The organism is Gordonia sp. N1V, assembly GCF_029269935.1.
Taxonomy (GTDB): domain Bacteria; phylum Actinomycetota; class Actinomycetes; order Mycobacteriales; family Mycobacteriaceae; genus Gordonia; species Gordonia polyisoprenivorans.
Window position 1 is genome coordinate 113,875 of sequence record NZ_JARJDD010000002.1, and the last position, 54,162, is coordinate 168,036.

General features: G+C 67.4%; 61 protein-coding genes, 1 pseudogene and 1 riboswitch (2 of these 63 cut by a window edge). Of the genes and pseudogenes, 26 read left to right on the forward strand and 36 right to left on the reverse strand.

The window, feature by feature from the left end; all coding sequences use genetic code 11:
- Positions 1 to 13, forward strand: the end of a protein-coding gene (locus tag P3L18_RS02965; protein WP_276113194.1) for a VOC family protein. 662 nt of this gene lie to the left of the window's left edge; only the last 13 of its 675 coding nucleotides appear in the window; its start codon lies off the left edge, out of view; the stop codon is at positions 11 to 13.
- Between the two features lie 142 nt (positions 14 to 155).
- Here P3L18_RS02965 and P3L18_RS02970 read toward each other — a convergent pair whose 3' ends face one another.
- On the reverse strand, positions 156 to 1,367 hold the full coding sequence (locus P3L18_RS02970) for an NADP-dependent malic enzyme (RefSeq protein ID WP_276113195.1): 1,212 nt from the start codon (positions 1,365 to 1,367) through the stop codon (positions 156 to 158).
- Between the two features lie 223 nt (positions 1,368 to 1,590).
- Here P3L18_RS02970 and P3L18_RS02975 point away from each other — a divergent pair, with 223 nt between their 5' ends.
- Together P3L18_RS02975 and P3L18_RS02980 are read left to right on the forward strand one after the other, a co-directional pair.
- Positions 1,591 to 2,241 carry a GntR family transcriptional regulator gene (locus P3L18_RS02975; protein ID WP_006372381.1) on the forward strand — a complete coding sequence of 217 codons (651 nt, stop codon included), beginning with the start codon at positions 1,591 to 1,593 and terminating at the stop codon, positions 2,239 to 2,241.
- Positions 2,238 to 3,521, forward strand: a complete 1,284-nt coding sequence (locus tag P3L18_RS02980; protein ID WP_265077441.1) for an MFS transporter — start codon at positions 2,238 to 2,240, stop codon at positions 3,519 to 3,521. Before P3L18_RS02975 ends, P3L18_RS02980 begins: the two co-directional genes overlap by 4 nt.
- Here the strand turns inward: P3L18_RS02980 and P3L18_RS02985 are convergent.
- The 5 genes from P3L18_RS02985 to P3L18_RS03005 all read right to left on the reverse strand — a co-directional run bounded on the left by P3L18_RS02985 (position 3,491) and on the right by P3L18_RS03005 (position 7,943).
- The gene (locus tag P3L18_RS02985; RefSeq protein ID WP_020172446.1) at positions 3,491 to 3,946 is read right to left on the reverse strand and encodes a MarR family transcriptional regulator; all 456 of its coding nucleotides are present in this window, start codon (positions 3,944 to 3,946) and stop codon (positions 3,491 to 3,493) included. The genes P3L18_RS02980 and P3L18_RS02985 overlap by 31 nt on opposite strands.
- Positions 3,939 to 5,387, reverse strand: a complete 1,449-nt coding sequence (locus P3L18_RS02990) for an MFS transporter (RefSeq protein ID WP_079931201.1) — start codon at positions 5,385 to 5,387, stop codon at positions 3,939 to 3,941. The genes P3L18_RS02985 and P3L18_RS02990 overlap by 8 nt, the downstream gene beginning before the upstream one ends.
- Before the next feature lie 88 nt (positions 5,388 to 5,475).
- Entirely contained in the window at positions 5,476 to 6,495 is a 1,020-nt protein-coding gene (galE, locus tag P3L18_RS02995) for a UDP-glucose 4-epimerase GalE (RefSeq protein WP_276113196.1), read from the reverse strand.
- 75 nt (positions 6,496 to 6,570) lie between these two features.
- Positions 6,571 to 7,467 (reverse strand): pyridoxamine 5'-phosphate oxidase family protein, encoded by an 897-nt coding sequence (locus tag P3L18_RS03000; protein ID WP_079931202.1) that lies wholly within the window; start codon positions 7,465 to 7,467, stop codon positions 6,571 to 6,573.
- The gene (locus tag P3L18_RS03005) at positions 7,467 to 7,943 is read right to left on the reverse strand and encodes a VOC family protein (protein ID WP_276113197.1); all 477 of its coding nucleotides are present in this window, start codon (positions 7,941 to 7,943) and stop codon (positions 7,467 to 7,469) included. The genes P3L18_RS03000 and P3L18_RS03005 overlap by 1 nt, the downstream gene beginning before the upstream one ends.
- Before the next feature lie 128 nt (positions 7,944 to 8,071).
- Between P3L18_RS03005 and P3L18_RS03010 the strand changes: the two genes are divergently transcribed.
- Complete coding sequence (locus P3L18_RS03010; RefSeq protein WP_276113198.1) at positions 8,072 to 8,626, forward strand: CGNR zinc finger domain-containing protein; 555 nt, start codon at positions 8,072 to 8,074, stop codon at positions 8,624 to 8,626.
- Positions 8,627 to 8,644: 18 nt separating this feature from the next.
- On the opposite strand, the gene rfbB is transcribed toward P3L18_RS03010, so the two are convergent.
- A complete protein-coding gene (gene rfbB, locus P3L18_RS03015) occupies positions 8,645 to 9,649 on the reverse strand; it encodes a dTDP-glucose 4,6-dehydratase (protein ID WP_079931209.1) in 1,005 nt (334 codons plus the stop codon).
- A gap of 104 nt (positions 9,650 to 9,753) precedes the next feature.
- Between rfbB and rfbA the strand changes: the two genes are divergently transcribed.
- Together rfbA and rfbC are read left to right on the forward strand one after the other, a co-directional pair.
- Positions 9,754 to 10,632 carry a glucose-1-phosphate thymidylyltransferase RfbA gene (gene rfbA / locus P3L18_RS03020; RefSeq protein WP_276113199.1) on the forward strand — a complete coding sequence of 293 codons (879 nt, stop codon included), beginning with the start codon at positions 9,754 to 9,756 and terminating at the stop codon, positions 10,630 to 10,632.
- Positions 10,629 to 11,249 carry a dTDP-4-dehydrorhamnose 3,5-epimerase gene (rfbC, locus tag P3L18_RS03025; RefSeq protein WP_276113200.1) on the forward strand — a complete coding sequence of 207 codons (621 nt, stop codon included), beginning with the start codon at positions 10,629 to 10,631 and terminating at the stop codon, positions 11,247 to 11,249. Before rfbA ends, rfbC begins: the two co-directional genes overlap by 4 nt.
- Positions 11,250 to 11,265: 16 nt before the next feature.
- On the opposite strand, the gene P3L18_RS03030 is transcribed toward rfbC, so the two are convergent.
- A complete protein-coding gene (locus P3L18_RS03030) occupies positions 11,266 to 12,618 on the reverse strand; it encodes a M1 family metallopeptidase (RefSeq protein ID WP_276113201.1) in 1,353 nt (450 codons plus the stop codon).
- A 295-nt stretch (positions 12,619 to 12,913) separates the two neighbouring features.
- Between P3L18_RS03030 and P3L18_RS03035 the strand changes: the two genes are divergently transcribed.
- Positions 12,914 to 13,342 carry a DoxX family protein gene (locus P3L18_RS03035; protein WP_079931216.1) on the forward strand — a complete coding sequence of 143 codons (429 nt, stop codon included), beginning with the start codon at positions 12,914 to 12,916 and terminating at the stop codon, positions 13,340 to 13,342.
- A gap of 77 nt (positions 13,343 to 13,419) precedes the next feature.
- Here P3L18_RS03035 and P3L18_RS03040 read toward each other — a convergent pair whose 3' ends face one another.
- Positions 13,420 to 13,986 (reverse strand): hypothetical protein, encoded by a 567-nt coding sequence (locus P3L18_RS03040; RefSeq protein WP_020172436.1) that lies wholly within the window; start codon positions 13,984 to 13,986, stop codon positions 13,420 to 13,422.
- Between the two features lie 105 nt (positions 13,987 to 14,091).
- Here P3L18_RS03040 and P3L18_RS03045 point away from each other — a divergent pair, with 105 nt between their 5' ends.
- On the forward strand, positions 14,092 to 14,625 hold the full coding sequence (locus P3L18_RS03045; protein ID WP_276113202.1) for a DUF5709 domain-containing protein: 534 nt from the start codon (positions 14,092 to 14,094) through the stop codon (positions 14,623 to 14,625).
- Positions 14,626 to 14,636: 11 nt separating this feature from the next.
- Here P3L18_RS03045 and P3L18_RS03050 read toward each other — a convergent pair whose 3' ends face one another.
- Positions 14,637 to 15,362, reverse strand: a complete 726-nt coding sequence (locus tag P3L18_RS03050) for a Clp protease N-terminal domain-containing protein (protein ID WP_079931212.1) — start codon at positions 15,360 to 15,362, stop codon at positions 14,637 to 14,639.
- A gap of 175 nt (positions 15,363 to 15,537) precedes the next feature.
- Between P3L18_RS03050 and egtB the strand changes: the two genes are divergently transcribed.
- A complete protein-coding gene (gene egtB, locus P3L18_RS03055; RefSeq protein ID WP_276113203.1) occupies positions 15,538 to 16,809 on the forward strand; it encodes an ergothioneine biosynthesis protein EgtB in 1,272 nt (423 codons plus the stop codon).
- The gene (gene egtD / locus P3L18_RS03060; RefSeq protein WP_079931214.1) at positions 16,806 to 17,774 is read left to right on the forward strand and encodes an L-histidine N(alpha)-methyltransferase; all 969 of its coding nucleotides are present in this window, start codon (positions 16,806 to 16,808) and stop codon (positions 17,772 to 17,774) included. The genes egtB and egtD overlap by 4 nt, the downstream gene beginning before the upstream one ends.
- On the opposite strand, the gene P3L18_RS03065 is transcribed toward egtD, so the two are convergent.
- Positions 17,755 to 18,885, reverse strand: a complete 1,131-nt coding sequence (locus P3L18_RS03065) for an LLM class flavin-dependent oxidoreductase (protein ID WP_276113204.1) — start codon at positions 18,883 to 18,885, stop codon at positions 17,755 to 17,757. The genes egtD and P3L18_RS03065 overlap by 20 nt on opposite strands.
- Before the next feature lie 69 nt (positions 18,886 to 18,954).
- On the opposite strand from P3L18_RS03065, the gene P3L18_RS03070 reads away from it, so the two are divergent.
- Entirely contained in the window at positions 18,955 to 19,338 is a 384-nt protein-coding gene (locus tag P3L18_RS03070) for an SHOCT domain-containing protein (RefSeq protein WP_006372401.1), read from the forward strand.
- Between the two features lie 88 nt (positions 19,339 to 19,426).
- On the opposite strand, the gene P3L18_RS03075 is transcribed toward P3L18_RS03070, so the two are convergent.
- Positions 19,427 to 20,224 carry an HAD-IIA family hydrolase gene (locus P3L18_RS03075; protein ID WP_014358821.1) on the reverse strand — a complete coding sequence of 266 codons (798 nt, stop codon included), beginning with the start codon at positions 20,222 to 20,224 and terminating at the stop codon, positions 19,427 to 19,429.
- A 73-nt stretch (positions 20,225 to 20,297) separates the two neighbouring features.
- On the opposite strand from P3L18_RS03075, the gene P3L18_RS03080 reads away from it, so the two are divergent.
- Positions 20,298 to 20,657 (forward strand): VOC family protein, encoded by a 360-nt coding sequence (locus P3L18_RS03080; protein ID WP_276113205.1) that lies wholly within the window; start codon positions 20,298 to 20,300, stop codon positions 20,655 to 20,657.
- 22 nt (positions 20,658 to 20,679) lie between these two features.
- Here P3L18_RS03080 and thiD read toward each other — a convergent pair whose 3' ends face one another.
- Both thiD and thiC read right to left on the reverse strand, forming a co-directional pair.
- Complete coding sequence (gene thiD / locus P3L18_RS03085) at positions 20,680 to 21,552, reverse strand: bifunctional hydroxymethylpyrimidine kinase/phosphomethylpyrimidine kinase (RefSeq protein ID WP_276113206.1); 873 nt, start codon at positions 21,550 to 21,552, stop codon at positions 20,680 to 20,682.
- On the reverse strand, positions 21,549 to 23,225 hold the full coding sequence (thiC, locus tag P3L18_RS03090; RefSeq protein ID WP_276113207.1) for a phosphomethylpyrimidine synthase ThiC: 1,677 nt from the start codon (positions 23,223 to 23,225) through the stop codon (positions 21,549 to 21,551). Before thiC ends, thiD begins: the two co-directional genes overlap by 4 nt.
- A riboswitch (TPP riboswitch) is annotated at positions 23,216 to 23,329 on the reverse strand. (Overlaps the previous gene by 10 nt.)
- Before the next feature lie 250 nt (positions 23,330 to 23,579).
- Between thiC and P3L18_RS03095 the strand changes: the two genes are divergently transcribed.
- Positions 23,580 to 23,927 (forward strand): GNAT family N-acetyltransferase, encoded by a 348-nt coding sequence (locus tag P3L18_RS03095; RefSeq protein WP_026920356.1) that lies wholly within the window; start codon positions 23,580 to 23,582, stop codon positions 23,925 to 23,927.
- A 52-nt stretch (positions 23,928 to 23,979) separates the two neighbouring features.
- Here P3L18_RS03095 and P3L18_RS03100 read toward each other — a convergent pair.
- Together P3L18_RS03100 and P3L18_RS03105 are read right to left on the reverse strand one after the other, a co-directional pair.
- Positions 23,980 to 24,778: pseudogene (locus P3L18_RS03100) on the reverse strand (integrase core domain-containing protein).
- Positions 24,779 to 24,868: 90 nt separating this feature from the next.
- Positions 24,869 to 25,282, reverse strand: a complete 414-nt coding sequence (locus tag P3L18_RS03105) for a hypothetical protein (RefSeq protein ID WP_006372409.1) — start codon at positions 25,280 to 25,282, stop codon at positions 24,869 to 24,871.
- Positions 25,283 to 25,411: 129 nt separating this feature from the next.
- On the opposite strand from P3L18_RS03105, the gene P3L18_RS03110 reads away from it, so the two are divergent.
- The 4 genes from P3L18_RS03110 to P3L18_RS03125 all read left to right on the forward strand — a co-directional run bounded on the left by P3L18_RS03110 (position 25,412) and on the right by P3L18_RS03125 (position 28,715).
- A complete protein-coding gene (locus P3L18_RS03110; protein ID WP_020172429.1) occupies positions 25,412 to 25,765 on the forward strand; it encodes a MarR family transcriptional regulator in 354 nt (117 codons plus the stop codon).
- Between the two features lie 114 nt (positions 25,766 to 25,879).
- Entirely contained in the window at positions 25,880 to 26,641 is a 762-nt protein-coding gene (locus tag P3L18_RS03115) for a siderophore-interacting protein (protein WP_006372411.1), read from the forward strand.
- A 167-nt stretch (positions 26,642 to 26,808) separates the two neighbouring features.
- Positions 26,809 to 27,735, forward strand: a complete 927-nt coding sequence (locus P3L18_RS03120) for a hypothetical protein (protein ID WP_276113208.1) — start codon at positions 26,809 to 26,811, stop codon at positions 27,733 to 27,735.
- Positions 27,736 to 27,752: 17 nt separating this feature from the next.
- Positions 27,753 to 28,715: an ABC transporter substrate-binding protein gene (locus tag P3L18_RS03125; RefSeq protein ID WP_276113413.1), complete on the forward strand. Its 963-nt coding sequence runs from the start codon at positions 27,753 to 27,755 to the stop codon at positions 28,713 to 28,715.
- 29 nt (positions 28,716 to 28,744) lie between these two features.
- Here P3L18_RS03125 and P3L18_RS03130 read toward each other — a convergent pair whose 3' ends face one another.
- From P3L18_RS03130 to P3L18_RS03145, 4 genes are read right to left on the reverse strand one after another with little or no spacing between them, the layout of a single operon-like run.
- Positions 28,745 to 29,254: a barstar family protein gene (locus P3L18_RS03130; RefSeq protein WP_276113209.1), complete on the reverse strand. Its 510-nt coding sequence runs from the start codon at positions 29,252 to 29,254 to the stop codon at positions 28,745 to 28,747.
- Between the two features lie 13 nt (positions 29,255 to 29,267).
- On the reverse strand, positions 29,268 to 29,765 hold the full coding sequence (locus P3L18_RS03135) for a ribonuclease domain-containing protein (protein ID WP_276113210.1): 498 nt from the start codon (positions 29,763 to 29,765) through the stop codon (positions 29,268 to 29,270).
- Positions 29,762 to 30,775: a GNAT family N-acetyltransferase gene (locus tag P3L18_RS03140; RefSeq protein WP_276113211.1), complete on the reverse strand. Its 1,014-nt coding sequence runs from the start codon at positions 30,773 to 30,775 to the stop codon at positions 29,762 to 29,764. The genes P3L18_RS03135 and P3L18_RS03140 overlap by 4 nt, the downstream gene beginning before the upstream one ends.
- A gap of 9 nt (positions 30,776 to 30,784) precedes the next feature.
- Positions 30,785 to 31,393, reverse strand: a complete 609-nt coding sequence (locus P3L18_RS03145; protein WP_006372417.1) for a peptide deformylase — start codon at positions 31,391 to 31,393, stop codon at positions 30,785 to 30,787.
- A 230-nt stretch (positions 31,394 to 31,623) separates the two neighbouring features.
- Between P3L18_RS03145 and P3L18_RS03150 the strand changes: the two genes are divergently transcribed.
- From P3L18_RS03150 to P3L18_RS03165, 4 genes are all read left to right on the forward strand, one after another.
- Positions 31,624 to 31,986, forward strand: a complete 363-nt coding sequence (locus P3L18_RS03150; protein ID WP_006372418.1) for a DUF3263 domain-containing protein — start codon at positions 31,624 to 31,626, stop codon at positions 31,984 to 31,986.
- Positions 31,987 to 32,040: 54 nt separating this feature from the next.
- The gene (locus P3L18_RS03155; RefSeq protein WP_276113212.1) at positions 32,041 to 32,535 is read left to right on the forward strand and encodes a LytR C-terminal domain-containing protein; all 495 of its coding nucleotides are present in this window, start codon (positions 32,041 to 32,043) and stop codon (positions 32,533 to 32,535) included.
- A 166-nt stretch (positions 32,536 to 32,701) separates the two neighbouring features.
- Entirely contained in the window at positions 32,702 to 33,385 is a 684-nt protein-coding gene (locus tag P3L18_RS03160; RefSeq protein ID WP_276113213.1) for a superoxide dismutase family protein, read from the forward strand.
- Positions 33,386 to 33,422: 37 nt separating this feature from the next.
- Positions 33,423 to 34,553, forward strand: a complete 1,131-nt coding sequence (locus tag P3L18_RS03165) for a glutamate--cysteine ligase (RefSeq protein WP_014358831.1) — start codon at positions 33,423 to 33,425, stop codon at positions 34,551 to 34,553.
- Positions 34,554 to 34,557: 4 nt separating this feature from the next.
- Here the strand turns inward: P3L18_RS03165 and P3L18_RS03170 are convergent, their stop codons facing one another.
- Both P3L18_RS03170 and P3L18_RS03175 read right to left on the reverse strand, forming a co-directional pair.
- Entirely contained in the window at positions 34,558 to 34,686 is a 129-nt protein-coding gene (locus tag P3L18_RS03170; RefSeq protein WP_276113214.1) for a hypothetical protein, read from the reverse strand.
- 321 nt (positions 34,687 to 35,007) lie between these two features.
- Complete coding sequence (locus P3L18_RS03175; protein ID WP_276113215.1) at positions 35,008 to 36,198, reverse strand: epoxide hydrolase family protein; 1,191 nt, start codon at positions 36,196 to 36,198, stop codon at positions 35,008 to 35,010.
- Between the two features lie 96 nt (positions 36,199 to 36,294).
- Between P3L18_RS03175 and P3L18_RS03180 the strand changes: the two genes are divergently transcribed.
- Complete coding sequence (locus tag P3L18_RS03180) at positions 36,295 to 36,906, forward strand: TetR/AcrR family transcriptional regulator (RefSeq protein ID WP_006372424.1); 612 nt, start codon at positions 36,295 to 36,297, stop codon at positions 36,904 to 36,906.
- A 245-nt stretch (positions 36,907 to 37,151) separates the two neighbouring features.
- On the opposite strand, the gene mnhG is transcribed toward P3L18_RS03180, so the two are convergent.
- Genes mnhG through P3L18_RS03210 form a run of 6 tightly spaced genes read right to left on the reverse strand, consistent with a single transcriptional unit; the run spans position 37,152 to position 43,722 of the window.
- Positions 37,152 to 37,487, reverse strand: coding sequence for a monovalent cation/H(+) antiporter subunit G (gene mnhG / locus P3L18_RS03185; protein WP_006372425.1), 336 nt, complete (start codon positions 37,485 to 37,487; stop codon positions 37,152 to 37,154).
- Entirely contained in the window at positions 37,484 to 37,747 is a 264-nt protein-coding gene (locus tag P3L18_RS03190; RefSeq protein ID WP_006372426.1) for a monovalent cation/H+ antiporter complex subunit F, read from the reverse strand. Before P3L18_RS03190 ends, mnhG begins: the two co-directional genes overlap by 4 nt.
- Complete coding sequence (locus P3L18_RS03195; protein ID WP_079931226.1) at positions 37,744 to 38,547, reverse strand: Na+/H+ antiporter subunit E; 804 nt, start codon at positions 38,545 to 38,547, stop codon at positions 37,744 to 37,746. Before P3L18_RS03195 ends, P3L18_RS03190 begins: the two co-directional genes overlap by 4 nt.
- Positions 38,544 to 40,151: a Na+/H+ antiporter subunit D gene (locus tag P3L18_RS03200; protein ID WP_079931227.1), complete on the reverse strand. Its 1,608-nt coding sequence runs from the start codon at positions 40,149 to 40,151 to the stop codon at positions 38,544 to 38,546. Before P3L18_RS03200 ends, P3L18_RS03195 begins: the two co-directional genes overlap by 4 nt.
- A complete protein-coding gene (locus tag P3L18_RS03205; RefSeq protein ID WP_006372429.1) occupies positions 40,148 to 40,804 on the reverse strand; it encodes a Na(+)/H(+) antiporter subunit C in 657 nt (218 codons plus the stop codon). The genes P3L18_RS03200 and P3L18_RS03205 overlap by 4 nt, the downstream gene beginning before the upstream one ends.
- Positions 40,801 to 43,722 (reverse strand): Na+/H+ antiporter subunit A, encoded by a 2,922-nt coding sequence (locus P3L18_RS03210; RefSeq protein ID WP_079931228.1) that lies wholly within the window; start codon positions 43,720 to 43,722, stop codon positions 40,801 to 40,803. Before P3L18_RS03210 ends, P3L18_RS03205 begins: the two co-directional genes overlap by 4 nt.
- 147 nt (positions 43,723 to 43,869) lie before the next feature.
- On the opposite strand from P3L18_RS03210, the gene P3L18_RS03215 reads away from it, so the two are divergent.
- Both P3L18_RS03215 and P3L18_RS03220 read left to right on the forward strand, forming a co-directional pair.
- Entirely contained in the window at positions 43,870 to 44,286 is a 417-nt protein-coding gene (locus P3L18_RS03215) for a hypothetical protein (RefSeq protein ID WP_253194110.1), read from the forward strand.
- A gap of 148 nt (positions 44,287 to 44,434) precedes the next feature.
- Positions 44,435 to 44,935, forward strand: a complete 501-nt coding sequence (locus tag P3L18_RS03220; protein ID WP_079931230.1) for a hypothetical protein — start codon at positions 44,435 to 44,437, stop codon at positions 44,933 to 44,935.
- A gap of 31 nt (positions 44,936 to 44,966) precedes the next feature.
- Here the strand turns inward: P3L18_RS03220 and P3L18_RS03225 are convergent, their stop codons facing one another.
- A complete protein-coding gene (locus P3L18_RS03225; RefSeq protein ID WP_276113216.1) occupies positions 44,967 to 46,169 on the reverse strand; it encodes an FAD-dependent oxidoreductase in 1,203 nt (400 codons plus the stop codon).
- A 15-nt stretch (positions 46,170 to 46,184) separates the two neighbouring features.
- Here P3L18_RS03225 and P3L18_RS03230 point away from each other — a divergent pair, with 15 nt between their 5' ends.
- Positions 46,185 to 46,307 carry a hypothetical protein gene (locus P3L18_RS03230; RefSeq protein WP_276113217.1) on the forward strand — a complete coding sequence of 41 codons (123 nt, stop codon included), beginning with the start codon at positions 46,185 to 46,187 and terminating at the stop codon, positions 46,305 to 46,307.
- Positions 46,308 to 46,431: 124 nt separating this feature from the next.
- On the opposite strand, the gene P3L18_RS03235 is transcribed toward P3L18_RS03230, so the two are convergent.
- The 7 genes from P3L18_RS03235 to P3L18_RS03265 all read right to left on the reverse strand — a co-directional run bounded on the left by P3L18_RS03235 (position 46,432) and on the right by P3L18_RS03265 (position 53,467).
- The gene (locus tag P3L18_RS03235; RefSeq protein WP_276113218.1) at positions 46,432 to 46,701 is read right to left on the reverse strand and encodes a 2Fe-2S iron-sulfur cluster-binding protein; all 270 of its coding nucleotides are present in this window, start codon (positions 46,699 to 46,701) and stop codon (positions 46,432 to 46,434) included.
- Positions 46,702 to 46,787: 86 nt separating this feature from the next.
- A complete protein-coding gene (locus P3L18_RS03240) occupies positions 46,788 to 47,255 on the reverse strand; it encodes an FAD-dependent oxidoreductase (protein WP_276113219.1) in 468 nt (155 codons plus the stop codon).
- Complete coding sequence (locus tag P3L18_RS03245; RefSeq protein ID WP_276113220.1) at positions 47,186 to 47,878, reverse strand: FAD-dependent oxidoreductase; 693 nt, start codon at positions 47,876 to 47,878, stop codon at positions 47,186 to 47,188. Before P3L18_RS03245 ends, P3L18_RS03240 begins: the two co-directional genes overlap by 70 nt.
- The gene (locus P3L18_RS03250) at positions 47,875 to 49,350 is read right to left on the reverse strand and encodes an aldehyde dehydrogenase (NADP(+)) (RefSeq protein ID WP_276113221.1); all 1,476 of its coding nucleotides are present in this window, start codon (positions 49,348 to 49,350) and stop codon (positions 47,875 to 47,877) included. Before P3L18_RS03250 ends, P3L18_RS03245 begins: the two co-directional genes overlap by 4 nt.
- A gap of 105 nt (positions 49,351 to 49,455) precedes the next feature.
- Positions 49,456 to 51,705, reverse strand: coding sequence for an AAA family ATPase (locus P3L18_RS03255; RefSeq protein ID WP_276113222.1), 2,250 nt, complete (start codon positions 51,703 to 51,705; stop codon positions 49,456 to 49,458).
- Positions 51,702 to 52,733, reverse strand: a complete 1,032-nt coding sequence (locus P3L18_RS03260) for a phosphatidylcholine/phosphatidylserine synthase (RefSeq protein WP_276113223.1) — start codon at positions 52,731 to 52,733, stop codon at positions 51,702 to 51,704. The genes P3L18_RS03255 and P3L18_RS03260 overlap by 4 nt, the downstream gene beginning before the upstream one ends.
- Positions 52,730 to 53,467 carry a phosphatidylserine decarboxylase gene (locus P3L18_RS03265; RefSeq protein WP_276113414.1) on the reverse strand — a complete coding sequence of 246 codons (738 nt, stop codon included), beginning with the start codon at positions 53,465 to 53,467 and terminating at the stop codon, positions 52,730 to 52,732. Before P3L18_RS03265 ends, P3L18_RS03260 begins: the two co-directional genes overlap by 4 nt.
- Before the next feature lie 206 nt (positions 53,468 to 53,673).
- Here P3L18_RS03265 and P3L18_RS03270 point away from each other — a divergent pair, with 206 nt between their 5' ends.
- Positions 53,674 to 54,162 carry the start of an HNH endonuclease signature motif containing protein gene (locus P3L18_RS03270; RefSeq protein ID WP_276113224.1) on the forward strand. The gene runs 885 nt beyond the window's last position, so only the first 489 of its 1,374 coding nucleotides appear in the window; it begins with the start codon at positions 53,674 to 53,676; its stop codon lies off the right edge, out of view.

Sequence of the window (54,162 nt, forward strand, 5' to 3'; positions counted from 1 at the left end):
AAAATCCGACTGACCGGCCGGCGTTCGCCGTCGAATCCCGTTCGGTCGCCTGTTTTCAGTCATTTGCCGAGTAGCTCGTGACCCGCGACCTGGGGTTTTGGGCCGAGGCTACTTTCGGAATGACTGAAAACAGGCGAAGTTGTCGGCGCGGAGGGTCAGTCCTCGGCGTTCGCCGCTGCCGCGACGGCCGCGGCCACTGCCGGTGCGACCCGCGGGTCGAGCGGGCTCGGCACGATCTTGTCCACCGCGAGGTCCTCGGCAACAACCGACAGAATCGCCTCTGCGGCAGCCAGTTTCATACTCTCGGTGATGCGGGTGGCACCGGCGTCGAGCGCCCCGGCGAACACCCCGGGGAAGGCGAGCACGTTGTTGATCTGATTCGGGAAGTCGCTGCGCCCGGTGGCGACGACCGCGGCGTGCTTGGCGGCGATCTCCGGGTGGATCTCCGGGTCCGGGTTGGACAGCGCGAAGATGATGGCGTCGTCGTTCATCGACGCGATCACACTCTCGTCGATCGTGCCCGCCGACACCCCGATGAACACGTCCGCGCCGGCGAGCGCCTCGGCCGCACCGCCGACGAGTCCGCGTGGGTTGGTGCGCGCGGCGAGATCCTCCTTGAACTCGTTGAGACCGTCGCGGCCCTCCGACACGATGCCCTTCGAGTCGAGCACGACGACGTCGGAGATCCCGGATGCGAGAAGGATGTTGGCGCACGCGACGCCGGCGGCGCCGGCACCGGAGATCACCACCCGCAGGTCGGTGAGCCCGCGGTCGAGCAAACGGACCGCGCCCTTGAGCGCGGCGAGCACGACGATCGCGGTGCCGTGCTGGTCGTCGTGCATGACCGGGCAGTCGAGGGCCTCGATGACGCGTCGTTCGATCTCGAAGCAGCGCGGCGCGGAGATGTCCTCGAGGTTCACCGCACCGAAGCTCGGGCGCAGACGCACCAGCGTCTCGACGATCTCGTCGGGGTCCTTGGTGTCGAGGACGATCGGGATCGAGTTGAGCCCGGCGAACGTCCGGAACAGCGCCGACTTGCCCTCCATCACCGGCAGCGATGCGCGCGGACCGATGTCGCCGAGCCCCAGGACCGCCGAGCCGTCGCTGACCACGGCGACGAGTCGATCGGTCCAGGCGTATTTGTTGACCAGCTCGGCTTCGGTGTCGATCGCGCGCGAGACCTGGGCCACGCCGGGGGTGTAGGCGATCGACAGATCTCGCTGGGTCTGGATCGGGGAGCGCAGTTCCACCGAGAGTTTGCCGCCCACGTGGGCCAGGAAGATCTCCTCGTCGGTGATCGGATGATCGGCGATGGTCGGTTCGCCGATGCGGTGTGCGGTGTTGTCTTCCGTGCTCGTCACGGTCATGTCCTCCTGCTCGGGTGGCGACGACGCCACCGGCTGTGAGCGCGAATCGGCGACGATGACGATCCGGCGCGTGGACCGCGCGGTCGTGTGGACCGGCCGCGGGATGACTGAAAGTCTCCCACTCGCGCATCACTCCCCGGTCACAGTGGTCCGGGTGCGGTGATCCAGGCAACAAATCGGTGGTGGCTGCTGTGGTCCGGCGGCTAGCATGCAACTTGTGTCTATGTTGTATTCGTCTGCTGCCTCGGCCTCCGATCGGGTGTATGACGAGGTCAAGGAACTGATCCTGACCAACGAGATCTCCGGCGGCGAGCTGATCAGCGAGGGGGAGGTCGCCCAGCGCTGCGAGGTCAGTCGCACCCCGGTCCGCGAGGCCTTCCTGCGTCTGCAGGCCGAGGGGTGGATGCGCCTCTATCCCAAACGTGGGGCCCTCGTTGTCCCGGTGACCGACCGCGATGCCCGCGACGTCGTCGACGCCCGCCAACTTCTCGAGGGCCATGCGGTGCGTGCGGTGGTCGCCGCCGATTCGGCGACGACACGACTCGTCGAGTCGCTGCGCCGCAATCTCGAGGAGCACCGGCTCGTCGAACACGACGACATCGCCCGGTTCTCGCGGGTCGACGCCGAATTCCATCAGCACATCGTGGCCGCCGGTGACAACGCGCTGCTCGCCGGCTTCTTCACCGGCCTCGGCGAACGCCATCGCCGGATGACCACCACGAGCGTGCGCCGCGACCCGGCGATCGCGCAGAGCATCCTCGCCGACCACGCCGAACTCCTCGTTCTCATCGAACGCCGCGACGCCGACGGCTTCGACGCCGCGCTGCGCCGTCACCTCAGTGACGTCCACGACCTGCCGGGGGATCCGCGATGACCCTGACGACCACATCGACCACCGCTCCCGAGGGCATCGCACGCCGCGCCACCTGGCCGGCCGTCGCACTCGCGGTGTTCGCCTCCGCCTGGGGCGGAAACGAATTCACGCCACTGCTGGTGATGTACCGCCAGAGCGGCGAGTTCTCCGCCGTGGCCGTGGATGCGCTGCTGTTCCTCTATGTTCTCGGCATCGTGCCCGCGTTACTCATCGGCGGACCGCTCTCGGATCGACTCGGTCGCCGACCACTGATGTTGCCCGCACCGATCTTCGCCGCACTCGGCTCGCTGCTCCTGGCGTTCGGCGCCCATTCGATCGCGCTGCTGTCGGTGGGGCGGGTGTTCAGCGGTGTGGCCCTGGGACTTTCGATGGCGGTCGGCGGTAGCTGGATCACCGAGCTCAGCGTCCGCGCCGGTGACCGTGCGGCCGCGGGCGCTCGACGCGGCGCCATGAGCCTGACCGCGGGCTTCGGCGTTGGCGCGGGCGTCGCCGGTGCACTCGCCCAATGGGCACCGTGGCCGCACGTGCTGGCCTATGCGGTGAACATCGCGATCGCCGCCATCGCCGTGCTGCTGATCCTGCGGGTTCCCGAAACCCGCGAGCGACAACAGAATCCGGGGCGGCTCGTCGACGATCTGAAGATCCCGTCGGCCGGGCACCGACGGTTCCTGCTCGTCGTGTTACCGGTGGCGCCGTGGGTGTTCGGTGCGTGTGCCACGGCATATGCGGTGATCCCGGCGTTGATGTCGGTGCGCACGTCCGGTGCGCCCATCGCCTTCGCCGCGCTGTGCTGTGTCCTCGGACTGGCCGCCGGTTTCGGTATCCAGTCGGTGGGGCGCCGCATCGACGACCCCGACGGTGTCCGCGGGGTCGTCAGCGCCCTGGTGGTGCTCGCGATCGGAATGGGCTTGGCGGCGTTGGCTGCTCACGTGTTGACGATCTGGCTGTCCCTCGTCGCCGCGACCGTGCTGGGCTGTGGATACGGCATGGCGATGATCGCGGGGCTGTTGGAGGTCCAGAGGATATCCGGTCCCGAGGACCTGGCGGGTCTGAGCGCGGTGTTCTACGGCGTCACCTATCTGGGTTTCGCGGTCCCGGCCGTGTTGGCCTGGCTCTCACAGACATTCGGCGCCCTGACCTATCCGGAGATGTTCCTGTTCGGTGTGGGGGCGGCACTGGTGTGCCTGGCGATCGTGGGGGTCGGTCACCGGATGCACCGGCCCGACCTCGACGATCGTGCGGCAGGCGATCAGGCGGGCGACGCGGGTTCGACTCCCTGACCCAACGCTGCACGCAGGCGGCGGAGCTGATCGGCGTCGAGTGAACGCAGTTGTGGCGGAGCTGGATCGGGGACGGCCGCCACGACGTCGAGCACCGCGCGCCCGGCATCGGTCAGGTGCACGTACTTGCACCGTCGATCCTGCTCGGTGACCTTGCGGACGACGTAGCCCGCCGACTCGAGGTCGGAGACCGCCACCGAGACCGCGGGCGGATCCATCGTGGCCGCGCGGGCGAGTTCCTTGAGCGGCGTCGGTCCCTGTGCCACCCGTCGGAGCACCCGGATTCGGCTGAACGGCAAGCCGGTTGCCGCGACCACGTCGCGACGCCACGGGTCGCGGGAGTCGAAGACGAGGGTGATCATCGCCTGCCAGACGTCGTCGACGAGGGCGTCGATCGTCGTCGCATCCGTGTCGTGATCAGACATCGGCGGTCTCCGTCTCGATGAGGCGTGCCGAGACGTCGGCGGCGGTGTTCTGCGCCCAACGCGTCGTCGACACCAGCCCCAGGACGAAGATGATCGCGCTGAAGATGACCACCAGAATCCACATCGGGTGCATGTCGTCGGTGAACTCCGGCCCGATCCCGGACGCGGCGACGCCGGTGATGCTGCCGGCCAGTGCGACTCCGATGCTCACGCCGACCTGTCGGCTGGTGGAGGCGACCGCCGACGCGGCGCCGGCGCGATGGCGCGGCATCCCGCTGACCGCGGAGTTGGTGATCGGCGCGTTGATCGCACCGAAGCCGATGCCGAAGATGGCGAAGATGATCCCGATCGTCACCAGCGAGGTGTCCCGCTCGATGGTCGTCAGCAGTGCCGAACCGATCAGCATGGCGATCCCGGCCAGCATCAGAGACGGTCGGGTGCCAAAGCGCCCGACGGCACGTCCGGACAGTGGCGAGAGGATCAACACCGCCACGGCGGGCGGCAGTAACATGGCGCCGGTCTGGATCGCGGACAGGCCGCGAACGTCCTGCAGGTACAGCGACATCAGGAACAGGAACGCACCCCAGCTCGCGAGTGCGCAGACCGCGATCAGCGTGGCCGAGGAGAACGGCACACTGCGGAAGAACCGCAGGTCGATGAACGGATCGACGTGGTGCCGTTCGGCGATCAGGAAGCCGACGAAAGCCAGTGCGGCAACAGCGAATACGGCGATGGTTGCCGGTGAGCCCCACCCCTGGACCGGGCCCTCGATCAATCCGTAGACCACTGCGGCGAGGGTGATCACCGCGAGCACCTGCCCGATCGGGTCGAGGGTTTGCATCACCGGCGAGCGTGATTCGGGCACGAAGATCGCGGTCAGCGCGATCGCTACGGCGCAGATCGGTAGGTTCACCCAGAAGACCGCGCGCCAGTCGATGAGATCGATGAGCACGCCGCCGATCATCGGGCCGATCGCCATCGAGATGCCGACGACGGCTCCCCACATGCCGATGGCCCGAGCACGTGCCTTGGGCTCGACGAAGACCTGGGTGATGATCGACATCGCGACCGGGTTGAGCATGGAGCCGCCGATGGCCTGCAGGGCGCGGGCGACGACGAGCACCGCCACCGAGGGTGCAAGACTGCAGGCCAGTGAACCGCTCGCGAAGACCGCCAGCCCGGTCTGGAACATGCGTTTGCGTCCGTAGCGGTCGGCCGTCGCGCCCGAGAGCATCAGCAGGGCGGCAAGGACCAGCGTGTAGATGTCGAGGACCCATTGCAGTGATGACACCGACGCACGCAATTCGGTGCGGATCGACGGGAGCGCGACGTTCACGATTGTCGCGTCCATCGAGACGATCAACAGGCTCATGCAACACGTCGCCAGGATGATCGTCTTGTGGCGCGGGGTCAGCTCCGCCGCGGAGACGCTTGTGGACATACAAAGATTGTAGAACTACAAGTATCTGGGGGTGAGTCTCTCATTCCGGACATCGGTTCCGTTGAGGTCGACGCCGGTGAACTCGTGATCAGGCTTCGGGATAGCCGTTCGGGTTGTTCGACTGCCATCGCCAGGTGTCGGCGCACATGTCGTCGATCGTCTTCGTCGCATACCAGCGCAAATCGGCGTTGGCGCGCGACGGGTCGGCGTAGGAGGCGGCGATGTCACCGGGGCGTCGCGGGGCGATCTCGTAGGGGATTTCCCGGCCGCTGGCCCGCTCAAAGGCCTTGATCACCTCGAGAACCGAAGTCCCTTGGCCCGTACCGAGATTCCACACCGACATCGGCTCGCCGTGGCTGCCGACGCGTTCGAGTGCCGCCACGTGACCGGCTGCGAGATCGTCGACGTGGATGTAGTCGCGGACACCCGTGCCGTCGGGAGTGGGGTAGTCGTCACCGAACACCGACAACTTCTCGCGTCGCCCGACGGCGACCTGCGCGACGAAGGGCATGAGGTTGTTGGGGATGCCGGAGGGGTCCTCGCCGATCTGTCCGCTGGGATGCGCGCCGACGGGGTTGAAGTAGCGCAGTGCCGCGATCCGCCACGACTCGTCGGACGCGGCGACGTCGCGCAGGACCTGTTCGATCATCACCTTGGTCCACCCGTACGGGTTGGTGGCCGAGGTCGGCGAGTCCTCGGTCATCGGCAGGACCGGCTCGGCGCCGTACACCGTCGCCGACGACGAGAACACCAGTGTGTGTACATCGTGGCGGCGCATGGCGCGTAGCAGCGAGAACGTCGAATCGAGGTTGTTCTGGTAGTAGTCGAGCGGTTTGGCGACCGACTCGCCGACCGCCTTGAACCCCGCGAAATGAATGACCGCGTCGATCTGCTCACCGGCGAAGAGATGTTCGGTCTTGTCGTAGTCGGTCAGGTTGAACGCATGAACCGGCAGGTGGACCCCGGTGAGCGCCTCGAGCCGACCGATCACCGTCGGTTTGGCATTGGAGAAGTCGTCGACGATCACCACATCGTGGCCGGCCTCGACGAGTTTGATCACCGTGTGGGAGCCGATGTAGCCGGCACCGCCGCTGACGAGTACGCGCATGAGCACCACGGTAGAAGGTCGGCCTGGGAAGTGCTCGTGCGGCCGGTGTGTGCTGGATGTGTTGCACCGGCTCGGTCAGTGGTCGCTCGTGACCGCGATCGACGCCGGGGAGTATTCGACCGGACCGTATCGCCACGGCAGCACCCCGGTGCGGTGCACGACGTGGCCGACGGTGATCTCGACGGTCCGTTCGTCCGGCGTCGCATACCGCACCGTGGCGCGGCCGGTGATCTGCAGCAACGCACCCGTATCGAAGTCGGGGACGGTCAGTCCGGCGCGGTCGTCGAGTTCCAGGTTGCCCAGGCTGTTGAACATGGCGTTGCCGGGATGATCGTCGAAACGGATGACGGTCCCGTCGGGGCTGCACTGCAGGAAGCCGGGCATCCCGCCGCGATGCGAGCAGTCCGCCCCGAAGCCGGGTGCGATGGTCGCGAGGACGGCGGTGTCGGCGCGATCCAGTAGCTCGATGTCGGCCTCCGTCAGGTGCGCGGTGTCGGTGCGTGTGGTCGGCACGACGGGGTCGGTGCCGACCGCCGGTCGGTGTGGTCGACTCTGAATGTACTTGGGGCAGTTGGCATAGCACTGGTCGACGTGAACGCGTATGCCGTCGGTGTCGGGGTGGACGGTGCCGTTGATGCGCGCCCGTCGGCGCCGGGTGAGGTCGATGGCCAGCAGCCCGACCTCGGATCCCGCGTCGAGGTCGCGCAGGGGATCGTCGGCCGCCGGATACGGCAGGTGCAGTGTGGTGTCGTCGACGACCTCGATCAGACCGGCGTCGCCGAGGAGTGTAGACGCCCAGATGTGTTGTGCCGCATCCGCACCGCTCAGGTGAATCCATGACTGATCGGCAAGGAAGCCGATCAGCGGTGTCGGCATGCTCGATCGGATGGTGCGTGCCATGCGGGCGCCGGCCGCGGCCAGGCCGGCGCTGCGTTGGGCGGCCAGTTCACCGGCGTGGAAGCCGGTGGCCATCAGAAGAAACCGCAGCTGGGGGTGCCGTCGTCGCGGGTGGGATGGATCTGCGCGCCCTCGGCGGTGCAGATCTCGATCCGGATGCCGTCGGGGTCGGTGAAGAAGATCCCGCCGGAGGTCATCCCGGGCATGTGCGCGAGGATCTCGTCATAGATCAACGGCACGTCCCGCGAACGCAGGAATGCCTGTGCGGCTTCGACATCGGAGATCGAGGGCACGTTGAAGGCGAGATGGTGCAGACCGGCCATGGCCGTCGGGAATTCGTCGGCGCTCTGCTGCCACAGCGTCAGGATCAACTCGGCGCCGCGCCCGAGGAACGCGAATTCCCGTCCGGGCTCGTCGCTGCGTCCCAGCACGTCGAAACCGAAGATGCCCGAGTAGAAATCGACCGATCTCGCCAGGTCGGTGACGTTGAGCGCGACGTGTCCGGTCGCGGCCACCTGCAGTGGTGAGGTCTCGGATGTGGGTGCGGACATGATGCCTCCTGGCTGGTCACCGTCGGCGGGATGCTGCCGGTGTAACTGTCTAAATGACGTTAGGGGGTTAGTGGTCGTGGCGCAAGGGGGTGTGCGCACAAGTGCCGACCCGCCTTTACCCTGGGATCATGACCTCGCAGGCCGATCCACGCCCGCTCCTCGGCGAGCCGCTCCCGCTGGATCTTCTCGACACCCATTGGATCGAGGGTGGCCGCCTGCAGGATCTGCTGGAAACCGTTGGCGGCGTCGAGATCTGGCTCCGTTCGGCGATCATCGACGAGCGGTACCGGCCGGAGCGGGCCGAAGCGGCGTTGCGTGCGGCGTTGTGTACGACGCGGGAGGCGATCGCCTCGGTGGCCCGGCGGCCCGCCGAGGAAGAATCTCGTTCAGCGCTCAATGACGTTCTGGCCCATGGGCATCGCGAGCTGTCACTCGGCGCCGACGGGGTACACGACGAACTCGTCGTCGACGATCCGGCGTGGACGGTGCCGTGGCTCGCCGCCGAAGGCTATCTCGACCTTCTGGCGCGGGTGCCCGACCGGATTCGGCAATGTCAGCACCCGCAGTGTGTGCTCTGGTATCTCGACACCAGCCGTTCGGGGACGCGGCGGTGGTGTTCGATGGCGATCTGCGGCAACCGCACCAAGGCGCGACGGCATCAGCAGGCGCAGGCCGGGAGCTGACCGAGACCGCGCGTCGGGCTATCCCAGGATCTTCTCGGTGACCGAGTACTTCTGTTCGGCGCTCGTCTTGGCCGCACGCCACCAGTCGGGATGCTCGCGATACCAGTCGATCGTTGCCGCCAGTCCGGAGCGGAAGTCCACATACTGTGGCCGCCAACCCAATTCGGTGCGCAACCGCGTGGAGTCGATCGCGTAGCGGCGGTCGTGGCCGGGCCGATCGGTGACGAAGTCGAACGCGTCGCGCGGTTGCCCGAGCAACTCCAGGATGGTCTCGACGACGGTGCGGTTGTCGACCTCACCGTCGGCGCCGATGAGGTAGGTCTCGCCGATACGGCCGGCGTCGATGATGGTCCACACGGCGTCGTTGTGGTCGTCGACGTGAATCCAGTCGCGCACGTTGCGTCCGTCGCCGTAGAGGCGGGGCCGCACCCCGGACAGGACGTTGGTGATCTGACGCGGGATGAACTTCTCCACGTGCTGATACGGCCCGTAGTTGTTGGAGCAGTTCGACAGCGTCGCGGCCACGCCGAACGAGCGCACCCAGGCACGAACGAGCAGGTCGCTGCCGGCCTTGGTGGAGCTGTAGGGGCTCGACGGGTTGTAGGGGGTCTGCTCGGTGAAGCGTGCCGGGTCGTCGAGTTCGAGGTCGCCGTAGACCTCGTCGGTGCTGATGTGGTGGTAGCGCACCCGGTGTCGGCGGACCGCCTCGAGCAGGGTGTAGGTGCCCACGAGGTTGGTCTGCACGAAGGCCGACGGATCGGCCAGGGAGTTGTCGTTGTGCGATTCGGCGGCGAAGTGCACGACGAGGTCGGAGTCGGCGACCAGCCGTTCGACCAGCGGGGCGTCGGCGATGTCGCCTTCGACGAGCTCGACGGAGTCGGCGACCGGCTCGAGAGTCGCGGGATTGGCGGCGTAGGTCAGCTTGTCCAGCACCCGGATTCGGGCGTCGGGGCGATTCTCGACGGTGCGCAGCACGAAGTTCGCGCCGATGAATCCGGCGCCCCCGGTGACCAGCACGCGCATGTGAGTCGAGCCCTTCGGTGTCGGAGACAGATGACGATGCAGACGATGATGACGCTGTAGAGGATACCGAGAGAGTCCGACTTCGGCCCGCTACCCTGGCACCCATGCGCGGGATCATCCTGGCCGGGGGCACCGGCAGCCGGCTCCACCCCATCACGCAGGGGGTGAGCAAACAGCTGGTTCCCGTCTACGACAAGCCGATGATCTACTACCCGCTGTCGACGCTGATGCTCGCCGGCATCCGGGAGATCCTCGTCATCACCAACCCCACCGACGCCGACGCCTTCCGTGGGCTGCTCGGCGACGGCAGTCAATTCGGCGTCGAGCTGAGCTACGTGACGCAGCAGTCGCCGGACGGACTCGCGCAGGCGTTCACCCTCGGCGCCGAGCACATCGGCGGCGATTCGGTCGCCCTCGTCCTCGGCGACAACATCTTCTACGGTCCCGGACTCGGTTCGCAGTTGCAGGGATTCGGCGACGTCGACGGTGGGGCGATCTTCGCCTACTGGGTCGCCGAGCCGGGTGCCTACGGCGTCGTCGAGTTCGACGAGTCGGGGACGGCGATCTCGTTGGAGGAGAAGCCCGCCGCACCGAAATCCAACTATGCGGTTCCGGGTCTGTACTTCTACGACAACGACGTCGTCGAGATCGCACGGGGGTTACGGCCCAGTGCGCGTGGAGAATACGAGATCACCGACATCAACGACCACTATCTGCAGCGCGGCAAACTCAAGGTCACGGTGTTGCCGCGGGGTACCGCCTGGCTCGACACCGGCACCTTCGATTCGCTGCTCGATGCGGGTAACTTCGTGCGGACCGTCGAACAACGGCAGGGACTCAAGATCGCGGTGCCCGAGGAGATCGCCTGGCGTCGTGGATATCTCGACGACGATCAGCTCGCGGCCCGGGCCGAGCAACTGCGCAAGTCCGGCTACGGCGACTATCTGTTGGACATCCTCGCCCGCGGAAAGGGATTCGCATGAAGGTCCGAGAACTCTCGATCGCCGGTGCCTGGGAGCTGACCCCGGTACTGCACGGCGATGCGCGCGGGGTGTTCACCGAGGCGTTCAAGGCCGACGTCCTCGCCGAGACCATCGGGCACCGCTTCGACCTCGCGCAGGTGAACCTGTCGGTGTCGGCGGCCGGGGTGTTGCGCGGCGTGCACTTCGCCGACGTCCCGCCCGGACAGGCCAAATACGTCACCTGTGCCACCGGCGCGATCCTCGACGTGATCGTCGACATCCGAATCGGCTCACCGACATTCGGTACCCACGACACCGTCCTACTTGACGACGTCGACCGCCGCGCGGTGTATCTGTCGGAGGGGCTGGGCCATGCCTTCTGCGCGCTCGCCGACAACTCCACCGTCACCTACCTGTGCTCGACGGGCTACAACCCCGGTGCCGAACACGGGATCAACCCGATGGACCCCGAACTCGGGATCGACTGGCCGAGGTTCGCCCGCGACGGCAGTCCACTGGTCTACGAACTGTCCGCGAAGGACACCGCGGCCCCGGGTCTGGGTGCCGCACGTGCATCCGGTCTGCTGCCGCAGTTCGACGACGTCGAGGACTACGTGCGCGTGCTGCGCGAGAAGTGATCTCACGCAACGGCGTTCAGGGTGTGGGGTAGGCCGGTAGCTCCGGGGTGAACAACCACCGTTGCCACAGATCCTGCAACGGCGTCGGGGAGAAGTTGGCGGCGAGGGCGATGAAGTCCTCGGTGGTCACCGATCCGTACCGGTACTTGTCGGTCCAGCGGTGCAGCAGGGCAAAGAAGTTCCCGTCGCCGATGGTCAGTCGCAGAGCGTGCAGCGTGATGGCTCCGCGCTTGTAGACCCAGTCGTCGAACATCTTTCGCGGTCCGGGGTCGGCGAGTGCGACGCGCACCGGACTCGCGGCGAGCTTGGCGTAGTAGTGCCGGGCCCACTCGTCGGCACTGCGGCCTCCCGAGCGCTGGCTCCACAACCACTCGGCGTAGCAGGCGAATCCCTCGTGCAGCCAGATGTCGCGCCACCGCGCCAGCGTCACCGAGTTGCCGAACCACTGATGCGCGAGTTCGTGGGCGACCAGTCGCTCCGAGCGCGAGGTGCCGTCGCAATGGTTGGCACCGAATGTCGAAAAGCTCTGCGCCTCAATGGGGATCTCGAGCGGATCGTCGGTGACGACCACGGTGTACCGCGGAAACGGATACGGGCCGAACATCTCGACGAACGCCTCGACCATCTCTACCTGCCGGCCGAAGTCGATGTCGAGATTGCGGGTCAGTCGCGGCGGGAGCACCGCGTCGACCGGAATCGGCTTGGTGGCCAACGACACCTTCTTGTAGGGCCCGACCTGGATGGACGCCAGATACGTCGACATCGGCTCGACCTGTTGATAGACCCAGGTGGTCTGGGCCGCGCGTACGCGTTTGGATTCCAGGACGCCGTTGGCTAGGGCGTAGTACGGGCTGTCGGTGGTGATCGCGATCCGGTACGTGGCCTTGGCGAGCGGATGGTCGTCACAGGGGAACCACGACGCCGCACCGTTGGGTTGGTTGGCGCACAACGCACCCTCGGTCAGTTCTTCCCAGCCGACCTCACCCCAGGCGCCGCGGATCGGCCGCGGTGAGCCGTGATAGCGCACCACGATCGTCATCGCGCCGCCCGGCGGAATCGGCGCGGCCGGGGTGATCGAGAGTTTCTTGTTGCGGTGCGAATAGCGCACCCGCTTGTTGTCGACGGTGACGCGCGAGACGCTCAGCGTTCCGGCGAGATCGAGGGTGAAGCGCTGGAGGGCGACGTAGGACGTCGCGGTGAGCGTCGCGGTGCCCTCGAGTCGGTTACTGGCGACCTTGTACTCGAGTTCCAGGTCGTATCGGGAGATGCGGTAGCCGAGGTTCCCGTTGTCGGGGAGGTACGGGTCCAGTTCGTCGGCGGGTGATCCGAGGAGGGGCTGTCGCGATGCCTTGACCGACTTTCCCCGCACTCAACATCTCCCTCGTCCTCGGTGGCGTGTCACATGGTCGGTCCGGTTCTCCGGGCACGCGGGCGTCGCGGGTCGGTCACGGGCTGATTGCGATGGACTCGACCGGGTGACGATCGCGTGTCGGGCCACCTGTTCGAGCACCGACCGTGCGGAAACTCAGAGTACCCGTCGAGGGGTCGGTGGGCATCGCATGCCGGTGTGCCGCAATTGTAAGCGGACCATGGTCCGTATATCTTGGGTTCGGTCAGAGCAACGCCCCGCCATGACGTGGCGGATCGAGAAACGGAAGTGGCACATGAACGGTCTTCGCGGCATCGCACTCCTGGCAGCCCGGGTGATCCTGGGCTATGTCTTCATCATGCACGGCTGGCAGAAGCTTCATACCAACGGAATCGACGCCACCACGGCGTTCTTCAAGTCGGTGAACGTCCCCTGGCCGGAGTTCTCGGCGTACTACGCGGCGTGGGTCGAGCTGGTCGGCGGAATCCTGCTCATTCTCGGGCTGCTGCTACCGCTGGTGTCGATCCTGTTGGTCATCGACATGATCGGCGCGATTGCCACGGTTCACTGGGATCACGGATTCTGGAGCAACGACGGCGGCTACGAGTTCCCGCTCGCGCTCATCGCGGCGCTGCTGGCCGTGGGATTCGCCAACGCCGGACACTTCGCGGCGGACAGCTACGTCTTCCGGCGTCGTCGGGGTGGGCGCGCGGTCGAGGTCTGATCGGCACGATCGGGTGACGGGATGTCCGTGCAGGACACCGGCGAATGCGTCGCTCGGCACGACCGTGATGAACGACCTCAGGCCACCAACCCGTCGATCGTCGTGCAGGTGAACGGCGGGTCGTCGGCGGGCAGTCGTGACCGCAGATCGCCGAGGTCGGCGAGGACGTCGTCGGGGTGGCGCAAACCCACCCCGTCGATGGTTCCCGGCGTGACCAGTGCTTCGGGGTCGAGGTCGTGGCGGTGGGCCAACGCTGCGCCGAGGAGCCGATGGGCCTGGTCGCGGTCGACGTCCCAGAGGGCGTCGGCGGTCAGCAGGTACAGGCGGACCGCGGGCGGGTAGTCGGCGAGGTGCACCAGTGCCCACGCCCAGTGCTTGGCGACGTCGACCGTGTCGGATTCGCCGCGCCCGTGCGTGCGCACGTACTTGCCGTGCAGCTCGCGGCACAGCGGCGTGGCGTCGGCCCACAATCCCAGGTGTGACATGCAGCGCACCGAGTCGTGGAGGTTGGACAGATACATCGGCGAGTACGGTCCCTCACGTCGCGACCGGATCTCGCGCAGCACCGAGAACTCGGCCAGCGCATGTCCGTATTCACCCGCGGAGAGCAAGGAGCGGGCTTCCTCCTGCATTTCCTCGATCACAGTCGATATTGTCGCCGAATTCGGACCGGAACGTGATCTGTTTCACAAAGACGTAACCATGCTCGGGCATTCGGTGCGGGGCCGAAGGACCTCGTTCGGCCCGGCATGCTGGCCCGCGGTCGCGTGGCCTGGCATCGTGAAAGTGTGAGCGGTTACGAGAACGACAGCACCCCCGAAGGCTCGGACGGCGAGTACAGCCTCGACCCCGACGATCAGCTGCAACCCGAGGACACGCTCGACGATCGTGGCGTCGACGACGTCCTCGACGAGGGCTACTCCCCGCCGGATTACGCGCCCAAGGGTGCCGTGCACGGGCTGACCGCGCAGGAGATGCGCGAGGGCGAGACGCTGGACGAGAAGCTCTCCGAGGAGGAGCCCGACGTCGGGGCGAGTGATCCGCTCGATGACATCGCCGCCGACGAGCGACGCGATTGGCGGTCGCACGAATCCGACGCCGACGACGAGTTCGTCGAGGACGCCGACCAGGTGGGTGGGCCTCGCGCCGGTCGATTGCTGGCGCCCGACGCCGGCGACTACCGCGACGACGAGGCCGAGGCCGTCGCCACCGACTGCGGGATCGACGGGGCGGGCGCCAGCGCCGAAGAGGCTGCGGTGCATGTCGTCGGCGACGAGGACTGACACCTCGATCGCTACGTCTTCAGCTGCGAGAGTTGTTCTTCGACAGCCGACTTCGTTGCCTCGGCATCGGCGCCTGCGGCGCGTAGGCGTGCGCCCACGGCCTGATCGGTGAACAGCGCCAGCAGCAGGTGCTCGGTGCCGACGTAGTTGTGCCCGAGTTCGAGCGCCGTCCGAACCGTCTGTTCGAGAACCGCTTTGGCGTCGTCGTCGTAGGGCAGGACGGTGTCGGCATCGGGATTTGCGGCGGGATCGGTGTCCACGGGCGCGCTGGTGTCCGCCAAGACCGTCGGGTCGACGCCCTGTGCGGTGAGTACCAGTGCGGCCAACGACGACGGGTCGGTGGCCAATCCGTGGGACAGGTGGGTCGAGCCGACGGTGTGCGCGCCGGTGGCAACCGCGCGATTGTGCGCCGACGAGATGACGTTGCGCGCTCGTGGGGTGAAGCGGCTGAAAGGATGTGGTTCGTCGGACGCCGGGTTGCGGCCGACAAACCGTTTCTGCGCAGCCTGTTTCGTCACACCCATACTGGCGCCGATCTGCGTCCACGACGCGCCGGAGCGGCGGGCCTGGTCGACGAAGTGTCCGATGAGGCTGTCGCCGACGTCGCCGAGGTGGGCGGCGGCGGTCATGGCGTCGGTCAGTTGCTCGAGCGGATCGTCATGAACCTTGTGGATAGCGCTGATCAGGTCGTCGAGGCGGACTCCGGTCAATTGGGTCGGTGTGGGGTTGTCGTCCATGCGTCAACTCTAGGTTGACGCAATAGTGGCGTCAACCATGAGTTGACGGCGACGAACGGAGTGGACGAACGGTGGATGCGAGAGATGTCCTCGTTGACAGTCGGCGTAGTCGTGGGAACGATGGAGTGGGCGGGGTCGATGAACCCCGCGTCCGCACGCCACGGGAGGACCTCCAGTGAGCATCACCGAACGTATCTCCGTACACACCGATCAGTCGCCGGCGCAACGCTTTCGAGAAGTCCGGGAGCTCACCGACCTGCTGGCCGACCGGTTGTCGCCCGAAGACCAGACCCCGCAATCGATGACCGAGGCCAGCCCCGCCAAATGGCATCGGGCCCACGTCACATGGTTTTTCGAGGAGTTCATCCTCCGCCGCGATCCCGGCTATGTGGTGTACGACGAGTCCTATCGCTATCTGTTCAACAGCTACTACGAGGCTGTCGGCGAACGCCATCCGCGACCGGATCGCGGCCTGGTCACCCGACCCGGCGTAGACGACATCACCCACTACCGCAACTACGTGGACGCGGCGATGGAAAGTGCCCTGACGCGTGGCGCCCTTGACGACGCCGCACTCGACCTCGTCGAACTGGGCTGCAATCACGAACAGCAACACCAGGAATTGCTGCTCATGGACGTCAAGCATCTCTTCTCGACGATTCCGCTCACGCCCGGCCCGATCTACGTCGACCGCGAACTCGATGCGCCGAGCGCGCCGGGGCCGATGACATGGCGCTCGGTCGCCGGTGGCGTCACCGAGGTCGGCGCCGATCCGGGAGCCGGATTCTCCTACGACAACGAGGGTCCGCGGCATCGAGTCTTCTTGGAGGACTTCGAGATCGCCGAGCGTCCGGTCACCAACGCCGACTGGCTGGAGTTCATCGCCGACGACGGCTATCGGCGCCACGAGTTGTGGTTGTCCGACGGGTGGGCGCACCTGCGGCAGGCCGGCTGGCAGGCTCCGGGCTACTGGCGCCGCGACGACGACGGGCAGTGGACGACGTACACGCTTTCGGGTCGGCGACCGCTCGATCCCGGTGAACCGGTGCTGCATGTGAGCTTCTACGAGGCAGATGCCTACGCCCGGTGGGCCGGAGCCCGTCTGCCCACCGAATTCGAATGGGAGACCGCCGCATCCACGCTCGGTGCCCAGCACGCAGAGTTGTTGGACCCGAATCGTTGTCACCCCCGATCGGTCGCCGGATCCGATGAGGCGGCGATGATCGGCAATGTGTGGGAATGGACCTCGAGTGCCTATCTTCCGTATCCGGGGTTCGTCCCGGCGAACGGGGCGGTCGGCGAATACAACGGAAAGTTCATGAGCGATCAACATGTTCTGCGCGGCGCGGCCGCCATCACGCCGCGCGGCCACGAGCGCGTGACGTACCGCAATTTCTTCCCGGCGCCGTCGCGCTGGGTGTTCGCCGGTCTGAGGCTCGCCCGGTGACCGTCGAAACACTGACGCCGCTGGCCGCCGACGCTCTCGTCGGTCTGTGGTCCACCCCGCCGGTGCTGCCGACGAAATGGCTCTACGACGAACGCGGCAGCAGGCTGTTCGACGAGATCACCCGGCTACCCGAGTACTACCCGACCAGGCGTGAGACCGCCATCCTGCGCGACCACGCCGACGACATCGTCGATGCCACGAACGCGGCGATGATGGTCGAATTCGGTTCGGGCACATCGACCAAGACCCGACTCCTCCTCGATGCGTTCACCCGCACGGGTCAGCGGATCGGCCATCGCCCGGCCGGCCAATTCGTCTACGTCCCCGTCGACGTCAGCGCCGAGATGCTCGCCGAATCCGCCGGCATCCTCGCCGGCGACTACCCGGGCATCGACATCCGGCCGGTCGAAGGGGATTTCACCGATACCGGGCTTGTCCTACCGTCGTGCGACGGGGCACGGCTGGCGGTGTTCCTCGGCGGGACGATCGGCAACTTCGACGACGACGGGCGTCGCGCGTTCTTCACCGGTCTTGCCACCACCCTCGCACCCGGCGACTACTTCCTCCTCGGTGCCGACCTCATCAAGGACACCGGTCGGCTTGTCGCCGCCTACAACGACAAGGCCGGGGTGACAGCGGATTTCAATCGCAACATGATCGAGGTCCTGCGTACCGGCCTCGACGCCGTGGGACTGTACGCCGACGACTTCGACCACATCGCCCGGTGGAATCCCGAGCGCCACCGCATCGAGATGTGGTTGCGGGCGCGCCGGGACATCGATGCCTACTTCGGTGACCTGCAACGTCGTTGGCGTCTTCCGGCCGGTGCCGAGATCCGGACGGAGATCAGCACCAAGTTCGATTTGTCGGTGCTGCAGGGCGAACTCGCCGACGCCGGACTGGCGCCCGTCACGAGCTGGACCGACCCGATGGGGGACTTCTCCCTCACTCTTGCGCGTCGGTGACGGCGTCGCCCAGGATCTCGCGAACCCGCGGGATGACCTGGGTGCCATAGAGTTCGACGCTGCGCATCATGGGACGATGCGGCAGTGTGCCGTGGGAGTACTTGAGGTCGAAGCGATCGAGTCCCAAGGCCCGAACGGTGTGGGCGATCTTGTGCGCCACCGTCTCCGGTGAGCCGACGTAGAGCGAACCGCCGGGTCCGGTCGACCGGTCGAACTCGATGCGCGTCGGTGCGGGCCAGCCGCGTTCGGCGCCGATTCGCGCCACATACGTGCGGTAGTGCGGCCACAATTCGTCGCGGGCCTGCTCGTCGGTGTCGGCGACGTGGCCCGGTGAGTGCACGCCCACCGGGAGATCGGTCGATTTGTCGAACTGTGCCAGTGCCCGCCGATACAGGTCGGCGTACGGCGCGAACCGCAGGGGATCGCCGCCGATGATGGCGAGCATCAGCGGTAGGCCGTACCGTGCGGCGCGCACCACCGACTCCGGGCTGCCGCCGACCGCGATCCACGTCGGTAGTGGGGGAGTCTCGAGTGGGGGGTGGACGGTCTGATCGGTCAACGGTGCGCGGGTGGTCCCGGACCAGGTGACCGGGCGCCCGGTTCGCAAGTGGGCGAACAGATCAAGCTTGTCGGAGAACAGTTCCTCGTACTGTTCGAGGTCGAAGCCGAACAACGGGAACGACTCGGTGAACGATCCGCGGCCCAGGATGACCTCCGCACGACCCGACGACAGCGCGTCGAGTGTCGAGAAGCGCTCGAATACGCGGATCGGATCGTCGGAACTGAGCACGGTCACCGCAGTGCCGAGCCGGATCCGCGTGGTGCGCGCGGCAACAGCCCCGAGCACCACTTCCGGCGCCGAGACGGCGTAGTCGTCGCGGTGGTGTTCGCCCACGCCGAGGAAGTCGACGCCGACCTCGTCGGCGAGAACCGCCTGATCGAGCAGGTCGCGGATCGTCTGGGCCGCGGGGTTCGGTGCGCCGGCCTCATCGACCGTCACATCGCCGAAGGTGTTGAGCCCGAGTTCTACGTTCACCTCACCGATTGTGCCGAACCGGCGCCCACTGGGGACGTTGGTCGTCAATTGTCCGTCTCGCGGGTCTGATTTCATGTTTTTGTGAGATGCTGATTCCGGTCAGAAAACTGACCACGCACTCTGATCTCTTAAGGAGCACTCCCGATGTGGGATTCGTTCTGGAACTTCTTGTGGTCGATGGTGATCATCTTCGCGTTCGTCGCGTATCTGATCGTTTTGTGGTACATCATTGCCGACCTGTTCCGCGACCATAAGGCCTCCGGCTGGTCCAAGGCGATCTGGGTGATCTTCCTGATCATCCTGCCGTATCTGACGGCGCTCGCCTACCTGCTGGTCAAGGGGCAGGGAATGGCCGAGCGTGCCCAGAAAGCCGCAGTCGAATACAAGAAGGAATCCGACGATTACATCAAGACCGTCGCGGGAACTTCTCCGGCACAACAGATCGCCGATGCGAAATCGCTTCTCGATTCCGGTGCGATCAACAATGAAGAATTCGAGCACCTGAAGGCGAAGGCTCTCGCGCACTGAGCCCGATCACCACAGACGACCGCCCGCTTCGAATCATCGACACGGGCGGTCGTTCTCGTGATCAGGGTCGACGGTGGATCGGTGTGCGCTACAGGCTCTCCGGTTCGGAGACGAACGGATGGTCGGTGTGCCCGACGAGGTCGGCGACCGAGGCGATGACGCGTGTGGGACGGTACGGGTAGAGCTCCACCGACTCCGGCGTCGAGATGCCCGAGAGCACCAGGATCGTCTGCAGACCCGCCTCGAGACCGGAGATGACGTCGGTGTCCATCCGGTCACCGATCATCAGGGTGTTCTCCGAGTGGGCCCCCATCCTCCGCAACGCCGAGCGCATCATCAGCGGATTCGGCTTGCCCACGTAATACGGGTCGCGGTTGGTGGCCCGGGTGATGAGTGCGGCGACCGCACCGGTCGCCGGCAACGAGCCCTGGGTGGACGGTCCGGTCGCGTCCGGGTTGGTCGCGATGAACCGGGCGCCGCGCTCGACGAGCCGGATCGCGGTGGTGATCGCCTCGAACGAATAGGTCCGCGTCTCGCCGAGGACCACATAGTCGGGGTCGACATCGGTGATGACATAGCCGATTTCGTGCAGGGCGGTGGTCAGCCCGGACTCACCGACCACATACGCCGAGCCGTTCGGCCGTTGGGTGTCGAGGAAGCGGGCCGTCGCCAGTGCCGAGGTCCAGATGGCATCCTCGGGGATGTCGAGGCCGGTCCGCAGCAGGCGCGCACGCAGGTCGCGTGGCGTCCGGATCGAGTTGTTGGTGAGCACGGTGAACGGAATCCCGTTGTCGCGTAACTCCGCAATCAATGCGTCGGCGCCGGGGATCAGGTGCTCCTCGCGGATGAGCACGCCGTCCATGTCCATGAGGTAGTTCCAACTCATGGTGCCAACGCTACGGGGTGGCGACCTGCCGTGGCGACCCGTTCCCTCGAGTGGCCCACCTATGATGAGCAGCATGGAGCTCTCGCGCGCGGTACCCATCCTGACGGTCGACGATCTCGATGCCGCGGTGCGGACCTACCGCACCGTTCTCGGGTTCGACGTGCTGATGAACCTCGGGTGGATCGCCACGCTGGGCACTGCCGGGACCGCCGGTGGCGGCACCGCCCAGTTCAGCGTGATGACCCGTGATGCCACCGCGCCGGTGAATCCGGTTGCCTCACTGGAGGTTTCCGACGTCGACCGGGCTTACGCGGACGCAGTCGCCGAAGGTGTCGAGATCGTGCATCCGCTGACCGACGAGGAGTGGGGCGTGCGCCGTTTCTTCTTCGCCGACGCCGGTGGCAATGTCGTCAACGTGCTGTCGCACGCTTGATCACCGCGCTGGCGCGCCATGGTCACCGCGCTGGCGCTTCCGGGGTGATCTCCACCCGCCAGAGCGGGTTCACCGGACCGTGGCCGGCGCCGAGGGGGTAGGCGGCCTCGAGTCCGCGCGTCACCCAGCGCTTGGCGAAGGCCACCGCCTCGGGCACCGAACAGCCGTGGGCGAGCGCCGATGCGGTGGCCGCGGCCAATGTGTCACCGGCTCCGTGGTCGTGGCCGGTGTCGACGCGCGCGTGCGTGAACTCGTGGAACTCCGCGCCGTCGAACAGCAGATCGGGGCTCTGATCGCTCGACCGGAGATGGCCCCCCTTCACCAGGGCCCACTGCGGCCCCAGATCGTGCAGTGCCCGCGCGGCATCGCGCTGGGTCGACTCGTCGACCACCTCGATACCGGTGATCAGCCGCACCTCGTCGAGATTCGGGGTGACGACGGTGGCCAGCGGAAAGAGCGTGGTGCGCAACGTGTCCAGGGCTTCGGTGGCCAGCAGCGGATCGCCGTGCATCGACGCACACACCGGGTCGAGAACGAACGGGATGCCGGCGTCGCGGCCGATGCCGGCATCGGCGCACGCCTGCGCGACGGCGGCGATGATCGGTGCCGAGGCGAGCATCCCGGACTTGGCCGCGCCGACGCCGATGTCGGAGACCACCGAATCGATCTGCGCGGCCACCACATCCGGTCTGATCTCCTGAAAACCGCTGACGCCCAGTGAGTTCTGCACGGTCACCGCGGTCACGGCGACGCATCCGTGCTGCCCCAACAGGGCAAAGGTGCGCAGATCGGCCTGGATGCCTGCACCACCACCGGAATCCGACCCGGCGATCGTCAGCACCCGCACGGGTGTCGATCCCGGTGCGGCTGTGGGCAACAGGGGTACGTCGGTCACGTAGAACTCCCGGCGTCGATCGGCAGGTAGATCCGGCCACCCGCATCGGTGAACTCGGCCGACTTGGCGGCCATCTCCTCGGCGATCTTGCGGTCGATGTCCTCGGCGGTCACCAGATTGTTCTCCTCGGCATAGGCGCGGACGTCGGCGGAGATGCGCATCGAGCAGAACTTGGGACCGCACATCGAGCAGAAGTGGGCGGTCTTGGCCGGCTCGGCGGGCAGCGTCTCGTCGTGGTACTCGCGAGCGGTGTCCGGGTCGAGGGCGAGGTTGAACTGGTCGGTCCACCGGAACTCGAAGCGCGCCTTGGACAATGCGTCGTCGCGTTCCTGTGCGCGGGCATGCCCCTTGGCGAGGTCGGCGGAGTGCGCGGCGATCTTGTAGGTGATCACGCCGACCTTGACGTCGTCACGATCGGGCAGCCCCAGATGCTCCTTGGGTGTCACATAACAGAGCATCGCGGTGCCGGCCTGTGCGATCATCGCCGCGCCGATCGCCGAGGTGATGTGGTCGTACGCGGGTGCGATATCGGTGGCCAGCGGGCCCAGCGTGTAGAACGGTGCCTCGGAACAGAGTTCTTCCTCAAGGCGCACGTTCTCGGCGATCTTGTGCATCGGTACGTGGCCCGGACCCTCGATCATCACTTGCACACCATGAGATTTCGCCTTCGTGGTGAGTTCGCCGAGGGTGCGCAACTCGGCGAACTGCGCCTCGTCGTTGGCGTCGGCGATCGACCCGGGCCGTAGACCGTCGCCGAGGGAGAAGGTGATGTCGTAGCGGGCGAAGATCTCGCACAGCTCGTCGAAATGTGTGTAGAGAAACGATTCCTCGTGGTGCGCCAGGCACCAGGCGGCCATGATCGATCCGCCGCGCGAGACGATGCCGGTGACCCGGCGTGCGGTCAGCGGGACATAGCGCAGCAGGACCCCGGCGTGCACGGTCATGTAGTCGACGCCCTGCTCGGCCTGCTCGATCACGGTGTCGCGGTAGATCTCCCAGGTCAGCTTGATCGGGTCACCCTTGACCTTCTCCAGTGCCTGGTAGATGGGTACCGTGCCGACCGGTACGGGCGAATTCCGCAGTATCCATTCGCGGGTCATGTGGATGTCGGAGCCGGTGGAGAGATCCATGATGGTGTCGGCGCCCCAGCGGGTGGCCCACACCATCTTCTCGACCTCCTCGGCGATGGAGCTGGTGACTGCCGAATTGCCGATGTTGGCATTGACTTTCACCGCGAATGCCTTGCCGATGATCATCGGTTCGGATTCCGGATGACGATGATTGGCGGGGATCACCGCCCGTCCGGCGGCGACCTCGCGGCGCACCACCTCGACCTCCACGTTCTCGCGCGCAGCGATGAACCGCATCTCCGGTGTCACCAGACCCGCTCGGGCCCAGGCCAATTGGGTGGCAGCGCCGTCGATGGGGGCGGGGCGCTGCCACTGGTCACGAGTCGGGGCGAGGCCGTTGGCGACGTCGATGCTCTCCCGTGGATCGGTGTAGGGCCCCGACGTGTCGTACACGTCGAGATGCTCGCCGTTGGTGAGGTGGATGCGTCGCTGCGGAATCCGCAGTTCGTCGACCTCGAGGTAGTGCTTGGTGCTGCCCTGAATCGGGCCGGTGGTGAGGGTGTCGTTGTCGACGGCCTCGGTGGTGGATACACGTGTGCCCATGAGCGTTCTCCCTACGCCGGCATTACCCGGACAGGTTCGGGCGGTCGGCGACCGCCAGTCGCCCTCTCAGCCCCCGGATCGTGGGAGCCCCCGCGTGGTGAAGTTGTGTGAGCTGTGCGCGACGAAGCGCGCACCCGACACCATACCCGGATTCGCCGGCGCCGGAACCCCCGCCGTGTTGTCACCTTCGTAACCGGGTTGACCTGAGGTTGTTTCATCGCGACGCCTTGCGCCTACGTAACCGTAGGGTATGGTGTGACCCGGATCACAGAGGTGGGTCCGTCGTCGGAGGGGCGCCGACGACTCGAATTTCGTTGTCGTGTCACCGCGACGTGATGAGGGGTTATGAACACCATGAATCGCAAACACCGGCATCGCCCGCCGCAGTCGGCGCAATCGATTCTGCAGCAGATCTCCCAGGTCGTGCACAATCCGGATCGGGAGCGATTCGAGCTCTGGGTTGCGGGCGATCTCGTCGGCGTCCTGGGTTACTCGATCGAGGAGAAGGACGGTCAGCGCACGGTGACCGTGCTGCACACCGTCCTCTACGACGAGTACACCGGCCACGGTCTCGGCACGCGGCTCACCCGCGGGGCCCTGGCATTCATCCGGGATCAGAACGCCCGCGTACGCCCGGTGTGCACATTCACCAAACAGTTCCTCGACGGCCATCCCGGCATCGTGCCGATGGCACCGGTGTGAACTGTGCCGATGGCACCGGTCTGAACTGTGCCGATGGCACCGGTCTGAACTGTTAGCCGTAAGAGGCAAGCACGTTACTTACGCCGGTCGGCAGCAGTGACGCTGGTGGTTCTCCGTCGGCGGCGCTGTGTGGCCGGTGGTAGTTGTAGTGGACGTTCCACACGCCAAGGGCTTCTCGGCGTTGGTCCTCGGAGATCCAGGTACGGGCGTAGAGGAACTCCTCGGAGATGATCCGGTTGTGGCGCTCTACTTTCCCGTTGTGGCGTGGCGTGTAGGGCGTGATCCGCTGATGCCTTCCAGGGCCTCGGTGTAGGCGAGGCCGGGAGTACCCGTCGATGGCGGAGTGCAGGTAGACGTAGCCGCCGCGCTCCGACTTGCCTTTGCGGCGCGCAAACCTGTCGGGCGCGGTCGCTGTTCTTGCCGTGGGTGCGCCAGCCTCCGCCGTCGGGGATGCGTCCGACCTTCTTCACGTTCGATGCGGACCATGTGCCCGGGCCGTTTGGCGACGAACTTCTGTGGCTTGCGGCTGTTCTCGCCATCGGGGTCGATGAACCGGCGATGGTTGAGGCCGAGCACCGCGAGGTGGCGGGTCACTGTACGGCGACTGATCGTCAACCCGTCCATCTGGAGCTCGAAGGTGATTCGAGATGCCGACCATTTGTGGACGCGCGGTCGACCGGGCCGAGCTCTCCAAAGCGCCGGTACCAGTTGACCCACTTCGAGGCCGTCGCACGGGAGATCCCCATCTCGGCAGCGACGTGCGCGATCGGCCTGGTGCGAGTCCGTTCAATCAGTCGTCGACGACCTTCAAGTGTCAGCGGGGCGTTGCGATGCGATACGTGACGGTCAATCGGACACCTCAACGGCACCGAACAGAACGAGCCCCGCTCCCGTACCCTCCTGGTGGCCACGGGACGCCCGCGTCAGGTCGTTCATCCGCTTCACGCGCTCAGCAGCTCTTCCGCCTTTCGTCGGATCGCGTCGAGTACCTGGCGAGTCGTCTCTTGCTGGGCCTCGTCGATTCCCTCGACAAGGCCGCGGGTCACTTCAGTTACCGCCGCTCGCGTGGCGGCGAGCTCGTCGGCTCCCCTCGCGGTCAGCACCTCGCCGCCGTCGACCAGTCCTGCGGAGCGAAGCTCGTCGAGCACGACCTCGAGGTCGTCCGGGTTTGCCTTGAGTCCTTCTGCCGTCCGCTCCCGCCAGTTGTTGCCCGGCCTCGCAGCACTCACGGCATTGAGGACAACCCAAGCCGAATAGCCGGGGATCAGGGTTGACGACAAGGCCCGGGCCAGAAGCGCACGCAAGGCGTTCTCGGTAGGTCCGATCACGGTGGGCAAGGGGCGCGCAGATGACATCAGTTCTCCTAAGATGTTGGTGTAACCAATACTGTATTGGTATCACCAACAGGAGGCAACGCCGTGCCGCCAGATCTCACCTCCCTGCCCACTTGGATTTTGAGCTCGGCTGCGACCAGGTCGCACCAAGTGCTTCTGGCACTGCTTGCACAAGAGGGCGTCAACGGGTACGAGTATCGGTGTCTGTCGGCGCTTGCCGCTGCTGACCAGCTGAGCCAGACGGACCTCGGCGCAGCCGCGGCCCTGGACCCCCGAGACGTCACTCACACCGTCCGAGCACTCGAAGACCGCGGCCTGGTCTCCCGTGCCAAAGATCCCAGCCATGGGCGCCGTCAACTGGTGTCGCTTACCAGCGATGGCCAGCGGACGGCCAAACGCTTGGCTGACACCATCGTCGAGGTCCAAGATGCCGTGTTCGGCAACCTGACCCGGAAGGAATGCGCCACGCTCCTTGCCCTTCTCGAGCGCGTCGCTCGGCCCTGAGCAACTCCAGGACGTCAACAACCTCCTGGCTGGCAACAGTTAGCCGTAACGCCCGGGCGCTGGTTAGGCTACCCTGACCTCGACACCGACGTTCGAGGAAAGGGGCCGTTTCCCATGGCCGAGACCACACACAAGGCGCCGTCGCGCGGGTGGCAGGGGGCGGTTCTCAAACTGCTGCGTGCCGACGATTACGAGTTCACGGTCACCAGCACCGAGAAGATCACCGAGCACTACATTCGGCTCGGATTCACCGGCGGTGGTGTGCTCACCGATCGGCCCGTCCATCCCACGATGTGGGTGCGGCTGTGGTTCGAATCGAACGGCAAGGCCCATCAGCGTGGCTACACCCTCGCCGACCCGGATCCGGCGACCGACAGTTTCTTCATCGAGTTCGCCGTCCACGACGGTGCGGCACTGCGATGGGCGCTGGCCGCCAAGCCTGGTGACACCATCAGCGCCACCTTCATGGGCTCCAAGTTCGCGATCCCCGAACCGGCGCCCGCCGGCTGGCTCGTCGCCGGCGACCCGGCGTCGCTTCCCGCGATCAACTCGCTCCTCGACGCGCTCAGTGCCGCGTCGGGACCGCAGGTCGGCGCGACGATCTGGTTCGAGTACTCCCACGACGACGACCGTGACCTACCGGTTCGGTTGCGTCCGCAGGACACCATCCACTGGATCGAGCGGGGCGCCGACGGGAGCGCCCTCGTCGAGGCGGTGCGTGCCGCGGCTACCGCGAAACCTGACCATTTCGGTTGGGTGGCACTCGATTCGGTGAACACCCGGGTCGTCGCCGAGGTGTTCCGCACCGGATTCGGGCTCGGCAAGAAGCGTGTCAAGGCGTTGGCGTACTGGCAGGTCGACGCGGCCCCGTCCTGATCATTCGCCGGCCGGGGACAGGCGAGGCCGGACGGATGACTCCATACGGATGAATCCCGCCCATCCCCACAAACCGGGCTTGGGTTTGATGCCGTAGGCAGGTTAGCCTTTCCTGAACAGGGGCTTCGGGGGAGCGAAGCTCCTGCCGCCACGACAGGAGCACGACAGTGACACAGGGGTTCGGGACACAGGGGTTCGGGGCGACACCCGGCTATTCGGGTCAGGCGTACGAGAGCCGCGGTTTCGATGCGCCGTACGGGGACGACCAGCCGACCGAGCAGCACGCAGCCGCGGCCGCAGAGATCGCCCCGGTAGAGCCGGAGGGCCAAGATCCGGAGGGTCAAGATCTGGAAGGCCCAGACGAGGACGTGTCGGGCGGCTCGTCCCTCAACTGGCCCACGGTGCTGGCGTCGGCGGGTGTCGCCGCGGTGATCTCGGCACTGATCGTCACGATCGGGGTGGTCGGGTTGCTCCTGGTCGACAACCGCAACGGACTGCAGAACACGGCCGCGCAGCCGACGGTGGTGAACCTCGGGGGCGCGCAAACCGCGCAGGCACCGGCGGCACCGGGTGCAGCGGCGCCCTCGGCACAGGCGCCGGCAGGTCAGGTGCCCGCCGCGGCTCCGACCGAGGCCGTCCCGCCGGCGGCCGGTGCCGTGACCCCGACCGCGGTGGCTCCCGCGCAGCCGGCTGCACCGCAAGCCGGCGCACCGCAGGCCACCGCGCCCGCGGCGGTCACCCCGGCGGCACTGACGCCGGCGCAGTTGACCACCAAGATCAAGCTCGTGATGAACACCGGCGCACCCCGCGCCACCCGCGCCGCCGAACTCCAAGGCGGTCAGCAGGCACTGACCTCGGTCGACGCCGTGTCGAGGTTGTTGGCCGCATATCCCAATTCCGGGTTCAGCTATCAGATCATCGGCCCGGTGACCGTCAGCGGTACCACGATGAATGCGCAGCTTCAGATGTCCTTGGTGGGCAACGGGTCTCGCTACAAACCGATGAGATGGCTCTGGCTGGACGGCAAGTGGAAGCTGTCCAACGAGAGTGTCTGCGGTATCGCCTCGTACGCCATGATCCCGTGCTCGGTGTGAGCGCCGGAATGGCCAGGATGCGGGCATTGCTCGGAGTATTGATCGCCGCCGCGGTGATCATCGGACTCGGCGCCTGCTCGTCGCCCGACGAGTCGGTTTCCGGTGGCTCCGTGCAGATCAACCTGCCCGACGGCCGGTCGGTGACGATCCCGCAGACCCCCACGCGGATCGTCACCCTCGGCGGGCAGTGGACCGATGTGCTGCTGTCGTTCGGGCAGAAACCGGTCGGCTACTACGACGCGATCCAGGCCACCGCCAAGCAACTCCCGCCGTGGTACGGCACCAAACTCGCTGACTCCACGCCGCTCAACCCCAACGGCGACATCGTCGCCGATGTGGCCAACCTCAAACCCGATCTCATCGTCGCGCCCGGATTCGCCTCCATGAGTGGGGTTTTCGACAAACTGACAAAGATCGCGCCGACCATCGACAAGATCAGTGGGGCGCAGGTCGATCCGTGGCAGGACATGGTCACCCTGATGGGCACCATCCTGCACCTGCCGGACAAGGCCACCCAGATCATCTCCGGCGTCGACGCCAAGATCAACGCCGTCGCCGCGGAGTACCCGGGGCTGAAGGGTAAGACATACTCGTTCGCCTACATGTATGGGTCCGACCAGATCTCGGTCCTCGGTGACCCGCAGGACGGGGCCGGCAAACTCTTCACCTCACTGGGACTGACGATGGCACCCCGGCTGGTGCAACAGAGCACGACGACCGGACAACCGAGATTCCAGATCAGCGCCGAGAACCTGCCGTGGCTCAACTCCGACGTCCTGGTGATGGCCACCCAGTCCGACGCCCTGCGCACCCGCCTCGTCGGGCTGCCCGGATACCGCAACCTCACCTCGGTGAAGACCGGCGCGGTGTCGATGATGGATCAGGTACAGATCACCGGACTCAACGAGCCGTCGCCGAACGCCACCGTCTACATCCTCGACCGGTTGCGTCCGGCGTTGGCCCGCGCGGCGGGGCAGTAGAGCCTCCGAGACCAGCGGTCGGGAATCCCTCAGCTGTCCGGGATCACCGACGCGACGGCGATGCCGGTGGCCCGCCACCGCGCCAGGGTGGCCCCGCGTGCCGCCACCGGCGTTGAGAGCAACACGGCGAATGTGGACGGGGGATCGGCGATGTCGCGGTAGTGATCCCGGTAGAACACCAGTGATCGCGCGAACCAGGCGAATGTGTCGTCGGCGTGCGGCAGCACGTGCTGGGCGTCGGTGAGCACGGTGAGGAATCCGGTGATTCCCGCGGGCTGATCGAGGTCGCGCATGCAGTCGTCGAAGGCGTCGGCGTTGCGCCCGAAATGGTCGGGGAATCGCCAACTTCGAGCGAACTCGTCGAACACATCGCGGCGAGTGGTCAGTCGGGTGCCGGTGATCACCCGCACCCGGAAACCGTCCGGTCGGGGCACGTCGTGGGTGGCGACGCCATCGGGGCCCACGATCAACCCCACCGCCGGTCCACGCCCGGCGGCGCCGATCAGGAACTCGCGCAGCGACACCTGTTGTGTTGTCATGTGTTCCGCGTCTTCATGAAGTCGGGCCCCTGATGAGTACGAAGGTCTGATAGTGGTCGTCGGTGTACCAGGCCGATCCGTCGCTGCCGGTGACGATGCGCTCCGCATCGCGGGATCGGCCCGGCTCCTTCGGGTTGACGTCCCATTCGCGGTAGGTGATCGCCTTTCCGGATGACGTGGTCGACGGTAGCCGACCTTCGTTGTTGCGGAACACGATTCCGCCGCGGGTACCCGGTGCGTTGGCCGCCGCAGGCCATGTGCCCGCATCGACGAGCGCCAGGGTCTGGCGCACCCGGGCGGGAACCCGGGTGTTCGACGGGGCAGATGTGGACGAGACCCCCGACGACGAGACCCCCGATGACGAGGAGCCGTCGTGGGAGTTGTCGATCACCCATGTCACGATCACGACGACGGCGATCACCACCAGTGCCGCCGCGGAGATCACCGCCTGCCGCCGACGCCGAGCGGGACTCGGGCCGGCCGCGCCGCGACCTCTCGGCCCGCCGGTCACGACGACGTCCGTGGTTCGATGTAGCGGTAGCGGTGGTGCAATGCGAAACCGCGTGCGCGATACCAGGTGCCGGCGATCCGGTTGCCGGACTCGACCTGCAGGTACGCGCGCGCGGCCCCGTTCTCGGCACCCCATCGCCGCAATCGTGTAAGCATGGCATCGCCCAGATGTTCGCGGCGTCGCGCCGGATCGGTCCACAGCGCCGTCAGGCCGAGCATGCGTGTGCCGTCGGGTGATTCGGTGACCGCGCCGCGCCCGATCGCGATCGGTCGGCCCGCATCCTCGATGGCGGCGAAGGTCACCGGCGCGTCGTCGAGGGTCGCGCCCAATACTGCCGTGGCCGCCGCGATGTCGGTGGCGGGGCCGAGGTAGGCCCGGAGCCAGTCAGGGGTCGGGGTCGATCGCAGGATGACGTCCGGGTGTTCGGGGAATGGGTGATCGGTGGTGGGCCCGGCGGTCAACACGTGGATGACCGGCGATGCGGGCACACCGTCGACCCCCGGTGGTACCAGTCGTTCAGGTGTCGCGATCAGCGTCGGCAGATCGCGGGCGGCATACCAGGATTCGATGGCCGATCGGGTGGCCGGGTCGAGGCGCGCCGAACGGTCCAGGGCGATGGCCGAATTGGCGCGCCGGGAGATGCCTGCACCGGCCCGCACCAACCAGCCCTCGATCCACGCCTGCTCGGTGCCGGGCCAGGCTGCGGCCGCGGCGTGCTCGAGGGCGCGAATCTCGCTGTTGCGCACAGGAACCGCCGACAACACCCGCAGCGAAGTGATCGCCGCGCGCGGAATCTCTTCGACGGTGCCGTTTCGGTCGAGTCGAACGGGGTCCCCGTCGTCGACGAGAAACCCGGTCACGTCCGATTGGGTGGGACCACCGGAGCGTGCCGGAGCCGGGTTGGGCCAGTCGCGCCAATCGGCGGGAGTTGCCTCGCCCAACAGATAGCGCACCACGACGCGGTCGCCTCGGTATGCGCCGAGGTCGGGTCCGTCATCGCCCACCGCCATCGCCTGGAATCAGTCGTCGTCGTGGCCGAAGGGGTCGGCCTGCTCGCCGGGCACCCAGGTGAGTCCGGGTACGCCCCAGCCATTGCGTTTGATGGCCTTCTTGGCGGCGCGGGCGTTGCGGCCGACCAAGACGTCGACGTAGAGGAAGCCGTCGAGATGACCGACCTCGTGCTGCAGCATCCGCGCGAAGAACCCGCGGCCCTCGAGGACGACCTCTGCGCCCGTGCGGTCGACTCCGGTGACCCGCGCCCAGTCGGCCCGCCCGGTGGGGAACTGCTCGCCGGGCACCGACAGGCAGCCTTCGTCGTTGTCGTCGGGGTCGGGCATGGTCTCGGGGATCTCCGAGGTCTCCAGCACGGGGTTCACGACCTCGCCGCGACGCCGCGTCGTGGACAGCCGGGACTCGCCGTCGGGGCAGTCGTAGACGAACATCCGCTTGCCGACCCCGACCTGGTTGGCGGCCAGGCCGACACCGTTGGCGGCGTCCATCGTCTCGTACATGTCGTCGAGCAGGGTCACGATCTCCGCCGAGGGTCGTCCCTGCGCGTCGAGTTCGACCGGCTCGGTCGCGCGATGCAGGACCGGTTCGCCGACAATGCAGATCGGGAGGATTGCCATGCGGGACAGATTACTGTGCGCGAATATTCGTCGACCGTCGGTGACGGCGGGGCCACGGCACGGCTCGGGGACGGGGTGAGCGGGGCCGGCTTCCCCCGCGAGTCACACCACCTCGGCTGGTGCCGTGCGTGGTTAGATATTCACGAACCACACCGCTGTGATTCTCGATGGCCGGCTCGTCGGAAAGTGCGCGGTGTGAGGTGTTGCAGCGAGATCTTCGAGGGAGCGAGATGGACGGCGCAGCAGCGCGTGACCAGAAGCAGCAGAGTGATCGGCCGGATTCGGTGACCACTCCCGACGATGGTGCGCAGGCGGTCGACCCCAATGCGGTCGGACCCGACGGTCTGTCGCGCCGCGAACACGACATCCTCGCCTTCGAGCGGCAGTGGTGGAAGTACGCGGGGGCCAAGGAAGAAGCGATCAAGGAACTGTTCGGACTCTCGGCGACCCGCTATTACCAGATCCTCAACGCCCTGGTGGATCGTCCCGAGGCGCTGGCCGCCGACCCGATGTTGGTCAAGCGGCTGCGCCGGCTGCGGGCATCCCGGCAGAAGGCGCGCGCGGCGCGTCGGCTCGGGTTCGAGATCACCTAGCGGCGGCGGCAGCGTCGCGGGCGCACCGGCCGATGTGCGTTAAGGTCATCGGTGATGAATGCTGATCGCGAGTCGAACCGCCTGCCACTGCGGGCCGGGGCCATGGTGCTCTTTGCGGTCGCCATCGTGTTCGTGGCCCTGGGATGGCATCACGCGGCGACGTCCGGCGACAATCCCGAAGCCCAGTTGCAGGCCGCCCAGTCCAGCGTGCCGAGCACCACGAGTGCCCCGGCGAGCACCTCGTCCTCGGCGGCCGGCAACGCCCGGATCTGCGTGATCAACGCGGGCACCGTCACCGGGCTGGCGACCGAGGTCGACGAAGAACTGAAGGGCAAGGGCTTCACCACGATCGGCATCAACGCCCAGAGCAACTACGACGGCGGCTTCTCGCAGAACACCGTCGTGTACTCGTCGCCGGCGCAGAAGGACGAGGCCGACAAGATCGCCCAGGCCCTCGACAACGATTACACCGTCGACTCCCGCGCGAACCTGGGGAGTTCCTTCAGCAGGTGCGTCGGCGGTATCGCCGTCGTCGCGGTGCAGCGATGACCCGGCACACCTCACCCGGGAATCCCGGGCACCCCCGATCAGGCACTCGCACCGCCGATCCCGCATACTTCAGTGCCGAGGCCCACGGCATTGACCCCGGCACGAGTGCCGACATCTGTGCCGGCATGGGTGCCGGTGTCCCATCACACATCACTCGAGGAGCGAGATGACCGTCAATTCGAAAGCAGGCTCTGCGACCATGCGTGCCCTCGCGGTGCTCGCGTCGGCGGGTGCCGTCGGGTTGGCCTTGGCGGCATGTACTCCCAACGAGCCGACGACCAGCGAGAAGGGCACCACCCCCGCGGTGCAGACCGGTGACCAGGCACCCCAGGGTGGTCTCGTGGACGCCGACAACATCCCGGCCAGCGGTGGCGAGACCGAAACCGCCTCGCTGATCAACACCGACGGCAAGAACATCGGTGAGGCCGTCTTCCGGCCCAACGGCTCCGCGCTCGGTGTCACCGTCACCGTCAAGGCCGGCAGCGGTATCCCCGCCGGATTCCACGCGATGCACATCCACTCCGGCAGCGCCTGCAACACGGCCGACAAGTTCGTCTCGGCGGGCGGACACCTGCAGGTCGACGGTCACACCGGTCACCCGTCGAGTGGCGACCTGGTGTCGATCAACATCCTGTCCGACGGATCGGGTTCCACGACGACCTCGACGTCGGCAGTGGATCTGTCGCAGATCGCCAACAAGACGATCATCATCCACGAGAACGCCGACAACTTCGCCAACATCCCCAATCGGTACACCTCCAACGGTCAGCCCGGCCCGGACGAGGAGACGATGAGCACCGGTGACGGCGGAGCGCGTCTGGCGTGCGGTCAGATCTCGGCGGCGCAGTAGGCCTGCCGCCTCTCCCCGGCGCCCCGAGACTGAACTGATGCCGGTCAACACCCTCATCGGGTTCCGCGGTTCGCCGACCCCGACACTCGGGGTGGAGTGGGAGTTCGCGCTGACCGACAAGGTCACCGGCGATCTGTCCAACACGGCGGCGGATCTGTTCACCGAGGTCGGCGCACGGTATGCGGGGCTCGACGGCAAGGTCCACAAGGAACTGCTGCGCAATACCGTCGAGCTCGTCACCGGTATCTGCAACACCACCGCCGAGGCGGTCGCCGACCTTTCGCACACCCTGGACGCGGTGCGCGGCGTGGTCGACGAGCTCGGTGTCGATCTGTACGGCGCAGGGACTCATCCGTTCGCCGAATGGTCTACGCAATTGCTCACCGAGGGGCATCGATACGCCGAACTGATCGAACGCACCCAGTGGTGGGGTCGGCAGATGCTCATCTGGGGTGTGCACGTACACGTCGGTATCGACCACCGCGACAAGGTGTTACCGATCTTGTCGTCGTTGCTCAACTACTATCCGCATCTGCTGGCGTTGTCGGCGTCGTCGCCGATGTGGGCGGGCCAGGACACCGGCTATGCCAGCAACCGCGCGATGATGTTCCAGCAGTTGCCGACCGCCGGGCTGCCGTTCCAGTTCGAGAAGTGGAGCCAGTTCGAGGCGTTCGTCGCCGACCAGAAGACGACCGGGATCATCGACCACATCAACGAGATCCGCTGGGACATCCGGCCGTCACCGCACCTGGGCACCATCGAGGTGCGGGTGTGCGACGGGATGACCAACCTCACCGAACTCTCGGCGGTGGTCGCGCTGATCCATTGTCTCGTCGTCGATCTCGACCGCCGGCTGTCGGCGGGCGAGGAACTCCCGCAGATGGCGCCGTGGTTGGTTCAGGAAAACAAGTGGCGCGCAGCACGTTACGGCCTCGATGCGATCGTCATCCTGGACTCACGTTGCAACGAGCGGCTGGTCACCGACGATCTCGCCGACCTCTTGGTCCGGCTCGAGCCGGTCGCCGCCGACCTGCGATGCCTCGACGAACTCTCGCAGGTCGCCGCAATCGCGGAGCGCGGCACCAGTTATCAGCGGCAGCGGGCCGTGTACTCACAGACCCATGACATGCGTGACGTGGTGGCCTCGGTGGTGTCGGAGCTGGAGTGAGGGCTCACGCGAGCGCGTTCGGCGCAGCCAACTGGGGTCCGGTGCCCTCTCGTGCGGCGATCCACCCGTCGTGATCCCACTGCTCGGTGGCGCGCCGTCCGGCTGGGTAGTCCCAGTGTGATTCGCGTTCCACCTCGACGATTGCGCCCCCCGGGACCGACGGTGACCCAGTTGTAGGTTCCGTTGGGGTGCATGTGTTTGGCCCACTGCACCACGATCTCGACGTCGGTCCCGTCGACTGTCCGCCAGGTGCGGGTCTGGGTGTCGACGCGCATCGGACTCAGGTGTCGCGCATAGCGAGGGTCGAGGGCGGCGAAGACGTCGTGCGCGATGTGCTCGGCCAGTGTCGGTGAGGGCAGAGAACCGGTGATCCCCGGAAGGATTGCTGCGACACGAGCGTCGCATGCCTCCGATGCGTTCCTCAACGGGATTGGTGCGACCTCGGTGCGATACGTCACCTGAGCCGGGGGCAGGAACGTAGGCTGCGCAGCCCGGCGCGGATCTCGCGGACCAGGATCTCGGGTTGTTCGAGCGCGGCAAAGTGCCCTCCGTGTTCGGCTTCGCCATAGTGAACGAGGCTGCGATAGGTGTCCTCGATCCACGTCCGAGGCAGGCGTGGGATGTCCGCGGGAAAAACGGTCACCGCGACCGGGAGCGTCAGCGTCGGGCCCGCGAAGCCGGCCGAGCCGTTCTCCCAGTAGATTCGTCCGGACGATGCCGCACTGTTGGAGAGCCAGTAGAGCGAAATCACGTCGAGCATGTCATCGATGTCGAGGGCATCCTCCGCGAGTCCCTGATTGTCGGTCTTGGATTGGAACTTCTCGTAGATCCAGGCCGCCTGTCCGGCGGGGGAGTCCGCCAGTGCGAACCCGATGGTCTCGGGCTTGGTGCGCTGAAGGTGGTTCGACCCGCCGAGGTTGTCGGCGTAGAGAGCGAGGCTCTCCACGGCGCGACGCTCGTCGGGTGACAGGATTTCGGGAATCGTGGTGGGGAAGGCGTACTGGGTGTTCAGGTGAATTCCGAGGAGCCCTGTTGGTGCCATGGCCCCGAGTTCGGTGGTCACGACCGCACCCCAATCACCGCCCTGCGCAGTCCATTCCGTGTAGTCCAAGCGCCTCATCAGCTCCGCCCACGCGTTCGCGATGCGTGAGACGTTCCACCCGGTCGTGCTCGGTTTGCCGGAGAACCCGAACCCGGGAAGGGAAGGGATGACGACGTCGAAGGCATCGGCGGCGTTCCCGCCGAAAGACTCGGGATCGGTCAATGGGCCGATCATGGCCAGGAAGTCCATGATCGAGCCCGGCCATCCGTGCGTCAGGATCAGCGGCATCGCATTCGCAACGGTCGATCGGACGTGGATGAAGTGGATGTCGAGCCCGTCGATCTCGGTCAGGAAGTGGGGGAACCGATTGAGCTCGGCTTCGAGGCGTTGCCAGTCGTAGCGGTGCTCCCAATGGTCGACCAGGGACCGGGCATTCTCCAGCCGAACCCCCTGTGACCAATCGCCAACCGTCTCCGGATCCGGCCATCGGGTCCGGGCGAGTCGGTGCTTCACATCATCGATCTCGGCATCGGAGAAGGAGACTGTGACCGGGCGTACGGCGGCCGCAGTGGTAGGCGGTGTGGTGGGTGTCAGTGCGGCCATGGCCATTCTCCTTGGGCGTCGAGGTGCAGTGAGATGTCTCGTTGCACACTGGTGTGCAACGTACTCCACTGCACACCAGTGTGCAAACATGGTGAGATGGCCCCTGACTCCTCGCGCGCGCGCTCGACAGCCGAGACGCGCGATCGCATCCTCGACGTCGCACTCGAAGTGCTGGGCGCCAACCCCGATGCCGGCATGGGTGAGATCGCCACGGCGGCAGGCGTTGTCCGACGAACGGTCTACGGCCACTTCCCCTCCCGGGTCGAACTCATCCGGACGCTCACCGGACGCGCCGTGACCGAGATGACCGCCGTGCTCGCCGACGTCGACGCCGCTGATGCGGATGCGGCATGGGCGGAATTCGTGTCCCGGCTCTGGCCGGTGGTGAATCGGTACCGAGTGCTGGTGGCGTTGCGTCGTGGCGAATACGGCGAAGCGATCCACGCCCTGCTCGGGCCTATCGACGAGCGGCTCGCCGACCTCGTCCAGCGTGGTCAGGACGCCGGTGTGTTTGCCCGGTACCTGCCTGCGAACCTGCTGAGTCAGGTCGCCTACGGAGCCGTCTTCGCCATCGCCGACGGTGACACGGCCAGGGGTGACACAGCCGGGGATGGCGCCGCAGCCGCCGCGATCACGAGTCTGCTGATGTTGGGTGTTCCCGAAGCCCGTGCGATCGCACTCGTCGACGGGATCGGCGCGGTGACGTGATCCCCCGAGCTGCCAATCCGCTCTGGCTCCGGGCCTCGGCAGTCAGCGAGACAGTAAGTTCGATATCCCTTCGTACACTTGTGTCCCGCCGGTCCGTTGATCCCGACCCCACTGTGCCGCGCCGATCGCCAACGCTCACCTCGCCGAGTGGGTGCCGACGCTTTACACCGATCGCAGGGTGGAGTGGCGGAGCGGGCGGACGGCGCAGATCATCGTCACCCACCCGCGGTGACGTTGCCTCACTGCTAGTCCCGGTCCCCGCGCTCCATCTGGTCCCGCGACATCAGCCCGTCCTGGGCGCGTTGCTCCTGATAGACCAGACGGCCGATACGGTGGGCGACCACCGGTGCGGTGATGAGTGCGAACAGTCCGGCCAGGACCAGCATGCCCATGTCGACGTGTGTGCCGCCGATGCTGACCATTGCACCGATCAGCATCATCAACAGACCCAGGGTCTGGGGTTTGGTCGCCGAATGCATGCGCGAGAGCGTGTCGGGAAAGCGCAGGATGCCGATCGCGGCGGTGACCGCCATGAGCGCTCCGATGGTCAGGAAGACGGCACTGACGATGTCGGCGATCATGCTTGATCATCCCGAACTCGGAAACGGGCGATGGCCACCGACCCGACGAAGCTCACCAGCGACAGTGCCACGATGCCCGGCACCACCGTCGTGTCACCGCTGTAGGCCGTCCACGCCGCCAGCCCGCACATGCACAGGGCGATCAGTGCGTCGAGCGCGACCAGCCGATCGAGGGTGGTGGGCCCCAACAGGATTCGGGCCATCACCAGCACCGCGGAGATGAGTAGCGCGATCGCGATGAAGAACCACATGACGGTCATCGGCTGCTCCCGTCGCCGAGACCCTGGGCGCTCGCGCGGTCGGCGGGTCGCACGTGGTGGTAGTCGTCGTCGATGCCGTGATAGGGGCTCGGATGCCATTCACTGTCGCGCTCGAAGGCCTTGATGAACATCCGCTCCACGAAGGACACCTGCTTGTAGAACTGCCGGACCTTCTTGTCCGAGCGCACATCGAAGACGTGGACGTAGAGCATGCGACGGCGGTGATCGATCTCGAGCACCATCGTCCCGGGGACCAGGTTCAGGTAGTCCACGGCCAACGTCAGCACCATGTCGGATTTGATCGCGACACGCACCCGCATCACCGCGCCGAGGGGGGGTTTGCCCGGTCGGATGGCCACCCACGCCACCTGCGCGCTGGAGACGAAGAAGTCGACGATGAGCCGACCGATCAGTGCGAACACAGTCAACGGGTGGACACGGCCCTCGACGGGCACCCGCGGCAACGGCAGCAACACCCCGATCGCCACGGCCAACACGATGCCGGCGATGATGTTCGCCCAGGACACGGTGCCCCACAACAAGACCCACACGAACGTGAGCCACGCGATCGACCACAGGCGTACCGCGGCCTCGCGGCTGTCGTTGCCCAGCCATCGCGGGATGCGCAGCCGGTTGTGCAGCCACACCCACGCGCTGACCGTCGTCCAGGCGAAGAACAGCACCGAGTAGCGGGCGGTGTTGATCAGCAGTCGCTTGACCGGCCCCTTGCCGACGGGTTTGACCGGGGCGATGCGGTCGGGCCTGTTCTCACGCGGCTGCTTCTCATGTTTCTCACTCATCGGCCACTCCCGAGCACCGATCCGATGTAGACGTCGCGGTTCATGATGTCGGTCGCCGCGCGGTCGGTGAACCCGAAGATCGGGCCCGCCCAGATGGTCAGGGCGATCCCGGCGGCGACCATCAGCGCGGTGGGGACGACCATCGTGATCGGCATGCGGCCGACGTCCTCGCGGTCGTCGAAGGCGATGTCGGCGCTCTCGTCGATCAGTGCCGACGGTGCGCTGTCGGAGAGCTCGCCCTCGGGGGCATCGGCGCGCGGACGCCAGAATCCCTTGGTCCAGATACGGGCCACCACATAGAGGGTGAGCAAGCTGGTCACCACCGAACCGGCCACGAGTGCCCACGCGAGTACCGACCCGTTCTCGGTACCCGCCTGGATGAGTGCGACCTTGCCCAGGAAACCCGAGAACGGTGGAATACCACCGAGATTGAGTGCGGGGATCAAGAAGAGGGCCGCCAGCACCGGGCTGGCGATCAGCCCGCCGAGCCGGCGCAGCGAGGCCGACCCCGCCTGCCGTTCGATGAGTCCGACGACGAGGAACAGCGTCGTCTGCACCAGGATGTGGTGGGCGACGTAGTAGATCGCCGCACTCATCCCGAGTTCGGAGGACAGGGCGATACCGAACACCATGTAGCCGATGTGACTGACGAGCGTGAACGACAGCAATCGCTTGATGTCGGACTGCGCGATCGCACCGAGGATGCCGACGATCATCGTCAGCAGACCGGCGACGAGCAGGATCGGATCCATCGATCCGCCGGGGAACAGCAGGGTGTGGGTGCGCATGATCGCGTACACACCGACCTTGGTGAGCAGGCCGGCGAACACCGCGGTGACCGGCGCCGGGGCGGTGGGATAGGAGTCGGGCAGCCATGTCGAGAGCGGGAACACCGCGGCCTTGATCCCGAAGGCCACGAGCAGCACCGCATACAGCGCGTTGCGGGTGCCGTCGGGGACGTGATCGAGGCGTACCGCCATCTCGGCGAGATTGAGCGTGCCGGTGGTCGCATAGGCGAAGGCGATCCCCACCAGGAAGATCAGCGACGACACCATCGACACCATCACGTACGACGCGCCGGCCCGCACGCGATCGCCGGTGGCGCCGAGGGTGAGCAACACGAAGCTCGCGGCGAGCAGCACCTCGAAGGAGACGAACAGATTGAACAGGTCACCGGCGAGGAACGAATTGCACACGCCGGCACACAGGATCAGATAGGTCGGCAGGAACACCGACACCGGCTGTTCGGACGCACCGTCACGGATACCCTGGCCGATCGCGTAGACGACGACGCACAGCAGTACCAGCGTCGCCACCACCAGCATCAACGCCGCGAGCTGATCGACGACGAGCGTGATCCCGAACGGTCCGTTCGGATGGCCCTTGTCGTCCCAGCCACCGATCGCCAGCGAGTAGGTGCCGTGCGCATTGGTGAGGTAGAGCATCATGCACGACGCGACGAGTGTCACGATCAGCGCCGAGACGGTCACGATCCGCTGGAACAGCGGGTTGCGCCCGCGCAGCAACGTGAGAGCTGCCGCCAGCATCGGCGTCAGCGTCGGCAGGGTGATGAGCACCGGGAACCACGAGACCTGGGGGATCATGAACGTCCCCCGTCCGAGTCATCGCTGCTCGTGCCGTCGGAATTGCCGGTACCGCTTCCGCCCGGCTCCGCATAGGCCTCGCCGGTCTCGATGACGTCGACGACATCGGTGGCGAGTTCGTCGACGACGTCGGCGTCCTCGGGCATCAGGTCGGTTTCGATCCGTTCGCGGTGCAGCGCGATGTACTCCTCCTCGGTGAGTGGGTTGCCCTCGTCGTCGAAGAAGTCACCCGCACTGGTGTCGGCGCCGGTCACCGGGTCGTCGCTGCGGTCGCGGTCCGGGGCCGACTGCAGGGAGCTGGTGGCGACCTTGACGTCCTCGGTGTCGTCGTCGACGTCCTCGTCGCGGTTGAGCACGAACAGCCTGTACACCATGGCGAGGATGAACGCGGCCACACCCATCGTGATGACGATCGCGGTGAGCACCATCGCCTGGGCGAGCGGATCGGCGTCGTGCGGGCGGGCCTCGGAGGAGCGGCCCATGATCGGCGGATTGCCCATCCCGCCGGCCAGTACCAGGATCAGCAGGTTGACGCCGTTGCCCGCGACCAGCAGGCCCAGCAACATCCGCACCAGGCTGCGTTCCATCAGCAGGTAGGCACCGCAGGCGATCATGATCGCGATGACCACGAGCAGGCCGAGATTGACGCTCATCGGCCCGCACCTCCCGGACGCTCGCCGGCGTCCTGGCGGCGCAGCGGTCCGCTCGGGAAGCCGGCACCGCTCTCGACGTCGAGGCGGGCACCGAGACTGCGCAGCACGTCGAGCACCAGGCCGATCACGATCAGATAGATGCCGAGATCGAAGAACAGTGCGGTGACGAACTTGATGTCGCCGAGGACCGGCACGGTGATCTGGAAGACCGCCGACGACAACGCCGGGGCGCCGAGGAACATCGAGGTCACCGCGGTGGACGCCGAGATGAGCAGTCCGGCACCGAGGAAGGTACCCGGTTCCACCGGCAGCGCCTCACCGAGCTCGTAGCGTCCGCCCGCGAGATACCGCAGCACCAGCGCCAGACCCATCGTCAGACCACCGGCGAAGCCGCCGCCGGGCGAATTGTGGCCTGCGTAGAAGAAGTAGACCGAGAGCACCACCATCGTCGGGAAGATGAGGCGGGTTGTCGCCTCGAGCACCATCGACCGGTGGCGCGGGTCGCGGAACTCGCTGCCCAAGAGCCACGTCGTGCGGTCGGGTGGGATCGGATCGTCGTCGTCATCGGTGGTGATGCCGAAGTGTCGGGCGGCGTCGGCCACCCGCGGCGCAGCACCGAAGCGGCGATTGCGGAACACCATCGACGCGACGCCGGTGGCGGCGACGATCAGCACCGACACCTCGCCGAGGGTGTCCCACGCGCGGGTGTCGACGAGGAGCACGTTGACGGCGTTGGCGCCGTGCCCGAACTTGTAGGCGACCTCGGGAATCGAGATGCTGACCGGCTGGGCCGAGCGCGCGGCGGCGGCGAACATGCCGATCACCACGATCGAGACGCCCAGCGCCAGACCGATCGCCGCCCGCAGCGGTTTGAACCCGGTCGCATGCCGCGGCTCGGGTTCGGCAGGCAGCTTGCGCAGCACCAGCACGAAGATCACCAGGGTCAGCGTCTCCACCAGGAATTGGGTGAGCGCGAGGTCGGGGGCACCGTACAGCGCGAACAGCATGCCGCATCCGTAACCGGTCACCCCGACCACCAGGGTCGCGGCCAGCCGGTTGCGCAGGATCACCGTCGCCAGCGCCGCCGCCGCCATGATCACCGCGATGACGGCTTGGGTCATCGAGTCGAAACCGTTGGGCTCCAAGGTGTTCCGATTACCGAGGAACAGCATCACGGTGGGCAGGATGATCATCGTCGACAAGATCACGCCCTGGGTCACCGGCAGCGAGCCGCGCTGGGTGTTGCGGGTCAGCAACAGCGACAGCGTGTCGGCGCCACGCAGGGTGGCGTCGTAGATGCGGTCGGCGTTGATCAGCGGGCGCGAGCCGAACACCACGTCGCGTAGGCGCCGCAACACCAGGAACAGCACCGCACCGCCGAGAACGACGATGACCGAGAACACCACCGGCAGCCCGAAACCGTGCCACAACGCGAGGTGCTCGAGCTCGTGACCGTAGGCGGGCAGCGACTCGGCGTACGGCTCGAACCAGTGGCCGAGCCATCCGCTCCAGAATCCGGCGATGACGCCCAGCGCGGCCAGCAGCAGCGGCGAGAGCAGGAACATCGGCGACGGTGGGTGCATCTTGGCGACGGCCCGGGTCGGCAGCCTACGGACCTTGCGTCCGAACGCGCCCCAGAGGAAGCGGCACGTGTAGGCGAAGGTGATCACCGAGCCGACGAGCAACACGATGTCGACGGTCTCGGCCTGCCACGGTTGCAGCGACCCGGTCTCCCAGACGGTGCCGAACGCCGTCTCCTTGCCGACGAAGCCGAGCGTGAACGGCAACCCCGCCATGCTCGCCCCGGCCACCGCGGCGATCGCCGCCAGGACCGGCAGTCGATGGCCGAGGCGGGCCAGCTTGCGGATGTCACGGGTTCCGGTGGCGTGGTCGATGATGCCGACCACCATGAACAACGACGCCTTGAACAGGGCGTGTGCGACCAGCATCGCCAAGCCGGCCATCGCCACGTTCGCGTCGCCCATACCCATCAGCACCGCCATGAACCCGAGCTGGGAGACGGTGCCGAAGGCCAGCACGAGCTTGAGGTCGAGTTCACGCATCGAGCGCCAGCCGCCGAGGAGCATGGTGAACGAGCCGAGGCCGATGACCATGATCTGCCAGCTCGGCAGCGGCGCGAACGCCGGTGCGAGACGACCGATGAGATAGATGCCGGCCTTGACCATCGCCGCGGCGTGCAGGTAGGCGCTGACCGGGGTGGGGGCGGCCATCGCACCGGGCAGCCAGAAGTGGAACGGCACGATCGCCGACTTGCTCAGCGCGCCGACGAGTAGCAACACCACCGCGACCTCGACGTAGACCCCCGCGGCCGGTGGGTGGGCGAGCAGATCGCTGAGCAGGTAGCTGCCGGTCCGTTCGCCGAGCATGATGATGCCGACGAGCATCGCCAACCCGCCCAGCGTGGTCACCAGCAGTGCCTGCGTCGCCGAGCGCCGCGAGGTCGCACGGATGCGGTAGTAGCCGACGAGCATGAACGACAGAACGGTCGTCAGCTCCCAGAAGATGTAGAGGACCAGCATGTTGTCGCTGGTGACGAGACCGAACATGGCCGCGGCGAAGGCGACCATCTCGCCGCCGAACACCGCGACGCGTGGTCGCGCGTCGTCGAAGTAGTGGGCGCAGTAGCAGATGACCAGGGTGCCGACGCCGAGGATCAGCACCGACAGGATCGCCGCGAGCGAGTCCATCCGCATCACGATGTTCATGTGCAGCGACGGCACCCACTGCAGCGTCTGGACCTCGGGTGCGCGGTCGGAATCCGGCCAATGCGTCAACACCCAGAGCAGCCCGCCGAACGGGGCGAGCGCGACGACGTAGAAGCCCTTGGTGCCGATCCAGCGGATGATCCCGGGTGCCACGAGCGCGCTCAGTGCCAGGGCGATCAGCACAGTGAGCAAGGGGGCGCACTCCGTCTCTGGTCGGTTGGCGGGGTGGTCACGGGGTTGCGGGTCGCGGTCGCGGTGATCGCCGATCGGACGCGATCACGCGCCTGTCCCGGTGTGTCACCGGACGAGACCGGCGTTGTCTATCTTACCGTTGCGGGCATGCCCCGGTTCGACAGAGTCGCGGCGACGGTCCTTGCTGTGGTCGTCGCCACTGTGCTGATGCTGTTCGCGGCAGGGTGCTCCGACGATGCGCCCGCTCAGCGCGAGGGACTGCCGAAGGATTTCCCGTCGTCGCAGGTCCCGCTGATCGACGGGCACGTCATCTCCGGTGACGGCACCACCGATGAGTGGAATGTGGTGGTGCAGGCACCGGCGAATGCGGGCAACCCGATCGACAGGGCCGTCCGGGCGCTCACCGACGCCGGGTACCAGGAGGATGGTCGCGACAGCGTGGGCGGACAAACCGTGGTGCGGCTCTCGGCGTCCAAGGACGGCAAGACCTACTGGGTGACCGTCGGCATCACCTCGCAGGCCGCCGCCGGGGGGACGTCGGTTTTCTATCACGTCTCGACGTAGCCGCACCGCGACGGTTTCACAGTCGACTCACAGCGATCGGGCAGCCCCGACCAAGCGGACGTCGGCACCGTGGAGTCACTTCCATCCGGCCCCCGACAGCGCGTGTCAGACGCGCCCCCGGGCAGACCCGCGAAAGCGAGAGTGACTCATGTCGGCTCCCGACACCACGACCCAGGCCCACGTGCCCGACCCGAACGAGGGCGATGCCCCGACAATTCCGGTGAGCCGGCCCGCTCCGGCTACCGAACCCGCGGCGGCAGCCCAGCCCGCGGCAGCGGGCGGCCCGGGGATCCCGTCGAAGACCAAGAACGCGATCATCGCCGGCGGCATCGGACTCGCGGTGGGATTCGGGCTCCTCGGCTTCGGCGCCGGCTACGTCGTCGGCGACTCCGGGTCGTCGACCACCCAGCAGCAATTCCCCGGTGGTGGCAACGGCCAGTTCCCGGGTGGGGGCACGAATGGTGGTGGAATGAACGGCGGTGGCATGAACGGTCAGATGCCGGGCGGCGGCAACGGTCAGTTCCCCGGCGGCGGCAATGGCCAGATGCCGGGTGGAACCCAGAACGGTCAGACGCCGGGCCAGCAGAACGGTCAGACGCCGGGCGGTCAGACGGCTGCGCCCACCCAGACGCAGTCGCAGACCAGTTGATCCGGCGGGCGGCTCCCGGTCCGTGCGGTGACTATCTCCCGTCGTGACCGGCGAGCTCGCCGAGTCGGATCGGTTGGGCAATGGGCCGATTCTGCGGTGTGGCCGCGGGTAGGCCGGAGGCAACCGTGCGGTCGGCGGCCCGCCGGCCGCAGATCGCGTCGACGTTGGCGCCGCAGAATCGTGCCTGGCACGGGCCGAGGCCGGCGCGGGTGTTCAGGCGGGTGGCGCGCGCGGAGTCCTCGGCACTGTGTGCCCCACGCAGTTGCCCGAGGGTGGTGGCCTCGCACCGGCAGACGACGGTGGTGTCCTCCAGCCACGTCTGCCAGCCGTCACCGATCGGGTGGGCGGTGGCCAACCGTGTCGAGAAATGGTGCGCTGCAACGCGTGCACGCGACGTGCGGGCGGTGATGAGGTCGGCGCGACCGGCGGCGGCATACCCGGCGACCACGCCCTCGGCATGAGCCGCGGCCGCGCCACCGATGCCCGTGACCTCACCGGCCGCATAGACCGCCGGCGCCGACGTCAACTGGTTGTCGTCGACGCCGACGAAGGTTCCACCCGCGACCTCGACGGAGGCGCGGCCGGCCGCGGTGGCCAATTCCAGCGACGGGGTGAAACCGTGTCCGACGCAGATGGTGTCGACCTCGATCTCGCGTTCGGTGCCGGGGATCGGGGTCCAGTCGGCGTCGAGGCGGGCGATGACCGCCCCCTCCACGCGAGAATCGCCGAGTGCGCGGATCACCGCCTGGCCACCGCGAATCGGGATGCGGTGCGCGAGCAGATGGCGGCCGTAGTGCACGAGGTCGCGGGCCTTGCCGGTCTGTGCGAGGAGTCGTTGCGGGTGCGCGCTCCAGCCGCGTGCGATGGTCCCGATGCCGTTGGCCTCCAACACCTCTGTGACCTCGGTGCCCACCGACGACAACGACTCGGCGACCGGTAGCAGGAACGGGCCGGTCCCGGAGATCACGGCGCGGCGTCCGAGTGCCACCCGTTCGGTCCGGGCGAGGGTTTGCGCGGCGCCCGCGGTGTACACCCCGGGCAGGGTCCATCCGGGGAATGGCAGCACGCGGTCGTGGGCTCCGGTGGCGAGGATCAGCGCGTCGGGTTCGAGTATCGAGCGGGTGCGGTCGGGGGCATCGACGCCGCCGGTGAGCAGGTGCAGGCGCGGCGCCCCACGGCCTGGTCGTGCGTCGACATCACGTCGTTCCAGCAGGAACACAACGGTATTCGACATCCACTTGCATGCCGGGTGTCCGAGGACGTGATCGCGGCGCCGCCGGTACGCGTCCCACTCGTGTCCGACGACGTCGGGCCGGGTGGCGCGGTAGGCGGCGGGCAGTTCCCGGTGGTACTGGCCACCGGGGGGCGTTGAGGTCGACCAGGGTGACGGTGGCGCCGGCGTGCAGGGCGGATTCGGCGGCGGCCAAGCCCGCGGGCCCGGCACCGATGACGGCCACGTGGGTCATGAGTTCCCTCTCGTTTGGACGGTGACGACGTCACCGTCGGCGACGCGACGTTCGGCACAGCCGAACATCGCTGTGCCCGTTGACCGTTGCCACGCAGTCGAAGCAGGCGCCGATTCCGCAGAACAGTCCGCGCGGGGTGCCGTCGCCGGCCGTGCGCCACGCGGTGATGCCGTTGCCGAGGAGGACTCCGGCCAGGGTTTGTCCGGTGATGCCGTGCAGGGTGGCGCCGTCGACGGTGACGGTGATCGTCTCGTCGGTGCGCCCGATCGGGTCGTCGGTCGGTAAGAGCCGGCCGCTCATGATGCCGTCTCCATCGCCGCGGTGAGGATTGCCGGACGATCGACACGAAAGTCGTTGTCGGGCAGGGGAGTGGGATGTCCGAGGAGTTAAGCGCGTAGCTGTACGGCGGTACCCAGACACAGTCCGATGCCGGCACCCTCGTGTCCGGTGGCGTGCCACAGTCCGGGGAGTCGAGGGTCGGGTCCGATGACCGGCAGGTGGTCGTCGACGTAGGGACGGAAGCCGCCGTAGCATCGCATGATCTCGACGTCGGCGAGCCCGGGGAACAGTCGGATCGCCTTGCGCGCCATGCCATCGAGGCTGTCGAGCCGGATGCCGGTGTCCAGCGGGGCCCGCCGCCGCGACGAGCCGATGAGGATCGGACCCGCGGCGGTCGACTCGACCACCGCCGAGGTCTGCAGGTCGGCATCGCCGCTGCCGACCGCCCCGACGTAATCGGCGTCGTAGACCTTGTGGAACACCGTCGGCGGTTGCGGGGTGGTGATCAGGACGCACTGCGTCGAGGCTTCACCGCGATCGGTGCGCCGAGTCGGTTCGACACGTCGGCGGCCCACGGGACGGCACAGTTGATCACCACATCCGCGTCGATGCGGCCGGTGATGGTGTCGATACCGACGATGCGGCCGTGTGCGACGACGGGCGCGAGCACTTCGGTGCCGACGCGGACGCGGGCACCGAATCCCTTGGCGCTGAACAACAGTGCATGGGCGGCGCCGACCGGCTGCACCTGGGCGTCCTCGGGATAGAGGTAGGCGGACGCGAGATCGCGGGTGAGATGGGGTTCGGCCTCGTGCGCCTCGGCGTGCGACAGCGCGGTGGCGGCGACGCCGGCCAGTCGCTGACGCGCGGCGAAGTCGGTCAGCGACTGCGCTCCGGCATCGGTCGTCGCCACGACGATGCCACCCTTCGGCTCGAACTCGATCAGCCGTCCCATCTGTGTGCCGCACTGCTCGTCGATCTCGTCGATGGTCGACGGCCACAGCGTCCGGGACAGTTGTGCCAGTGCGAGTTCGGGGCCCGGGCCCTTGTCGGACACGAGAACGTTACCCTCGCCGTGCGCGGTCGTTCCGGCGCCGGGCGCGCCGCGATCGATGACCTCCACATCGAGCCCGTGGCGCGCCAGCTCCCGGGTCAGAGCGCATCCGATGATGCCCGCACCGACGATGACAGCCTTCATCTGAAGGACTCCGGGTCGGCTCCCGCACCGGGACGCAACTCCTGGGGGAGCAGTCCGGCGGGGAAATTCTGGTAGGTGACCGGCCGCAGGAATCGCGCAATCGCGTTGGCGCCCACCGAGGTGGTGTGGATGGCGGTGCTCGCCGGGTACGGGCCGCCGTGATGCTGTGCGTCGGTGACGGACACACCCGTCGGCCACTGATTCCACAGCAGTCGGCCGGCCGTGCGAGCGAGAATGCCGGTCAGTGACTGCATGTCGTCGCCGACGTCGGAGTCCTCGCCCTGCACCGTCGCGGTGAGCTGGCCGGGCAGTGCGTCGGCAAGCGCCGTGAGTTCGGCGGCATCGGCGTAGGTCACGATGACCGACGACGGCCCGAAACACTCCTGCAGCAACGTCTCCGGGTCGTCGAGGACGCGTGCGGCGGTGGTGCGGTGCAGTTGCACGGCGGCGGTGAGAGCATCGTCGCCGTCGACGATGTGCAGGGTGCTCACGCCGTCGAGGGCGGTGACCTCGGTCACCGCACGATCGAAGCCCGCGCGCATCGACGCGGTGAGCATCGGTGCCGGGTCGGGCAGAGTGGCCCGCTCGAGGGCGGCAAGCGTCGCCGAGCCGTCGGGGACGATGAGAAGCCCTGGGCTGGTGCAGAACTGACCCATGCCGAGGGTGAACGACGCCACGTACTGTTCGGCGATCTCGGCGCCGCGTGCGCGGTCGGCGGCGGCGGTGACGAACACCGGGTTCACACTGCCCAGCTCGCCGAAGAACGGGATCGGGTCCGGACGCGACGACGCGATGTCGAACAGGGCGCGCCCACCGCGGGTGGAGCCGGTGAAGGTTGCCGCCCGTACCCGCGGATCGGTCAGTGCGGTGATTCCGGCGTCGACCCCGGAGATCGTGCCGAACACGCCGTCGGGGGCGCCGGCGTCGTGCAGGGCGGTCGTCATGAGGTCGCCGATGCGTACCGAGAGCCGCGGATGGCCGGGATGGATCTTGACCACCACCGGGCAGCCGGCAGCCAGCGCCGAGGCCGTGTCTCCGCCCGGGACGCTGAATGCGAACGGGAAGTTGCCCGCCGCGAAGTTGAGGACGACACCGAGCGGCAGGTGCGTGCGGCGCAGATCGGGCCGCGGGGCGCCCATCGGCCAGTCGGGGTCGGCGTGATCGACGATCGGGTCGAGGTGCCGGCCGGCGGCGACGTACTCGCCGAGATAGCGCAGTTGGAAGGTGGTGCGGACGAGTTCGCCGCGCAGGCGTCCGAGGGGTAGGTGGGACTCCTCGGCGGCCAGGTCGATCAGTTCCTCGCCGTGCGCGTCGAGGACGTCGGCAACGTGCGTCAGGGCGCGGGCGCGGTCGGCCGCGCCGGTGGCGGCCCAGGCGGTGGCGGCGCCGTGGGCGGCCGCCACCGCCGCCTCGACCTGATCCGGGGTGGAATCGGCGATGTCGGTGCTGGTCGGGGTCAGTGCGCGGTTCATCTGGAGTCCTTCCGAGGCAGGTTGGGGCGGGGCCGGGGTCAGCGGTAGCCCTTGCCGAGTACTGCTTCAGTGTCCCCGATGATCGGCCGCAGCCGGGAGGGAAATCTATTCCGACCGTCGCTGGGCGTAGGCGCGGAGATTCTCCACCTGCGCGGCGTCCAGCGACGGGCGGACCCGGGTGCGGGCGTCGGCGACGTCGTCGGCGGTGACCGTGGCGGCCTCGATGTTGCGGCGCATCGCCGAGAGTGCGGCCTCCCGCAGCAGAGCCGAGCAGTCGGCGGCCGAGTAGCCATCGAGATCTGTTGCCAGCGCCTCGATGTCGACGTCGTCGGCGAGCGGGACGTTGCGTCCCGAGGTGCGCAGGATGTCGGCGCGTGCCTGCGCATCCGGTGGTGGGACGAAGACCAGTCGCTCGAGTCGGCCCGGCCGGAGCAACGCCGGATCGATCAGATCCGGACGATTGGTGGCACCGAGGACGACGACGTCGGCCAGCGGTTCGACGCCGTCGAGTTCGGTGAGCAGCGCGGCGACCACGCGATCGGAGACCCCGGAATCCGACGACTGACCGCGCCGGGGCGCCAATGCGTCCACCTCGTCGAGGAAGATCAGGGAGGGCGCGGATTCCCGTGCGCGGTCGAACAAGTCACGAACCGCGCGCTCGGAGGCGCCGACCCATTTGTCCATCAGTTCGGCGCCCTTGACGGTGTGTACCGAGAGCCGGCCCGACGCGGCCAGCGCCCGTACCACGAAGGTCTTGCCGCAGCCGGGCGGTCCGTAGAGCAGCACCCCGCGCGGCGGATCGACACCGAGTCGGGTGAACGTGTCGGGATGTTCGAGCGGCCACAGTACAGCCTCGGTGAGCGCCTGCCGGGTCTCGACCATGTCGCCGACGTCATCGAGCGTGATCGATCCCAACGAGACCTCCGGCGACGTCGCACGCGACACCGGTCGGATCACCCCGACGGCGCCACGCAGGTCCTCGGCGGTCAGTGCCGGTGCGGCCGTCGATCCGGCCGCGGTCACCCGGGCCGCCGCCCGCAGGGCCGCCTCCCGGGTCAGCGCCGCGAGATCACCGGCGACGAAACCAGGTGTCCGTGAAGCGATCTCGGAGAGTTGCAGATCTCCCTCGGTGGGCACCCCGGTGAGGATGGCCGCGAGCAACCGGCCGCGCAATGCCGCGTCGGGCAGCCCGATCGAGAGCTCCCGGTCGCACAGTTGGGGATCGCGCAATCGGGTGTCGACCGCTGCCGGTTGTGTCGTGGTGGCGATCAGTGCGATCGTGCCAGGCTGATCATCCTTGCCGGCCAACGCTTCTCGTAGGGCATCGAGGAGGAGTGTGGAGACCGGTTCGGCCTCGGTGGGCAGCAGGGCGTCGACGTCGGTGATCAGCAGGACCCCGCCGCCGGGACGCAGTGAGGACACGGCGTCGGTGACGGTGCGTAGTCGCGAATTCGCCTCGGTCGCACCGACGGTCGGGCCGTCGATCACGGCCAGCGGCCGCCCCGCCGCCACCGCGCGTACCAGCGTCGCCTTGCCCACCCCGGCCGGGCCGGTCAGCAACACTCCCAGGCGCGGGACCGCACCCAGGGTGCGCAGCACCTCGGGCTGATCGAGGGTGATCCGCAGCCACTCGGTCAGTTTCGCCACCTGATCGTCGACGCCGACGAGCTCGGCCACCGGCCGCACCGTGCCCCCGCCGACAGCGCCCGTCACCCCGCCGACAGCGCTTGTCATCCCGCCGACAGCGCTCGTCACCGCGCCGACGGCGCCCGCCACCCCGCCGACGGCGCCCGGCGCGGTGGTGTCCGTCCACACCACCGCGGTGTTCGGCTGCACGCTGACCGGCGCGCCGGGGTCGGTGGCGGTCACCGTGAGAAGCTGTGTGGTCCAGGTGATCCCGACGGAGCGGGCCAGGGCGCGCACTGCCTCGCTGGCGGTCAGTTCGGGTCCGAGGTCGCGGGGGAGCAGGGAGACGGTGTCGCCCACCGACAGCACCTTGCCGAGCAGTGCGCGTCGCAGGGTTTGCGCGTCGACGCCCTGGCTGGCCAACGCCGACCCGGTCACCGTCACCCGGGTGGCGGCCTGCACCTGCACCGGCCCGACGACCACCTGGGCGTTCTCGCGGACGCCGGTGTTGGAGAAGGAGATGTCGTCGAGCAGGATCGTGCCGGTCGACGAGTCCGCGGGGGCAGCGGCGACGACGGCGGCGCTCACGCGCGCACCGGTGATGCGTACCGCATCCCATTCGCGGAGTCCGAGTGCGGTGAGCGCCTCGGGGTGGACGCGCACGATGCCGCGGCGGGCGTCGCCGGCCGACGGGTTCAGGCGTGCGGTCAGTGTGAGTTGGGCGCTCACGCGGTGGGGCTCTCGGCGTCGTCGGGATGGGGCGTGCCGTCCCGACGGGGTGTGATCGTCCCGGTGCCGGCGGGCCGGTGCAGGCCGAGGCGAGCCTGTGACTTCTTCATCGTCTGCCGACGCCGCGGAATGGCGCGCCGTCCGGGCGTCTCGCGCGCCATGGCCCGCCGCTCCGCGCGACGTTCCCGTGGTGGCGCGTCCCAGTGTTCGGGACGCGAGGCCACCCAGCGACGGGAGCGCCAGGCGAACGGTATGTGCACGGCGTAGCCGGCAATGCCGATGATCATCAGCACGTACGGGAAGGTCACCAACAGCGCCGCGCCGATGGCGACCAGGATCAGCAGGACCGGCAGAGCGCGCGGCGACACCTTCGCCGCCTTCAACGACGCCGTCGGTACCCGGCTGGCCGCGAGAAACGCGACGATGAGCAGCCACGTGCACACCACCGGCAGCGACGTCCACCAGCCTGACCCGAACTGCTGCAACAGCCCGACGGGCAGCAGCGCGATGATCGCGGCGGCCGGTGCGGGTACGCCGACGAAGAAGTCGCGGGTGTATGCGGGTGCGTCGTCGTCATCGAGGAGGGTGTTGAAGCGGGCCAGGCGCAGCACGATCGCGCAGGTGTACACCAGGCCGATCAGCCAGCCGATGTCGGCGTGCTCCATCAGGGTCAGATACACCAGGAATGCCGGTACCACACCGAAATTGATGGCGTCGGCGAGTGAGTCGATCTCCGCGCCGATCTTGGTGGTGGCACCCATCAGGCGCGCCACCCGCCCGTCGATGCCGTCGAGCAGCGCGGCCGCGACGAGCAGGGCCAGTGCCGCATTGATGTTGTCGTTGGACGCGAACCGGATCGCCGTCATGCCCGCGCAGATCGCGAGGATCGTCAGCGCCGACGGCACGAACATCCGGCCCGCCGACGCCTGACGGCGCAGCCGCGACTGCTCGGCCGGGGTGCGCACGCGTCCGGCCACACGAGCCGGCGTGCGGTGCGGGGTTCCCGGCCGGTCCGCGCGCGGACTCATCGGCCTGCCGCTGGATCGGAGCCCGGACCGAGGACGGCGATCGTCGTCTCGGCGCCGATCGTTCGTTGCCCGAGCCGGACCTGCGGTGTGGTCCCGGGCGGCAGGTAGACGTCCACCCGCGAGCCGAAGCGGATGAGTCCGTAGGTGTCACCGACCGACAGTGCGTCGCCGACCGTCGGATTGCACACGATTCGACGGGCGAGCAGCCCGGCGATCTGCACGACCGCGATGTCGGCGCCCGTCGCGGTGCGGATCGTCATGGTGGTGCGCTCGTTGACCTCGCTCGCGTCGGGGAGATCGGCCGAGACGAATCGACCGGGCGTGTGGGTCACCGAGGTCACCGTGCCGGCGATCGGCACGCGCTGCACGTGCACGTCGAACAGCGAGAGGAACACCGACACCCGCGGTCGCGGCGCGTCGCCGAGCCCGGACTCGGCGGGCGGCACGGCCTCGTCGAGAAGACTCACGGTCCCGTCGGCCGGGGCGGCCACCGCGAACGGATCGGTGGGCGCGACGCGGGAGGGATGCCGGAAGAAGGCCGCGCAGGCCCCGGCGGTCAGGGCGGCCGGTGTCCGGATCCACCGGTGACGCCGACCGAGCACCGCGACGGCCGAGGCCGCGGCGACAAAGGGGAGGCCCGCCGGGTGGACCGGGGGTACGGTCTCGCGGGCCAGGGTGACCAGATGTGCCGGGGACAGTCCGTCTGGTGCGTCCTCACGCGGGCGCCTCGCCACAGTCATCCTCTCCGACGTCGTCAACGCGACCGCTCGCCGCGCCCGTTCAGCTTAGAGCCCCGGGTGCCGGTGGCTCCACGTGCTGGGAGGCGGTGTGCATCGATGGCGGTGGTGCACAGCCGGTGAGATCGGTGGCACAAATCACCGAACGCATATACAATAGATCAAGAGTTCGACGTACGCGCTACGGACACCGGGGGGTGGCAATGCTCGAGACGACCGACGATCTTCGCGAGTTCGCCTGCGCGCTCGTCGAGATGACGGCGGCGGCCACACAGGCCGATGCGGTGGAGCGGATCACCTTCCTGGAAGAACTGAAGTCCGCCGCCGCGGCCGCCCAGGTGCGCGAGACCGCCCGACTCGACGAACTGCGCGCCGCCGATGAAACCGAACGCAATGTGCCCCAAGGTAAGAGGGGTAAGGGGTTGTCGGCCGAGGTCGGTCTGGCGCGCAAGGCGTCGGCGCAGCGAGGTGGCCAATTCCTCGGGTTCGCGCGGGCCCTGGCCACCGAGATGCCGCACACCTTGGGCGCTCTCGAGGACGGCGATCTGACCGAGTGGCGCGCGACCATCCTGGTCCGCGAAACCGCCTATCTGACACGAGAATCCCGCGAGGAGATCGATCGTGTCGTCGCCGGGGACCGTCAGGCTCTGCTGAGCATGGGGGACAGGGCGTTGACCGCGCGGGCCAGGGAG

Coding starts and splice junctions, on each gene's coding strand:
- P3L18_RS03050 (WP_079931212.1), bottom strand. CDS start 15,362: ATGGACGACAACCCCACACCGACCCAATTGACCGGAGTCCGCCTCGAC.
- P3L18_RS02990 (WP_079931201.1), bottom strand. CDS start 5,387: ATGTCCACAAGCGTCTCCGCGGCGGAGCTGACCCCGCGCCACAAGACG.
- P3L18_RS03150 (WP_006372418.1), top strand. CDS start 31,624: ATGGACGGCGCAGCAGCGCGTGACCAGAAGCAGCAGAGTGATCGGCCG.
- P3L18_RS03145 (WP_006372417.1), bottom strand. CDS start 31,393: ATGGCAATCCTCCCGATCTGCATTGTCGGCGAACCGGTCCTGCATCGC.
- P3L18_RS03180 (WP_006372424.1), top strand. CDS start 36,295: ATGGCCCCTGACTCCTCGCGCGCGCGCTCGACAGCCGAGACGCGCGAT.
- P3L18_RS03165 (WP_014358831.1), top strand. CDS start 33,423: ATGCCGGTCAACACCCTCATCGGGTTCCGCGGTTCGCCGACCCCGACA.
- rfbA (WP_276113199.1), top strand. CDS start 9,754: ATGCGCGGGATCATCCTGGCCGGGGGCACCGGCAGCCGGCTCCACCCC.
- P3L18_RS03010 (WP_276113198.1), top strand. CDS start 8,072: ATGACCTCGCAGGCCGATCCACGCCCGCTCCTCGGCGAGCCGCTCCCG.
- P3L18_RS03190 (WP_006372426.1), bottom strand. CDS start 37,747: ATGACCGTCATGTGGTTCTTCATCGCGATCGCGCTACTCATCTCCGCG.
- P3L18_RS03260 (WP_276113223.1), bottom strand. CDS start 52,733: ATGAGTCCGCGCGCGGACCGGCCGGGAACCCCGCACCGCACGCCGGCT.
- P3L18_RS03065 (WP_276113204.1), bottom strand. CDS start 18,885: ATGAAATCAGACCCGCGAGACGGACAATTGACGACCAACGTCCCCAGT.
- P3L18_RS03220 (WP_079931230.1), top strand. CDS start 44,435: ATGTCGGCTCCCGACACCACGACCCAGGCCCACGTGCCCGACCCGAAC.
- P3L18_RS03225 (WP_276113216.1), bottom strand. CDS start 46,169: ATGTCGAATACCGTTGTGTTCCTGCTGGAACGACGTGATGTCGACGCA.
- P3L18_RS03175 (WP_276113215.1), bottom strand. CDS start 36,198: ATGGCCGCACTGACACCCACCACACCGCCTACCACTGCGGCCGCCGTA.
- P3L18_RS03070 (WP_006372401.1), top strand. CDS start 18,955: ATGTGGGATTCGTTCTGGAACTTCTTGTGGTCGATGGTGATCATCTTC.
- P3L18_RS02970 (WP_276113195.1), bottom strand. CDS start 1,367: ATGACCGTGACGAGCACGGAAGACAACACCGCACACCGCATCGGCGAA.
- P3L18_RS03105 (WP_006372409.1), bottom strand. CDS start 25,282: ATGTCATCTGCGCGCCCCTTGCCCACCGTGATCGGACCTACCGAGAAC.
- thiC (WP_276113207.1), bottom strand. CDS start 23,225: ATGGGCACACGTGTATCCACCACCGAGGCCGTCGACAACGACACCCTC.
- P3L18_RS02975 (WP_006372381.1), top strand. CDS start 1,591: ATGTTGTATTCGTCTGCTGCCTCGGCCTCCGATCGGGTGTATGACGAG.
- P3L18_RS03000 (WP_079931202.1), bottom strand. CDS start 7,467: ATGGCCACCGGCTTCCACGCCGGTGAACTGGCCGCCCAACGCAGCGCC.
- P3L18_RS03200 (WP_079931227.1), bottom strand. CDS start 40,151: ATGATCCCCCAGGTCTCGTGGTTCCCGGTGCTCATCACCCTGCCGACG.
- rfbC (WP_276113200.1), top strand. CDS start 10,629: ATGAAGGTCCGAGAACTCTCGATCGCCGGTGCCTGGGAGCTGACCCCG.
- P3L18_RS03095 (WP_026920356.1), top strand. CDS start 23,580: ATGAATCGCAAACACCGGCATCGCCCGCCGCAGTCGGCGCAATCGATT.
- P3L18_RS03115 (WP_006372411.1), top strand. CDS start 25,880: ATGGCCGAGACCACACACAAGGCGCCGTCGCGCGGGTGGCAGGGGGCG.
- P3L18_RS03035 (WP_079931216.1), top strand. CDS start 12,914: ATGAACGGTCTTCGCGGCATCGCACTCCTGGCAGCCCGGGTGATCCTG.
- rfbB (WP_079931209.1), bottom strand. CDS start 9,649: ATGCGCGTGCTGGTCACCGGGGGCGCCGGATTCATCGGCGCGAACTTC.
- P3L18_RS03245 (WP_276113220.1), bottom strand. CDS start 47,878: ATGAAGGCTGTCATCGTCGGTGCGGGCATCATCGGATGCGCTCTGACC.
- P3L18_RS03195 (WP_079931226.1), bottom strand. CDS start 38,547: ATGAGTGAGAAACATGAGAAGCAGCCGCGTGAGAACAGGCCCGACCGC.
- P3L18_RS03155 (WP_276113212.1), top strand. CDS start 32,041: ATGAATGCTGATCGCGAGTCGAACCGCCTGCCACTGCGGGCCGGGGCC.
- P3L18_RS03005 (WP_276113197.1), bottom strand. CDS start 7,943: ATGTCCGCACCCACATCCGAGACCTCACCACTGCAGGTGGCCGCGACC.
- P3L18_RS02985 (WP_020172446.1), bottom strand. CDS start 3,946: ATGTCTGATCACGACACGGATGCGACGACGATCGACGCCCTCGTCGAC.
- P3L18_RS03160 (WP_276113213.1), top strand. CDS start 32,702: ATGACCGTCAATTCGAAAGCAGGCTCTGCGACCATGCGTGCCCTCGCG.
- mnhG (WP_006372425.1), bottom strand. CDS start 37,487: ATGATCGCCGACATCGTCAGTGCCGTCTTCCTGACCATCGGAGCGCTC.
- P3L18_RS03075 (WP_014358821.1), bottom strand. CDS start 20,224: ATGAGTTGGAACTACCTCATGGACATGGACGGCGTGCTCATCCGCGAG.
- P3L18_RS03080 (WP_276113205.1), top strand. CDS start 20,298: ATGGAGCTCTCGCGCGCGGTACCCATCCTGACGGTCGACGATCTCGAT.
- galE (WP_276113196.1), bottom strand. CDS start 6,495: ATGCGCGTACTCGTCAGCGGCGGTGCCGGCTACATCGGCTCCCACACG.
- P3L18_RS02980 (WP_265077441.1), top strand. CDS start 2,238: ATGACCCTGACGACCACATCGACCACCGCTCCCGAGGGCATCGCACGC.
- P3L18_RS03205 (WP_006372429.1), bottom strand. CDS start 40,804: ATGAGCGTCAATCTCGGCCTGCTCGTGGTCATCGCGATCATGATCGCC.
- P3L18_RS03215 (WP_253194110.1), top strand. CDS start 43,870: ATGCCCCGGTTCGACAGAGTCGCGGCGACGGTCCTTGCTGTGGTCGTC.
- P3L18_RS03250 (WP_276113221.1), bottom strand. CDS start 49,350: ATGAACCGCGCACTGACCCCGACCAGCACCGACATCGCCGATTCCACC.
- P3L18_RS03125 (WP_276113413.1), top strand. CDS start 27,753: ATGCGGGCATTGCTCGGAGTATTGATCGCCGCCGCGGTGATCATCGGA.
- P3L18_RS03130 (WP_276113209.1), bottom strand. CDS start 29,254: ATGACAACACAACAGGTGTCGCTGCGCGAGTTCCTGATCGGCGCCGCC.
- P3L18_RS03235 (WP_276113218.1), bottom strand. CDS start 46,701: ATGAGCGGCCGGCTCTTACCGACCGACGACCCGATCGGGCGCACCGAC.
- P3L18_RS03045 (WP_276113202.1), top strand. CDS start 14,092: ATGCTGGCCCGCGGTCGCGTGGCCTGGCATCGTGAAAGTGTGAGCGGT.
- P3L18_RS03140 (WP_276113211.1), bottom strand. CDS start 30,775: ATGGCGGTGGGCGATGACGGACCCGACCTCGGCGCATACCGAGGCGAC.